The 56436-nt window shown below is 71.4% G+C and carries 51 protein-coding genes, 1 tRNA gene and 1 pseudogene (1 of these 53 only partly in view); 21 read left to right on the plus strand and 32 right to left on the minus strand.

Annotated elements, in window-relative coordinates:
- Window positions 1–137: 137 nt before the first annotated feature.
- Window positions 138–956 carry a carbon-nitrogen family hydrolase gene (locus AB0950_RS16385; RefSeq protein WP_360153054.1) on the minus strand — a complete coding sequence of 273 codons (819 nt, stop codon included), beginning with the start codon at window positions 954–956 and terminating at the stop codon, window positions 138–140.
- Between the two features lie 179 nt (window positions 957–1135).
- Here AB0950_RS16385 and AB0950_RS16390 point away from each other — a divergent pair, with 179 nt between their 5' ends.
- Window positions 1136–1960, plus strand: a complete 825-nt coding sequence (locus tag AB0950_RS16390) for a maleylpyruvate isomerase family mycothiol-dependent enzyme (RefSeq protein WP_360153057.1) — start codon at window positions 1136–1138, stop codon at window positions 1958–1960.
- Window positions 1961–2100: 140 nt separating this feature from the next.
- Here AB0950_RS16390 and AB0950_RS16395 read toward each other — a convergent pair whose 3' ends face one another.
- The gene (locus AB0950_RS16395) at window positions 2101–3411 is read right to left on the minus strand and encodes an MFS transporter (protein ID WP_366778760.1); all 1311 of its coding nucleotides are present in this window, start codon (window positions 3409–3411) and stop codon (window positions 2101–2103) included.
- Window positions 3408–4082: a GntR family transcriptional regulator gene (locus tag AB0950_RS16400; RefSeq protein WP_360153063.1), complete on the minus strand. Its 675-nt coding sequence runs from the start codon at window positions 4080–4082 to the stop codon at window positions 3408–3410. The genes AB0950_RS16395 and AB0950_RS16400 overlap by 4 nt, the downstream gene beginning before the upstream one ends.
- Window positions 4083–4295: 213 nt before the next feature.
- Between AB0950_RS16400 and AB0950_RS16405 the strand changes: the two genes are divergently transcribed.
- Complete coding sequence (locus AB0950_RS16405) at window positions 4296–5207, plus strand: D-alanyl-D-alanine carboxypeptidase (RefSeq protein ID WP_360571691.1); 912 nt, start codon at window positions 4296–4298, stop codon at window positions 5205–5207.
- Between the two features lie 94 nt (window positions 5208–5301).
- On the opposite strand, the gene AB0950_RS16410 is transcribed toward AB0950_RS16405, so the two are convergent.
- Window positions 5302–6117, minus strand: coding sequence for a hypothetical protein (locus AB0950_RS16410; RefSeq protein WP_360571689.1), 816 nt, complete (start codon window positions 6115–6117; stop codon window positions 5302–5304).
- A gap of 119 nt (window positions 6118–6236) precedes the next feature.
- Window positions 6237–7805 (minus strand): murein biosynthesis integral membrane protein MurJ, encoded by a 1569-nt coding sequence (gene murJ / locus AB0950_RS16415; RefSeq protein ID WP_366778874.1) that lies wholly within the window; start codon window positions 7803–7805, stop codon window positions 6237–6239.
- 216 nt (window positions 7806–8021) lie between these two features.
- Here murJ and AB0950_RS16420 point away from each other — a divergent pair, with 216 nt between their 5' ends.
- Entirely contained in the window at window positions 8022–9020 is a 999-nt protein-coding gene (locus AB0950_RS16420; protein WP_366778761.1) for a Bro-N domain-containing protein, read from the plus strand.
- Window positions 9021–9105: 85 nt separating this feature from the next.
- Here the strand turns inward: AB0950_RS16420 and AB0950_RS16425 are convergent, their stop codons facing one another.
- Genes AB0950_RS16425 through pdhA (AB0950_RS16435) form a run of 3 tightly spaced genes read right to left on the minus strand, consistent with a single transcriptional unit; the run spans window position 9106 to window position 12714 of the window.
- Complete coding sequence (locus AB0950_RS16425; RefSeq protein WP_360571685.1) at window positions 9106–10491, minus strand: dihydrolipoamide acetyltransferase family protein; 1386 nt, start codon at window positions 10489–10491, stop codon at window positions 9106–9108.
- 11 nt (window positions 10492–10502) lie between these two features.
- Entirely contained in the window at window positions 10503–11480 is a 978-nt protein-coding gene (locus AB0950_RS16430; protein WP_360571683.1) for an alpha-ketoacid dehydrogenase subunit beta, read from the minus strand.
- Between the two features lies 1 nt (window position 11481).
- Window positions 11482–12714: a pyruvate dehydrogenase (acetyl-transferring) E1 component subunit alpha gene (pdhA, locus tag AB0950_RS16435; RefSeq protein WP_360153081.1), complete on the minus strand. Its 1233-nt coding sequence runs from the start codon at window positions 12712–12714 to the stop codon at window positions 11482–11484.
- Window positions 12715–13384: 670 nt separating this feature from the next.
- Between pdhA (AB0950_RS16435) and AB0950_RS16440 the strand changes: the two genes are divergently transcribed.
- A complete protein-coding gene (locus AB0950_RS16440; RefSeq protein ID WP_360153084.1) occupies window positions 13385–14401 on the plus strand; it encodes a phosphotransferase in 1017 nt (338 codons plus the stop codon).
- A gap of 54 nt (window positions 14402–14455) precedes the next feature.
- On the opposite strand, the gene AB0950_RS16445 is transcribed toward AB0950_RS16440, so the two are convergent.
- Entirely contained in the window at window positions 14456–16111 is a 1656-nt protein-coding gene (locus AB0950_RS16445) for a protein kinase (protein WP_360153087.1), read from the minus strand.
- Between the two features lie 343 nt (window positions 16112–16454).
- On the opposite strand from AB0950_RS16445, the gene AB0950_RS16450 reads away from it, so the two are divergent.
- Complete coding sequence (locus AB0950_RS16450) at window positions 16455–18089, plus strand: protein kinase (protein ID WP_366778762.1); 1635 nt, start codon at window positions 16455–16457, stop codon at window positions 18087–18089.
- A gap of 140 nt (window positions 18090–18229) precedes the next feature.
- On the opposite strand, the gene AB0950_RS16455 is transcribed toward AB0950_RS16450, so the two are convergent.
- Window positions 18230–18775: a bacterial proteasome activator family protein gene (locus tag AB0950_RS16455; protein WP_360153093.1), complete on the minus strand. Its 546-nt coding sequence runs from the start codon at window positions 18773–18775 to the stop codon at window positions 18230–18232.
- A gap of 246 nt (window positions 18776–19021) precedes the next feature.
- Here AB0950_RS16455 and AB0950_RS16460 point away from each other — a divergent pair, with 246 nt between their 5' ends.
- Window positions 19022–19744, plus strand: a complete 723-nt coding sequence (locus AB0950_RS16460) for a hypothetical protein (RefSeq protein WP_360153096.1) — start codon at window positions 19022–19024, stop codon at window positions 19742–19744.
- 59 nt (window positions 19745–19803) lie between these two features.
- Here the strand turns inward: AB0950_RS16460 and AB0950_RS16465 are convergent, their stop codons facing one another.
- The 6 genes from AB0950_RS16465 to pdhA (AB0950_RS16490) form a co-directional block, all read right to left on the minus strand.
- The gene (locus AB0950_RS16465) at window positions 19804–20784 is read right to left on the minus strand and encodes an NAD(P)H-quinone oxidoreductase (protein ID WP_366778763.1); all 981 of its coding nucleotides are present in this window, start codon (window positions 20782–20784) and stop codon (window positions 19804–19806) included.
- Window positions 20785–20864: 80 nt separating this feature from the next.
- Window positions 20865–22217, minus strand: a complete 1353-nt coding sequence (locus AB0950_RS16470) for a molybdopterin molybdotransferase MoeA (protein WP_360153102.1) — start codon at window positions 22215–22217, stop codon at window positions 20865–20867.
- Window positions 22214–23125, minus strand: a complete 912-nt coding sequence (locus AB0950_RS16475; protein WP_366778764.1) for an NTP transferase domain-containing protein — start codon at window positions 23123–23125, stop codon at window positions 22214–22216. The genes AB0950_RS16470 and AB0950_RS16475 overlap by 4 nt, the downstream gene beginning before the upstream one ends.
- Before the next feature lie 70 nt (window positions 23126–23195).
- The gene (locus AB0950_RS16480) at window positions 23196–24641 is read right to left on the minus strand and encodes a dihydrolipoamide acetyltransferase family protein (protein ID WP_366778765.1); all 1446 of its coding nucleotides are present in this window, start codon (window positions 24639–24641) and stop codon (window positions 23196–23198) included.
- Window positions 24641–25645, minus strand: a complete 1005-nt coding sequence (locus AB0950_RS16485) for an alpha-ketoacid dehydrogenase subunit beta (RefSeq protein ID WP_360153111.1) — start codon at window positions 25643–25645, stop codon at window positions 24641–24643. Before AB0950_RS16485 ends, AB0950_RS16480 begins: the two co-directional genes overlap by 1 nt.
- Window positions 25642–26796 carry a pyruvate dehydrogenase (acetyl-transferring) E1 component subunit alpha gene (gene pdhA, locus AB0950_RS16490; protein WP_366778766.1) on the minus strand — a complete coding sequence of 385 codons (1155 nt, stop codon included), beginning with the start codon at window positions 26794–26796 and terminating at the stop codon, window positions 25642–25644. The genes AB0950_RS16485 and pdhA (AB0950_RS16490) overlap by 4 nt, the downstream gene beginning before the upstream one ends.
- Window positions 26797–26985: 189 nt before the next feature.
- Here pdhA (AB0950_RS16490) and AB0950_RS16495 point away from each other — a divergent pair, with 189 nt between their 5' ends.
- On the plus strand, window positions 26986–27471 hold the full coding sequence (locus tag AB0950_RS16495; RefSeq protein ID WP_360571829.1) for an Lrp/AsnC family transcriptional regulator: 486 nt from the start codon (window positions 26986–26988) through the stop codon (window positions 27469–27471).
- A 41-nt stretch (window positions 27472–27512) separates the two neighbouring features.
- Here the strand turns inward: AB0950_RS16495 and AB0950_RS16500 are convergent, their stop codons facing one another.
- Complete coding sequence (locus AB0950_RS16500) at window positions 27513–28100, minus strand: TetR/AcrR family transcriptional regulator (protein WP_360153117.1); 588 nt, start codon at window positions 28098–28100, stop codon at window positions 27513–27515.
- On the minus strand, window positions 28097–29614 hold the full coding sequence (locus AB0950_RS16505; protein ID WP_360571665.1) for a 3-hydroxyacyl-CoA dehydrogenase: 1518 nt from the start codon (window positions 29612–29614) through the stop codon (window positions 28097–28099). The genes AB0950_RS16500 and AB0950_RS16505 overlap by 4 nt, the downstream gene beginning before the upstream one ends.
- Window positions 29615–29825: 211 nt before the next feature.
- On the opposite strand from AB0950_RS16505, the gene paaN reads away from it, so the two are divergent.
- Complete coding sequence (paaN, locus tag AB0950_RS16510; RefSeq protein WP_366778768.1) at window positions 29826–31520, plus strand: phenylacetic acid degradation protein PaaN; 1695 nt, start codon at window positions 29826–29828, stop codon at window positions 31518–31520.
- Here the strand turns inward: paaN and AB0950_RS16515 are convergent.
- Genes AB0950_RS16515 through AB0950_RS16525 form a run of 3 tightly spaced genes read right to left on the minus strand, consistent with a single transcriptional unit; the run spans window position 31517 to window position 34487 of the window.
- A complete protein-coding gene (locus tag AB0950_RS16515) occupies window positions 31517–32269 on the minus strand; it encodes a TrmH family RNA methyltransferase (protein WP_366778769.1) in 753 nt (250 codons plus the stop codon). The two genes, paaN and AB0950_RS16515, sit on opposite strands and share 4 nt — an antisense overlap.
- Window positions 32266–33507: an HTTM domain-containing protein gene (locus tag AB0950_RS16520; protein WP_366778770.1), complete on the minus strand. Its 1242-nt coding sequence runs from the start codon at window positions 33505–33507 to the stop codon at window positions 32266–32268. Before AB0950_RS16520 ends, AB0950_RS16515 begins: the two co-directional genes overlap by 4 nt.
- Window positions 33504–34487, minus strand: coding sequence for a DUF5819 family protein (locus AB0950_RS16525; RefSeq protein WP_360571657.1), 984 nt, complete (start codon window positions 34485–34487; stop codon window positions 33504–33506). The genes AB0950_RS16520 and AB0950_RS16525 overlap by 4 nt, the downstream gene beginning before the upstream one ends.
- Before the next feature lie 365 nt (window positions 34488–34852).
- Here AB0950_RS16525 and paaA point away from each other — a divergent pair, with 365 nt between their 5' ends.
- The 5 genes from paaA to AB0950_RS16550 are packed head-to-tail and all read left to right on the plus strand — an operon-like array spanning window position 34853 to window position 38532.
- Entirely contained in the window at window positions 34853–35890 is a 1038-nt protein-coding gene (gene paaA / locus AB0950_RS16530; RefSeq protein ID WP_366778771.1) for a 1,2-phenylacetyl-CoA epoxidase subunit PaaA, read from the plus strand.
- The gene (paaB, locus tag AB0950_RS16535) at window positions 35887–36174 is read left to right on the plus strand and encodes a 1,2-phenylacetyl-CoA epoxidase subunit PaaB (protein WP_014673816.1); all 288 of its coding nucleotides are present in this window, start codon (window positions 35887–35889) and stop codon (window positions 36172–36174) included. The genes paaA and paaB overlap by 4 nt, the downstream gene beginning before the upstream one ends.
- A complete protein-coding gene (gene paaC / locus AB0950_RS16540) occupies window positions 36171–36902 on the plus strand; it encodes a 1,2-phenylacetyl-CoA epoxidase subunit PaaC (RefSeq protein WP_360571655.1) in 732 nt (243 codons plus the stop codon). The genes paaB and paaC overlap by 4 nt, the downstream gene beginning before the upstream one ends.
- Window positions 36896–37468 (plus strand): 1,2-phenylacetyl-CoA epoxidase subunit PaaD, encoded by a 573-nt coding sequence (paaD, locus tag AB0950_RS16545; RefSeq protein ID WP_360571653.1) that lies wholly within the window; start codon window positions 36896–36898, stop codon window positions 37466–37468. The genes paaC and paaD overlap by 7 nt, the downstream gene beginning before the upstream one ends.
- Window positions 37468–38532, plus strand: coding sequence for a 2Fe-2S iron-sulfur cluster-binding protein (locus AB0950_RS16550; RefSeq protein WP_366778772.1), 1065 nt, complete (start codon window positions 37468–37470; stop codon window positions 38530–38532). Before paaD ends, AB0950_RS16550 begins: the two co-directional genes overlap by 1 nt.
- A gap of 102 nt (window positions 38533–38634) precedes the next feature.
- Here AB0950_RS16550 and AB0950_RS16555 read toward each other — a convergent pair whose 3' ends face one another.
- The 3 genes from AB0950_RS16555 to AB0950_RS16565 all read right to left on the minus strand — a co-directional run bounded on the left by AB0950_RS16555 (window position 38635) and on the right by AB0950_RS16565 (window position 41535).
- The gene (locus tag AB0950_RS16555) at window positions 38635–38964 is read right to left on the minus strand and encodes a rhodanese-like domain-containing protein (RefSeq protein ID WP_366778875.1); all 330 of its coding nucleotides are present in this window, start codon (window positions 38962–38964) and stop codon (window positions 38635–38637) included.
- 69 nt (window positions 38965–39033) lie between these two features.
- Window positions 39034–39840 (minus strand): hypothetical protein, encoded by an 807-nt coding sequence (locus tag AB0950_RS16560; RefSeq protein ID WP_360153145.1) that lies wholly within the window; start codon window positions 39838–39840, stop codon window positions 39034–39036.
- Window positions 39841–40101: 261 nt separating this feature from the next.
- Entirely contained in the window at window positions 40102–41535 is a 1434-nt protein-coding gene (locus tag AB0950_RS16565; protein ID WP_366778773.1) for a DUF2252 domain-containing protein, read from the minus strand.
- A 261-nt stretch (window positions 41536–41796) separates the two neighbouring features.
- On the opposite strand from AB0950_RS16565, the gene AB0950_RS16570 reads away from it, so the two are divergent.
- On the plus strand, window positions 41797–42585 hold the full coding sequence (locus tag AB0950_RS16570; protein ID WP_366778774.1) for a DNA-formamidopyrimidine glycosylase family protein: 789 nt from the start codon (window positions 41797–41799) through the stop codon (window positions 42583–42585).
- A 187-nt stretch (window positions 42586–42772) separates the two neighbouring features.
- Here the strand turns inward: AB0950_RS16570 and AB0950_RS16575 are convergent.
- Window positions 42773–42856: transfer RNA gene (locus AB0950_RS16575), tRNA-Leu, on the minus strand.
- 482 nt (window positions 42857–43338) lie between these two features.
- Between AB0950_RS16575 and AB0950_RS16580 the strand changes: the two genes are divergently transcribed.
- The 6 genes from AB0950_RS16580 (at window position 43339) to pknB (ending at window position 51533) form a co-directional block, all read left to right on the plus strand.
- Window positions 43339–44199 carry a DUF3662 and FHA domain-containing protein gene (locus AB0950_RS16580; RefSeq protein WP_360153154.1) on the plus strand — a complete coding sequence of 287 codons (861 nt, stop codon included), beginning with the start codon at window positions 43339–43341 and terminating at the stop codon, window positions 44197–44199.
- 10 nt (window positions 44200–44209) lie between these two features.
- Window positions 44210–44728, plus strand: a complete 519-nt coding sequence (locus AB0950_RS16585) for an FHA domain-containing protein (RefSeq protein ID WP_360153157.1) — start codon at window positions 44210–44212, stop codon at window positions 44726–44728.
- A 117-nt stretch (window positions 44729–44845) separates the two neighbouring features.
- The gene (locus tag AB0950_RS16590) at window positions 44846–46402 is read left to right on the plus strand and encodes a Stp1/IreP family PP2C-type Ser/Thr phosphatase (protein WP_366778876.1); all 1557 of its coding nucleotides are present in this window, start codon (window positions 44846–44848) and stop codon (window positions 46400–46402) included.
- A 27-nt stretch (window positions 46403–46429) separates the two neighbouring features.
- Entirely contained in the window at window positions 46430–47881 is a 1452-nt protein-coding gene (locus AB0950_RS16595) for an FtsW/RodA/SpoVE family cell cycle protein (protein WP_330338877.1), read from the plus strand.
- Window positions 47878–49353, plus strand: coding sequence for a penicillin-binding protein 2 (locus AB0950_RS16600; protein ID WP_360153163.1), 1476 nt, complete (start codon window positions 47878–47880; stop codon window positions 49351–49353). The genes AB0950_RS16595 and AB0950_RS16600 overlap by 4 nt, the downstream gene beginning before the upstream one ends.
- A gap of 191 nt (window positions 49354–49544) precedes the next feature.
- Window positions 49545–51533 (plus strand): Stk1 family PASTA domain-containing Ser/Thr kinase, encoded by a 1989-nt coding sequence (gene pknB / locus AB0950_RS16605; protein WP_366778775.1) that lies wholly within the window; start codon window positions 49545–49547, stop codon window positions 51531–51533.
- Between the two features lie 92 nt (window positions 51534–51625).
- On the opposite strand, the gene AB0950_RS16610 is transcribed toward pknB, so the two are convergent.
- From AB0950_RS16610 to AB0950_RS16635, 6 genes and pseudogenes are all read right to left on the minus strand, one after another.
- The gene (locus AB0950_RS16610; RefSeq protein WP_360571647.1) at window positions 51626–52381 is read right to left on the minus strand and encodes a class E sortase; all 756 of its coding nucleotides are present in this window, start codon (window positions 52379–52381) and stop codon (window positions 51626–51628) included.
- A gap of 14 nt (window positions 52382–52395) precedes the next feature.
- Window positions 52396–53529, minus strand: a complete 1134-nt coding sequence (locus tag AB0950_RS16615; protein WP_366778776.1) for a class E sortase — start codon at window positions 53527–53529, stop codon at window positions 52396–52398.
- Entirely contained in the window at window positions 53526–54164 is a 639-nt protein-coding gene (locus AB0950_RS16620; protein WP_330338882.1) for an aminodeoxychorismate/anthranilate synthase component II, read from the minus strand. The genes AB0950_RS16615 and AB0950_RS16620 overlap by 4 nt, the downstream gene beginning before the upstream one ends.
- Complete coding sequence (locus AB0950_RS16625; protein ID WP_190203072.1) at window positions 54161–54322, minus strand: hypothetical protein; 162 nt, start codon at window positions 54320–54322, stop codon at window positions 54161–54163. The genes AB0950_RS16620 and AB0950_RS16625 overlap by 4 nt, the downstream gene beginning before the upstream one ends.
- Before the next feature lie 107 nt (window positions 54323–54429).
- Window positions 54430–54540 (minus strand): annotated as a pseudogene (locus AB0950_RS16630) (class E sortase); the annotation flags it as partial.
- A 47-nt stretch (window positions 54541–54587) separates the two neighbouring features.
- Window positions 54588–55376, minus strand: a complete 789-nt coding sequence (locus tag AB0950_RS16635; protein WP_360153177.1) for a DUF881 domain-containing protein — start codon at window positions 55374–55376, stop codon at window positions 54588–54590.
- Window positions 55377–55529: 153 nt separating this feature from the next.
- On the opposite strand from AB0950_RS16635, the gene crgA reads away from it, so the two are divergent.
- Complete coding sequence (gene crgA / locus AB0950_RS16640; protein ID WP_360153180.1) at window positions 55530–55784, plus strand: cell division protein CrgA; 255 nt, start codon at window positions 55530–55532, stop codon at window positions 55782–55784.
- A 234-nt stretch (window positions 55785–56018) separates the two neighbouring features.
- Here crgA and AB0950_RS16645 read toward each other — a convergent pair whose 3' ends face one another.
- A protein-coding gene (locus AB0950_RS16645) for a rhomboid family intramembrane serine protease (RefSeq protein ID WP_360153183.1) crosses the window boundary here: on the minus strand, window positions 56019–56436 show its end. It continues 479 nt past the right edge of the window; only the last 418 of its 897 coding nucleotides appear in the window; the start codon falls outside the window, past its right edge — the gene reads right to left on this strand; its stop codon occupies window positions 56019–56021.

Genomic DNA, 56436 nt, shown 5'->3' on the forward strand with positions numbered 1-56436 from the left:
AGGCTCCAGGCCAAGCGGTCACCCGCTAGCGACGCAGGGGCTCCAGGCCCAGCACAGGATTCAGGGCCGCCCGTCGCCCGCTAGCGCCGCGGCAGCTCCAAGCCCAGCGCAGGGACTCTAGGCCCACCCGTCGCCCGCTAGCGCCGCGGCAGCTCCAAGCCCAGCACGCGGTCCTTCAGTGCCGGGAACTGCTCGCGGGTGGCCGCCACCTTCGCGGGGTCGAAGTCGACGGTGAGGACCTCCTCGTCCGACCCCGCCTCGGCCAGCACCTCGCCCCACGGATCCACCACGATCGAGTGACCCGCCTGGGGAACTCCCGCGTGGGTCCCGGCCGTTCCACACGCGAGCACGAACGCCTGGTTCTCCACCGCCCGCGCCTGAGCCAGCAGCGTCCAGTGCGTCCGCCGTCGCTCGGGCCAGCCCGCCGGGATCACCAGGGTCTCGGCGCCGGCGTCGACCAGGGCACGGAAGAGTTCGGGGAAACGGAGGTCGTAGCAGGTGGCCACGCCGAGCGTGGTCCCGGGCAGCCGGACCGTGACCAGGTCCCGCCCGGCGCCCATCAGGACGGCCTCGCCCTTGTCGAAACCGAAGCGATGGATCTTGCGGTAGGCGGCCGCCAGTTCACCGGAGGGGGAGAAGACGAGAGAGGTGTTGTAGAGCGCCCCTTCGCCCGCGGCGGAGCCGCTGTCGGACGCAGCCCGCTCCGGAATCGACCCCGCGTGCAGCCACACGCCCGCATCGCTCGCGGCCTTGGCCATCGCCTCGTACGTCGGCCCCTCCAGCGGCTCGGCCCCGCGGCCGAAATCCTCGTAGGCGAAGGCGCCGGTGGTCCACAGCTCGGGCAGGACGACGAGGTCGGCACCCGCCTGTTCCCGAACCAGTGCGGCCACCCGCTCCCGCCGGGAGTCGACCGATTCGTCCTCGTTCACAGCGATCTGGATCAGCGAGGCGCGCACACTACCACCGTCCTGGCATTCGAGTCGTCCACACGGGCCTACGATCGTCACACGAAAGCACTGCCGGGGTGCCTGCGGGCAGCGTAACTTAGCCTCCTAGACGCCCGCCGGAGTGCCGCCGACTGCTGCTCATGCCGCCACAACCTGCCCGTGTACCGACCGCCGAGGGGTCCCGTTCCGTGAGTCTGCATCCCACCCTCCAGCCCTACGCCGACGCCTGGACGCACTCCATCGAAGCGATATCCGAGATGGTGCAGCCGCTCGTCGAGGGCGAGTGGAACCGGCGGACCCCCTGCCCGGGCTGGTCGGTCCGGGACATCGTGTCGCACGTCATCGGCATGGACTGCGAGATGCTCGGCGACCCGCGCCCGATCCACTCCCTGCCCCGCGACCTCTTCCACGTCACCACCGAGCACCAGCGGTACATGGAGATGCAGGTCGACGTCCGCCGCCACCACACGGCGCCGGAGATGACGGCCGAGCTGGAGTACACGGTCATCCGCCGCAACCGCCAGCTGCGCAACGAGTCCCGTGACCCCGGCACCATGGTGCGCGGCCCGCTGAGCAAGGAGATCACGCTGGAACAGGCCTACCGTGCCCGCGCCTTCGACGTGTGGGTGCACGAGCAGGACCTGCGCACGGCCCTCGGCCGCCCCGGCAACCTGGACTCCCCGGGTGCGTACGTGACCCGCGACGTCCTCCTGGACGCGCTCCCCAAGGTCGTCGCGAAGGACGCGGACGCGCCGCGCAGCTCGGCCATCGTCTTCGACGTGCACGGCCCGGTGGAGTTCCTGCGCACCGTCCGCGTCGACATCCAGGGCCGGGGCACCCTGGAAACCACCCCGGCCCTCGGCCCCGCCGCCACCCTCACCCTCGACTGGGAGACCTACGTCCGCCTCGCCTGCGGCCGCGTCACCCCCGAGGCGGTCGCCGACCGGGTCAAGACGGAGGGCGACCCGGCCCTGACGGCAGCGATCCTGGCGAACTTCACGGTGACGCCGTAGGGGGAGCCCCGCAGGGGCGAGCGGCGGGTTGTGACGGATAGCCGCCGACGGTGGGGGGCCGGGAAGGTTGGACGGCTGCTCCAGCGACTGGAAACGGGTGGTGCGCGGACGGGAGACCCTGGCCAAGCGAAAGCGCCTCGCTAAGCCGCAGGGACGTGCACCGTCTCCACCCGGCTCGCCACCAGCCGCTCGCGCTCACGCCGAGCCGCCCGCCCCCGCAGCCGCAGGATCTGCGACACCCCGAGCGCCTGCAGCACGAACACCGCCGAGAACGCGATGCCGTAGTCGTCCCCCGTGGCGTCCAGCAACACCCCGATCGCGAACAGCGTCGTCATCGAGGCGACGAAACCACCCATGTTGGTGATCCCCGACGCCGTCCCCTGCCGCTCCGGCGGATTCGCCGGCCGGGCGAAGTCGAACCCGATCATCGACGCCGGCCCGCACGCACCCAGCACCGTGCACAGCACGACCAGCAGCCACATCGGCGCGTGCGCCCCGGGATACGCCAGCGTCGCAGCCCACAGCGTCGCCGTCGCCCCCACCGTGCCCAGCGCAAGCGGCAGCCGCGCCGCATGGTGCCGGGCGATGATCTGGCCGTAGACCAGACCGATCACCATGTTGGACAGCACGACCAAGGTGAGCAGCTCCCCGGCCGTGGCCCGGCTGAGCCCCTGCGCCTGCACCAGGAACGGCATACCCCACAGCAGCAGGAACACCATCGCCGGGAACTGCGTGGTGAAGTGCACCCACAACCCGAGCCGCGTCCCCGGCTCCCGCCAGGCCGCCGCGATCTGCCGGCGGACGTACGCCGCGCCCTGGTGCCCGGCGGGCTCGGGCTCGTACCCCTCGGGGTGGTCCTTGAGGAACAGCAGCGTCAGCACGAGGACGACAACCCCGGCGAGCGCGCTGCCGGCGAACGCCGCGGTCCAGCCGATGCCGTGCAGCAGCCGGGCGATGACCAGCGTGGAGACCAGATTGCCCGCCATGCCGACGAGCCCCGCGAGCTGCGCGACCAGCGGACCGCGCCGGGCCGGGAACCAGCGGGTGCCGAGCCGCAGCACGCTGATGAAGGTCATCGCGTCACCGCAGCCCAGCAGCGCACGCGAGGCGAGCGCGGCGCCGTAGGACGGGGAGAAGGCGAAGCCCAGCTGCCCGGCCGTGAACAGCACCGCCCCGATGCTCAGCACCCTCTTGGTGCCGAGCCGGTCGACGAGCAGGCCGACAGGTATCTGCATGCCGGCGTAGACCAGCAGCTGGAGGATGGAGAACGTCGACAGGGCGGAGGCGTTCACATGGAAGCGGTCCGCCGCGTCCAGTCCCGCGACCCCCAGTGACGTACGGAAGATGACGGCGACGAAGTAGACGGCGACGCCCGTGCACCACACGGTGACGGCGCGCCGGCCGCCCGGCGGATCACCCGGAAGGGTGAGGTTCCGTGCCGGAGCGCTCATCGGACCTCACCCCGCGCGAGGTGCTCGAACCAGGTCACATGCCGGTGCACGACCTCGACGGCCGCCTCCGCGTCCCCGGCGCGCAGCGCCCGGAGGATCTCCTCGTGCTCGGCGAGCGTCTTGGCGATCCGGTCGGGGTGGGAGTGCATGACGGCGACCCCCATCCGCAGCTGCCGGTCGCGCAGCTGGTCGTAGAGGCGGGACAGGATCTCGTTGCCGCCGCTGCGCACGATCTCGGCGTGGAAGCAGCGGTCGGTCACCGCGGCCCCCGCCAGGTCACCGGCGGCGGCCTGCGCCTTCTGCTGCTCCAGCAGCTCGGCCAGCCGCTCGAGCAGCGCGGGCGGAGCGGGCACGGCCTTGCGCGCGGCATGCTCCTCCACCAGCTGACGGGTCTCCACCACGTCCGCGATCTCCTGCGCGGAGACCGGCAGGACCAGGGCGCCCTTCTTCGGATACAGCCGGATCAGGCCCTCGACCTCCAGCCGCAGCAGCGCCTCCCGCACGGGCGTGCGGGAGACCCCGACGGCCTCGGCCAGCTCCCCCTCGGTGAGGAGGGTGCCGCCCTCGTAGCGACGGTCGAGCACACCCTGCTTGACATGGGTGTACACGCGGTCGGCGGCGGGCGGGGGCTTGTCGTGCCGGCGGGCCGGCTGCTGTACGGCCGTCTTCATGGCCACAGGATAGATACAACACGTACGCATGGAGCAGCGACGTCCACCATCCGGACGAGACGCCGAGGGCGACGCCCAGTGCGACGAAGATCTCCTGCAGCATCCGCACAACCTTCTGTGCTACTTACGTGTCTCACACATGCGGCCTCTTGCTCTCGCCACCTCAACTCGGCCGCACTCCAGGGGCATTCACGACTATCGGGGTACATCACTTTGATTACCGGCATTAAGGGCACCCGCAGCACCAGCATCCGCAGAGCCGCCGCCGTCGCCGTCACCTCCGGCGCGCTGCTCGCGACCGGCGCCCTCACCGCAGCTCCCGCTCAGGCCGTCACGACGCCCTCGATCATCGCCAAGGGCGGCTTCGCGATGAACAACGCGAGCGGTACGACGCTGTTCACCAAGGCGGCGGACACCCGCCGCTCCACCGGGTCCACCACCAAGATCATGACCGCCAAGGTCGTGCTCGCGCAGTCGAACCTCAACCTCGACAAGAAGGTGACGATCCAGAAGGCGTACAGCGACTACGTCGTCAAGAACAACGCCTCCCAGGCCCACCTGATCGTCGGCGACAAGGTCACCGTCCGCCAGCTGCTGTACGGCCTGATGCTCCCGTCCGGCTGCGACGCCGCTTACGCGCTCGCCGACACCTACGGCTCCGGCTCCACCCGCGCCGCGCGCGTGAGCAACTTCATCGGCAAGATGAACGCCGCCGCCAAGAGCCTCAAGCTCACGAACACCCACTTCGACTCCTTCGACGGCATCGGCAACGGCAGCAACTACTCGACCCCGCGCGACCTGACGAAGATCGCCAGCAGTGCGATGAATAACTCCACGTTCCGCGCGATCGTCAAGACGAAGTCGTACACCGCGAAGACGATCACCAAGACCGGCAGCACCCGCACGATGGCCGCGTGGACCAACACCAACGGGCTGCTCAGCAGCTACAGCGGCACCATCGGCGTGAAGACGGGCTCCGGCCCGGAGGCCGGCTACTGCCTGGTCTTCGCCGCAACCCGCAACGGCAAGACCGTCATCGGCACCGTCCTCGCCTCCACCTCCATCCCGAACCGGGAGTCGGACGCGAAGAAGATCATGAACTACGGCTTCGCCAAGCTCGGCTGACACACCCGAGGCACTGACGGGCTCGCCGCACAAGCGGCGGGCCCGTTTGCATGCGCGGGCTCGTCCGCCGCCTGTCCGGTGATCTCAGTCGGCGTCAGTACGCAAGGTTCCCTCCCTTCTGTGTCTGGTCGTCGCCCCGCGGGGGCAGCTGGTCGTAGGTCTTGAACGTGTACGAGGCGTCGTAGGACAGCAGGTTGCCTTCGGTCGCCGGCAGGCCGAGGCGTCGGTTCAGGGGCCCGGTGAGCGGCCCGCAATGTTCGGCGGCCGGGACGGTGAACCTGTCGTCGTAGGCCGAGAACTCGATCACCGGAGGGTCCTGGGAGACCCACCTGGAGGGACCGGAGCGCTTCAGCTGGAAGTCGACCGGTGCGTCCGCGCCGATGGTGCAACTGTGCGGCACCAGCGGGCCCGTGAGCCGGAAGCGGAGGCTGAGCTGCCCCGTGTAGAAGTCGGACCGGCCGCCGTACTCCGGCTGTATCGCCAGCCCCAGCACGGCCGCGCGGTCCCCCGCCGGGGCGCCGGGCAGGCCCCCCGGTATGGCGGTGGGGGAGCTGTGCATCGCGCCCCACACCTGGCCCTTGCTGCCGTCCGGCATCGGGCCCTCGGCGTGCGTCATGGTGATCGGGGCGAGGCTCACCGCGACCTTGCCGAGGGTCAATCGCGGGGCGGCCGTGTGCACTTCGCATCTCCATCGCGTCGGGTCGACGGCGTCGGGCAGGGACGGACAGTCACCGAAATCGGCCGCGGCCGCAGTCGGGAGGCGCGGCGCGGCATAGGCGGCGCCCGACGCCCACACCGCCGCCGTACCGGCGAGGACGACGGCGCCCGCGACGGCGGCGACGCGGCGGACGGAGGAGGAACTCGGACGTACCCAAGGGGAACCGGGGCGGCCGGCAACGGATTTCGTCATGGCACCAGCGTGCCGCCGTAGCCACTCCATCACCATCCGTGACGCCCCTGACGCCACCCCGACCAGCCCCTGATACGACGTCAGGGTCCGTCAGTACCCGGGATGCGGGATAGCCCAGGTCAGCGCAACCCCGGAATCCGTCGAAGCTCCCCGATCCCCAACGCTCTGCCGACCACCACATAGACGAGCCCGAGTGCGAGCGAGCCGGCGACGGTCGTCAGCACCGCCCCCACCGTGCCGTGCCCCACCACCCCGGCACACGCCCGCGCCACGGCCCAGCCCGCCACCGCCGCGACGCCTCCGGCCCCCAGCAGCCTGGGGTAAGTGCCGCGCAGGGTGCCGTCGTCGAGCCGGCCGCCGGTGCGGCGGGCCAGCAGGCGGGCGGTGAGGAGGAGCCCGGCGACGTAGGAGACTGTGTAGGCGCCGGCCATACCGGTGACCGCCCAGCGCGCGGGCAGCAGCAGATGGCAGGCGGTGGCGAGCGCGACGTTGACGACCCCGATCCACACGGCCATGAAGAACGGCGTACGGGTGTCCTCGAAGGCGTAGAAGCCACGCAGCAGCAGGTACTGCGCGGAGAAGGGGATCAGCCCGAGCCCGAAGGCCTGGAGCATGTAACCCAGGGGCTGGGCCGTGGCGGGGTCGGCGGCGCCGTGTGCGAAGAGGAGGACGGCGATGTCCGGTCCGAGCACGGTGAAGAGGAAGGCGGCGGGCACGATCACGACCCCGCTGACCCGCAGCGCCCGGGACAGGTCGGCGCGCAGATCGGCGATCCGCCCCTCCGCGGCAGCCTTGCTCATACGCGGCAGCAGGGCGGTGACGAGCGAGACGGTGACGATGGACTGCGGCAGCATCCAGATGGTCTGCGCGTAGCTGTACGCCGTGTAGCCGACGCCCGCCTTCGGCAGGTGCTGGTCGGCGGCGTTGGCGTAGTTGGTGACGACGGTGAGGGCGACCAGGTTGGTCAGCACGAACAGCAGCGTCCACTTGGCCGCGTGGATCCCGGAGCCGAGTCCGGCGCCGCGCCAGTCGAACCGGGGCCGGAACCGGAAGCCGGCGGCGCGCGCGAAGGGGATGAGCGCGAGGGCCTGTACGGCGATGCCGAGGGTCGTCCCGGCACCGAGCCAGCGCACCTGGGCGTCGGTGACGTCGGCGACGGAGCGGGGCACGGTCATCATCCCGAGATACACGCCGAACATCGCCACGAGCACGACGTTGTTGAGCACCGGCGTCCACATCATGGCGCCGAACCTCTCGCGGGCGTTGAGCACTTGGCCGTAGATGGCGAAGAGCCCGTAGAAGAAGATCTGCGGAAGCAGGAACCGCGCGAAGACGACCGTCAGCCGGTACGCCGCGTGCTCCTTGGGCGTGTCCCGTATGTACAGGCTCACGATCTCCGGCGCCGCCCACACGGCGAGCGCGGTCCCGACGGCCAGCACACTGACGACGAGGGTGACGAGCCGCTGCTCGTACGCCCGGCCGCCATCGGCGTGCGAGGCACGCGCGCGTACCAGCTGCGGAACCAGTACGGCGTTCAGCGCGCCGCCGATCAGCAGGGTGTACAGGCTGGTCGGCACGGTGTTGGCCGTGTTGTACGTGGTCGCGAGCAGCCCCGTCCCGAGCGCGGCCCCTTGCAGCACCTGCCGGACCAGCCCACTGGCCCGCGACACCACGGTCCCACCCGCCATCAGCACCGAGGCCCGCCCGACACCATCCACCACCTGCGGCTTCGCGTGCCGCCCGGCGGCCCTCTCCCCCGTCACCATGCCGTCACATTACGGCAGTTGTGATCACCCCCGGCCACCATGCCTGGCCGCAATTTTCACTCTCATTCGTGAATATCACGGTTGCAGCTGGCATATTCGATTTCCTCCGCTCTACGTTCCGCAGCGGAGGTGGTTCACATGAGCGAACCCAGCAAGCGACCCGACTCGTCCGAACGGCACGAGGCGATCGACATCAGTGACTTCGTGTACGCGGCGACGGGGGCCCGGGTGCGGAGGCTGACCATGCCGGACGGGAGTCACTGGTTTCCGGCGGTGGATGTGTGCAAGGAGCTTGGGCACACCAACCCCCAAAAGGCGCTCGCCGACCATGTGCCGGCCGACCACCGAGAGAGTCTCGAGACCCTAACTGGAGGTTATGGTCTCAGCATTCCCGCAGGTAGGTCATGGCGTCGAGACCTGAACATCATCTCTCTGCAGGGTCTCATCCTCCTCGTCAACGCCTGCACCAAGCCCGCCTGCGCTCCCTTCAAGCAGTGGGTCGCCGAAGTGATCGAGACCGTGCAGCGGGAGGGTTCCTACACCCTGGAGGAGGCCGAGGTGCAACCCCTCGAGCCGGGCGCGCCGATCGCCTACGCCATGCCGGAGCAGGTCGCCGAGGCCATCGTCCGGCTGGAGGCGCACAACCTTCAGCTGGACGAGGAGTTGGCGAACGGGCAGCGCAAATCGGTCGAGCTGCAGGAGGAAACGCTGGTTCTGCAGCGGGAATCCCTGACTCTGCAGCGGGAGATGCTGGCCCTGCAGAAGGCCACCCTGGCCGTGCAACAGGCCATGGTACGGGCGATGGAGCGGATCGCGGACCGGCTCGACACGCTGGTGCCGGCCCCTCGGATGACTGCTGGGCAGGTCGGCGTGGCGCCCACCACGGAATCCGTTCTGGCCGACTGGCGGCAGCGCCTCTCCGTCACGGCCGACGTATGGGCCGTGGCCGTGGTCGTCGCTCCCATCCTGGTGGAGAAGGGTGAACTACGCGAGCCGCTCGAATCACTCGCGGCTCGTACGGGCCTGTCGGTGCACCGCGTCAACGAATGTCTGCGGCTGCTGCGCAAACACGCCTGCATCCGCTCCCGCGGCGGAGCCGAGGACGGGGCGCCGGTGTACGTGTTGAACGAGTCCTGAGCAACCCGGAGAGCAGAAGGGGGCGGCCGCAAGACTAAGTTGCGGCCGTCCCCTTCATGTCTCTAACGCCGTCGGCCCGGGGCCGTCACGCCCAGGTGATCAGTCTCTTCGGCTGTTCCAGGATCGCGGCCACGTCCGCCAGCACCTTCGAGCCCAGTTCGCCGTCCACCAGGCGGTGGTCGAAGCTCAGCGCCAGCGTGGTGACCTGGCGCGGCTTGACCTTGCCCTTGTGGACCCACGGCTGGAGCTTGATCGCGCCGACCGCGAGGATCGCCGACTCACCGGGGTTGAGGATCGGCGTGCCGGTGTCGACACCGAAGACCCCGACGTTGGTGATGGTCACCGTGCCGCCCTGCATGGCGGTGGGGGACGTCTTGCCCTCGCGGGCCGTCGTGACCAGGTCGCCGAGCGCGGCGGCCAGCTGGGGGAGCGTCTTGTCGTGCGCGTCCTTGATGTTCGGCACGATCAGACCGCGCGGAGTGGCCGCCGCGATGCCCAGGTTGACGTAGTGCTTCTGGACGATCTCCTGGTTGGCCTCGTCCCAGGACGCGTTGATCTCCGGGTTGCGCTTGATCGCGACCAGCAGGGCCTTGGCGATCAGCAGCAGCGGGTTGACCCGCAGGCCCTGCATCTCCTTGTCCTGCTTCAGCTCCTCGACCAGCTTCATCGTGCGGGTCACGTCGACCGTCACGAACTCCGTGACGTGCGGCGCCGTGAACGCCGAGCCGACCATCGCCGCCGCCGTCGCCTTGCGGACGCCCTTGACCGGGATGCGGGTCTCGCGCGCGCCGTCGTACGACGCCGCCGGCGCCGCAGTCACCGGTGCGGCCGGGGCCGCTGCGGCGGGGGCCGTCTGCTCGGCGGGCCGCGGTGCCGCCGCCGCGTGGACGTCCTCGCGCGTGATGATGCCGTCCGGGCCGGACGGGGTGACCGTCGCCAGGTCGACGCCGAGGTCCTTGGCCAGCTTGCGCACCGGCGGCTTGGCCAGCGGGCGGGGCTTCTCGGCGACCGGCGGGTGGCCGTTCAGCTCGGCCTGGATCGCCTGGGCCGGCACCGGGACGCTCACCTCGGGGCCCTTGCGGGGGCGGCGCTTGGTGGCGGAGGTCGACACGCCGTAGCCGACGAGCACCGGCTGGCGGCCCTCCGGCTTGGCCTCGGGCTCCTCGGCGGCGGGCTGCGGCTGCTGCGCCGGCGCCTCGGCCGCCGTACCGCCCGCCACGTCCACCGCGATGATGGGCGTGCCCACGTCGACCGTGGTGCCCTCGGGGAAGTGGAGGGCGCGGACCACGCCGTCGTAGGGGATGGGGAGTTCCACCGCCGCCTTGGCGGTCTCCACCTCGCACACCACCTGGCCGTCGGTGACGGTGTCACCCGGCTGGACGTACCACTTGAGGATCTCGGCCTCGGTGAGTCCCTCGCCGACGTCCGGCATCTTGAACTCGCGTACGGACGCTTCCGTCATCGTCGTCACGACCTTCTCCCTCAGTACGCCAGCGAGCGGTCGACGGCGTCGAGCACGCGGTCCAGGTCCGGCAGGTACTCCTCCTCCAGGCGGGCCGGCGGATAGGGGGCGTGGTAACCGCCCACCCGCAGGACCGGCGCCTCCAGGTGGTAGAAGCAGCGCTCGGTGATCCGGGCGGCGATCTCCCCGCCGGAGCCGAAGAACACCGGGGCCTCGTGGACCACGACCAGGCGGCGGGTCTTCTCGACGGAGGCCTGCACGGTGTCGAAGTCCAGCGGGGACACCGAGCGCAGGTCCAGGACCTCCAGGGACCTGCCCTCCTCGGCGGCCGCGTCGGCCACCTCCTGGCACAGCTTCACCATCGGGCCGTACGCCGCCAGGGTGAGGTCGGTGCCCTCGCGGACGACCTGCGCCTTGTGCAGCGGGGCGGGGATCGCCTCGGCGTCCACCTCGGACTTGTCCCAGTACCGCCGCTTCGGCTCGAAGTAGATCACCGGGTCGTCGCTCTGGATGGCCTGCTGCATCATCCAGTACGCGTCCGACGCGTTCGACGGCGAGACGATCTTCAGGCCCGCCACGTGGGCGAACAGGGCCTCGGGGGACTCCGAGTGGTGCTCGACCGCGCCGATGCCGCCGCCGTAGGGGATGCGGACGACGACCGGCAGCTTCACCTTGCCCAGCGAGCGCGCGTGCATCTTCGCGAGCTGGGTGACGATCTGGTCGTAGGCCGGGAAGACGAAGCCGTCGAACTGGATCTCCACCACCGGGCGGTAGCCGCGCAGGGCCAGGCCGATCGCGGTGCCCACGATGCCCGACTCCGCCAGCGGGGTGTCGATGACGCGGCTGTCGCCGAAGTCCTTCTGCAGGCCGTCCGTCACGCGGAACACGCCGCCGAGCTTGCCGACGTCCTCGCCCATGATCAGAACCTTGGGGTCGGTCTCCAGGGCGCGGCGCAGCGACTCGTTGATGGCCTTGGCCATCGCCATCTTCTCGGCCATCTCAGTGACCCCCTTCTGCGTCCGCGAACGACGCCTGGTAGGCGGCGAACTGCGCTCGCTCCTCGTCGACGAGCGCGTGCCCGTCCGCGTACACGTTCTCGAAGATGGCGAAGTGGTCCGGGTCGGGCATGGCGCGGACCGCTTCGCGCACTCGTTTGCCCAACGCCTCGGACTCGGTCTCGAGTTCCGCGAAGAATCCCTCGTCCGCGTGGTTTGAGGCCTCCAGGTACCGGCGAAGGCGCAGGAGCGGGTCCTTCGCCTCCCAGGCGAGGCGCTCGTCGTCGCCGCGGTAGCGGGTGGGGTCGTCGGAGGTGGTGTGGGCGCCCATGCGGTAGGTGTACGCCTCGATGAGGGTGGGGCCCTCGCCGCTGCGGGCGCGCTCCAGCGCCCACTTGGTGACCGCGAGGCAGGCCAGCACGTCGTTGCCGTCCACGCGCACGCCGGGGAAGCCGAAGCCCTGGGCGCGCTGGTAGAGCGGCACCCGGCTCTGCTTCTCGGTCGGCTCGGAGATCGCCCACTGGTTGTTCTGGCAGAAGAACACCACGGGGGCGTTGTAGACCGCGGAGAAGGTGAACGATTCGGCCACGTCGCCCTGGCTGCTCGCGCCGTCGCCGAAGTAGGCGATCACCGCGCTGTCCGCGCCGTCCTTGGCGACGCCCATCGCGTAGCCGGTGGCGTGCAGCGTCTGGGAGCCGATGACGATCGTGTACAGGTGGAAGTTGTTGCTGTTCGGGTCCCATCCGCCGTTGTTCACGCCGCGGAACATGCCGAGCAGGTTGGTCGGGTCGACCCCGCGGCACCAGGCGACGCCGTGCTCCCGGTAGGTCGGGAAGACGTAGTCGTCGTCGCGCAGCGCCCGCCCGGAGCCGATCTGGGCGGCCTCCTGGCCCAGCAGGGAGGCCCACAGGCCCAGCTCGCCCTGGCGCTGCAGGGCGGTGGCCTCGGCGTCGAAGCGGCGGGTGAGCACCATGTCGCGGTACAGGCCGCGCAGGTCTTCGGGGGTGATGCCGGCGACGTAGGCGTCGTACTCGGCGTTCTCGACCCGCTCGCCCTCGGGCGTCAGCAGCTGTACGAGCTCGGGCTCGGTGCTCTTCGCGGCGGTGGCGCGGGGGGTGCGCTTGGTGCCGGTGGCTCCGGACTTGGTACCGGTCGTGCCGGTCTTGCTGCCGGTGGTGCCGGCTTTGCCTGCGGCGCTGCGTCGCGGCTTGCGCGCGGCACTGCTGTCCACGGTCACGTGTGCTCCTCCGTCGTTCCGGCCCCCGGGGTTGCCGGTAGGCCAGTGCGGCTCACCTGTTTCGACCACCGGGCACGGGGTGGGTGCCACTCGGCCGGGAACAGGCGTGACAGGTGCCCCGGCGAGCGCCCTGCAACCATCACGTTACCCACAGCTCCACATTTCTGTGAAACCCCACCTGACCTGCGATTTTGCTTGGATTTCCAAGTAAATCGAGGAGGGGTGGAAGCGCGCTGGTCACAGCCTTGCGAAAGGCCGGAGCAAAGCGCACGTTATATCGCTGACCCAGGTCACGGGAAGAGCCGTGTGTGAGACCCATCGCGCACACAAGGCGGGACATGTCAGGGCATTACCCCGCGACGGCCATGAGGGTGACCGCTGCGACGCACGGTACGGACCCGGCGCCGCTCGCCGGCAGCGGCTTGTCACGCCCTCCTATGGACGGAAAACCACAGAGCCCTTTGCAGCCGCAGAAAATCGTCAGCGACTTCTCGAACAACGCACCGCCTCCGGAGAGGGAATCATGATCAGAATGCGCGAGGAACGTGCGCCCCGGACCATGGCGTGACCGAATGCGATCGGCGACGACTGCCTGTGACAACGCCCAGCTCACAGCCGCTTTTCGTGCCCTACGATCTGCGGCGTGCCGCGCTCATGTGTACCACCCCTCGTGCCCCACGCGCCCCCTCTGGGCACCTTGCTGCGCCTCTACGCCGCCGGTACGGCCCTCGCCTGTGAACCGGTCGACCAAGGGCTGCTGAACCGGGGCTACCGGCTGTGCACCACCCGCGGTCGCTACTTCCTCAAGCACCACTTCGATCCCGACACCGCCGACCCGGCGGCCATCGAGCGCCGGCACCGCGCCACCCAGCGCCTGGCCGCCCTCGGCGTCCCGGTCGCCGTACCGCTCGCGCACCGCGAGGGCCGCACGGTCGCCGTCGTCGGCGGCCACGCCTACGCGCTGCACCCCTGGATCGACGGCAGGCATCGCCACGGCGGGCAGCTCACGCGCGGGGAGAGCGCGCGCCTCGGCGCGGTCCTGGGCGCCGTGCACGCCTGTCTGGAGCGCGTGATGCCGCCCAAGGGGCGCACGCGGCCGGCCACCAGCCCTCACCCCGTCGAGAGCGCCGACCCCGCCGACACCTACGCGCTCATCGACGACCTGCTCGCCCATGTGCGCCGGCACCGCCCCGCGGACGCCTTCGACGAGCTGGCCCGGCACCGGCTGCTGGAACGCCGCGCGCTCCTGGAGCAGCACGCGGACCGGCGCCCGCCGCCCGGCGGCTCGGTGGGCTGGGTGCACGGCGACTTCCATCCGTTCAACGTGCTCTACAAGGACGGCACCCCGGCGGCCATCGTCGACTGGGACCGGCTCGGTGTGCAGCCCCGCGCCGAGGAGGCCGTACGCGCCGCCGCGATCTTCTTCGTACGGCCCGCCGGCACCCTCGATCTGCCGAAGGTACGCGCCTACGCGCGCGCGTACCGGCGTGCGGCCGATGCCACGCCCTCGGAGCTGGCGGCGGCCGTGCACCGGGTGTGGTGGGAGCGGCTGAACGACTTCTGGATGCTGCGCTGGCACTACGAAAAGGGCGACACGCGCGCGGACTGCCAGTTCCCGGCCGCGTCGGCGCTCGCCGTGTGGTGGACGCGCGAGTACGACGCGGTGTGCCAGGCGTTCACCGGCTGACCCGGGCCCGCTGCTGCGGGACCGCGCCCCGGTGGCCGCCCCGGCGGGCGTTCCTCAGCCGGTCGTGCCGGTGTCCGCGCCGCCGTCCGCCGTGGTTCCACCGTCGGTGGCGCCGTTGGTCGTCCCGCTGTCCGTGCCGCCGTTCGTCGTGCCGGTGTCCGTGCCGCCGTTGGTGGTGCCGGTGTCCGTGCCGCCGTTGGTCGTCCCGGTGTCCGTGCCGCCGTTCGTGGTGCTGCCCGTGGACTGCGACGGGGAGGTCTGCGGGTCCGTGGGCTCGTCGGTCGGGCCCGTGGACTGCGACTGCGACGTCTGCGGATCCGACGGCGTGTAGTCGGACCCGCCCGAGGTCGAGCCCGAGCCGTCGTCGGTGGTGGTGCCCGTGGGCTGGTCGGTGGTGTCGTCCGTCGGGGACGGCGTGTCCGAGTGGTCCTTCGGGGCCTGCGAGTGCGTCGCGGGCGGCTTGGTGTCGGTGCCGGTGCCCTGGCCGCCGGTGTTGTGGTTCAGCGCCAGCGCGACGCCCGCCGCGATCGCGACGACCGCGAGGACGGCCAGGAGCCACAGCTTGCCGCGGCCGCCGCCCCTGTTGCCGTGGCCCTCGAAGCCGCCGTCGTCGCCGCTTCCGTAGCCCTGCGGCAGGATCGGCTGCGGGATCTGCGCGGTGCCGGAGCCGAAGTCGCCCGGGTGCTGCATCGCCGTCGTCCGCGCGAAGCCGCCCGCCGGGGTGTGCCGGCCGTCGTGCGCCTCCACCGGGCCGGTGTTCCAGGTGCCGGTGTGCCCGCCCTGCTCGTACAGCATCTGCAGGCCGTACTGGACCAGGCCGCGCATCTCCTCGGCCGTCTGGAACCGGTCGTCCGGCTCCTTGGCGAGCGAGCGCATCACCAGGCCGTCCAGCTCCGGCGGGCAGCTCTCGGAGGCCTCCGAGGGCGGGGTCGGGATGTCCTGGACGTGCTGGTAGACCACCGACAGCGGGGTCTCGCCGGTGAACGGGGGCCGCAGCGCCAGCAGTTCGTACAGCAGGCAGCCGGTCGCGTACAGGTCCGAGCGGTGGTCCACGGCCTTGCCGAGCGCCTGCTCCGGGGAGAGGTACTGCGGCGTGCCCATGACCATGCCGGTCTGCGTCATCGTCGTCGACGCGCCATGCAGGGCGCGCGCGATGCCGAAGTCCATCACCTTGACGGCGCCGGTGTTCGTGATGATCACGTTGGCGGGCTTGATGTCGCGGTGCACGATGCCGTGCTGGTGCGAGTAGGCGAGCGCCTCCAGCACCCCGGAGACGATGATCAGCGCCTGCTCGGGGCCGGGCGCCTCCGCGTTCATCAGCAGGTCGCGGATCGTACGGCCCTCGACCAGCTCCATCACGATGTACGGCACGGACTGGCCGCCGATGAAGTCCTCGCCGGAGTCGTACACGGCGACGATCGCGTGGTGGTTGAGACCGGCCACGGACTGCGCCTCGCGCGTGAAGCGAGCCTTGGAGACCGGATCCTCGGCGAGGTCCGCACGGAGCAGCTTCACCGCGACGGTACGGCCGAGACGGACGTCCTCGGCCGCGAACACCTCGGCCATGCCGCCCCGGCCCAGCCGGTGGGTCAGCCGGTACCGGCCGTCGCCGACGAGCCCTCCGTTGCCCCATGTCTCCGGCGCGTCCGACATGCCGCCGCCACTCGCCTCGGGGTCGGACGGGCCCTGGGCGCGCTGCGTCTGTGCCATCAGTCCTCGCCGTCGTTTCTGCCCGCGGTGCGCGCGGTGTTGTCACGGTCTCCGTCCGCCACGCTACAGCCTCCGCGCGAACCACCGGTCCGGAACCGGAACCGGGACCGGCCGAAGCCGGACCGGCCATCAAACCTTTAGCACGCGCTGTCGTGCAAATTCTGTGTGCCGGCCGTACGCCCCCTGTAACGCTTGCGCGACGCTTCTTGCGCGTACGGTCACGGAACGGGCACCGCGCTTGACGTGCCGGGACCCTCGGGCAGACTTGGCCGGGAATGACACATTCGATCAAGGCCCGTGCGAAGAGCGAAGGCGCCGGACGGCCGATGGGGGACGCGGAGAGATGAGCCAGGACGGCGCACACGGCCGGTACGCGGGACAGGCCCTGGCCGGCGGCCGCTACCAGCTGCGGGACCTGCTCGGCGAGGGCGGCATGGCCTCGGTGCACCTGGCCTACGACGCCGTGCTCGACCGCCAGGTGGCGATCAAGACGCTGCACACGGAACTCGGCCGGGAACAGGCGTTCCGCGAGCGCTTCCGCCGCGAGGCCCAGGCCGTGGCCAAGCTCACGCACACCAACATCGTCTCCGTCTTCGACACCGGCGAGGACGATCTGGGCGGCATGACGACGCCGTACATCGTCATGGAGTACGTCGAGGGCCGCCCGCTGGGCTCGGTCCTCGCGGAGGACATCCGGCAGTACGGCGCGATGCCCGCCGACAAGGCGCTGAAGGTCACCGCGGACGTGCTGGCCGCGCTGGAGATCAGCCACGAGATGGGGCTGGTCCACCGCGACATCAAGCCGGGCAACGTGATGGTGACCAAGCGCGGCGTGGTCAAGGTCATGGACTTCGGCATCGCCCGCGCCATGCAGTCCGGTGTGACGTCGATGACGCAGACCGGCATGGTCGTCGGCACCCCGCAGTACCTCTCGCCTGAGCAGGCCCTCGGCCGCGCCGTGGACGCCCGTTCCGATCTGTACTCGGTCGGCATCATGCTGTTCCAGCTGGTCACCGGGCGGCTGCCGTTCGACGCGGACTCGCCGCTGGCGATCGCGTACGCGCATGTGCAGGAGGAGCCGGTCGCGCCCTCCTCGATCAACCGCGCGCTGCCGCCCGCGGTGGACGCGCTGGTCGCCCGCGCGCTGAAGAAGAACCCGAACGAGCGGTTCCCGAGCGCGGAGGCCATGCGCGACGAGTGCCTGCGCATCGCCGCCTCCCTCCAGGCGGCCGCGCCGAGCATCGTGCCGGGCGCCGGGCCGACGCAGAGCGGCGCGGGCGTCGGCTCCGCGGTGTTCCCGCCGGTCGACCGGAGCGCCCAGGCGGCCCCCGGCCCGGTGCAGACGCCGTACCAGCCGGGCCCGTACGGCGCGCCGCAGACGCCCGCGCCGGGCTACGGCTACCCGCAGCAGGGCCAGCAGGGCGGCTACCAGACGCCGCCCGTGGGCTACGGCCCGCAGGCTCCGCAGGCCGCGTCGACCCCGCCGCCGTACGTGATCTCGGCGCAGCCGTCCGCTTCGGGCCCCGGCGGGGGCAAGAGCAACAAGCCGGTGATCATCGGCTCGGTCGCGGTGTCGCTCGTCGCGGTCGTCGCCCTGATCGTGGCGCTCACGCTGAACACCAACGGCAGTGACGACAAGGGCGGCAGCCGCGGCGCGAGCGCCTCGGCGTCCTCCCACCCGTCGGGCTACCGCGGGCCGGACAAGACCCGGGTGATCGACGCGGCCAAGTGCACGGATCCGGCGGAGTCCTACAACGACGAGAAGAAGGTCCTGCTGCCCGACTTCCGGTACAAGGACATCGACTCCGTGAAGAAGTGCCTCCAGGGCGCGCACTGGAAGTACAAGACCACCCGGCAGGACGACAACACATGGGGAGACGGCACCGTCCTGGACCAGTTCCCCTCCGCCGACACGGAGATCGACCCGAAGAACCCGGGCACCATCGAACTGACCGTCTCGACGGGCAATCCGGCGTAAAGACACGGCTCCGCAGGCTCCGCGGAGACGGGGCCCCAAGGACGACCAAGGGCCCGGCGCATCAGCGCCGGGCCCTTGCCGTGTACGGCCCTGCGGGTACGTCCCGCTTACAGGTACGGCCGCTCAGGGGCACGTTCCGCTTACAGGTACGGACCGCCCGAGCGGCCCGCGGTGCGGTGGTCGTCGCCGCCCTCATGACCGGTCACGCCCGGCGGCAGCGCGCGGCGCATCTGCTCCAGCTGGGCCCGCGCGGCCATCTGCTGGGCGAACAGCGTGGTCTGGATCCCGTGGAAGAGGCCCTCCAGCCAGCCCACCAACTGCGCCTGCGCAATCCGCAGTTCCGCGTCACTCGGGGTGGCGTCGTCGGTGAACGGCAGCGAGAGCCGCTCCAGTTCCTCCACCAGCTCCGGGGCCAGGCCGTCCTCCAGCTCCTTCACCGAGCTGGCGTGGATCTCCTTCAGCCGCACCCGGCTCGCCTCGTCCAGGGGAGCGGCGCGCACCTCCTCAAGGAGCTGCTTGATCATGCTGCCGATCCGCATGACCTTGGCCGGCTGTTCCACCTGCTCCGTGACCGGGGTCTCACGGGACTCGTCGTCCCCGTTGCCGCCGCCGAGCGCCATCCCGTCCTGGCCCACGACGAGGATCTGGGGATTCTCCGGCGACCGTTCGTTCCTCGGCATCTCCATGCCGCCATTCTCTCGCACCCGTACACCTCATCACCGTCGTGCCCCCTCGTGGGGGTGATCCACCGTTTAGACCCGACGGCCCATCCTGAAATGCCCGGTTCGCCATTGAATGTGAGGCTGGATCCGTCGGTCATCCAGCCGTCCGCCCCTCCACCTGCCCCATCGACCCGGCCCCCATTCCCCAGCCTCCGTCCACTTGTCCATCCGCCCATCGCTCACGCCATCGGGCTCCGGGAGGTCACCGACGTGACTCCATGGCTGCGCACATCACTCCGCTGCGTACGGCTGCTGCCGCTCGTCCTCGCCGTGTCCCCGCCGACGTACGGCACCGTCACCGCCCACACCATGCCCGCGTACGCCGCCCACCCCGGCCCGAGGACGTCCCCCGACCCCCCGCACCGGCCCGCCCCGCACGACGCGGCCCAGGCCCGTCCGGCCCACCCGGAGCGGACAGCGCACGGGAAGCACGCGGGGCGAGGGGACCGCGGCGACCCCGAGCCGTCGGACGGCGGCGCCGGCTCGGCGAGCCCGGGTCCCGATCACTTCGGCTTCCCCGTGCCCGGTCGCCCGCCGATCCCTCCCATGCCCTCGGACTCCGCCTCCGCCTCGTACCGTCCGACCGCCGTCGAGCCGACCCGCGCGGGCAGCCGGCCCGGGGAAGGGCGGATGCGGCCCGGCCGGCCGGACGGTCCCGCGTCCGAGGTCGAGGGCGACGACCCCATACCCACCGCCGCTCTCAGCAGCGGCCAGGCGGAGGAACCGGAGACGGCGGACCTTCCGACCGCCACCCCGACCCCCTCGAACACCCCCGACGCGGCCGGCCTCGACCGGCCGCCGCCGCAGAACGCCGCGCCCCAGGGCGAGACCGACCAGCCGGTCCTGCAGATACTCCCGCTGGGCAGCGGCCTGGTCCTCATAGGCCTGGGGCTGGCCCTGGCCCTCCTGGGCCTCAGACTCCGCAGAGACTGACCACCAGCCCCGGAAAACACCCCTCACGGGATCACCGCCCCGTCAGCCGTCTCCCGGCGTTACGACGTCACCAGCAGCACCTTCCCCACGTGCCCGCTCTCCTCCACCACCCGGTGCCCCTCGGCCGCCTCCGCCATCGGCAGCTCACGGTCCACGACCGGACGGACATGCCCGCCGGCCACCAGCGGCCACACATGCTCCCGCACCGCTGCCACGATCGCCGCCTTCTCGCTCAGCGGCCGGGCCCGCAGCGAGGTCGCGCTGACCGCGGCCCGCTTGTTCAGCAGCGCGCCGATGTTCAGCTCACCCTTGGCTCCGCCCTGCAGACCGATGATCGCGAGCCGCCCGTTGACGGCCAGCGCCCGCACATTGCGGTCCAGGTACTTGGCCCCCATGTTGTCGAGGATCACGTCGGCCCCCGCGCCCTCGGTGGCCTGCTCGATCTCGGCGACGAAGTCCTGCTCGCGGTAGTTGATCAGGATGTCCGCGCCGAGTTCGGCACACCGCTCCAGCTTCTCCTTGGTGCCGGCGGTCACCGCGACCTTCGCCCCGACGGCCTTGGCGAGTTGGATCGCCATGGTGCCGATGCCGCTGGACCCACCGTGCACCAGCAGCGTCTCGCCGGGCCGCAGATGGGCGATCATGAACACGTTGGACCAGACGGTGCAGACCACCTCGGGCAGCGCCGCGGCCTGGCTGAGGCCGACACCCTCGGGCACGGGCAGCAGCTGCCCGGCCGGTACGACGACCTTCTCGGCGTAACCGCCGCCCGCGAGCAGCGCGCACACCTCGTCGCCGACGGCCCAGCCGGACACGCCGGGACCGAGCCCGGCAATCCTGCCGGAGCACTCCAGGCCGGGGTACGGGGAGGCGCCGGGCGGCGGATTGTAGAAGCCCTGCCGCTGCAGGATGTCCGCACGGTTGACGGCGCTGGCCACCACCTCGACCAGCACCTCGCCCTCGCCGGGCACCGGATCGGGGACCTCGGCCCACACCAGCGCCTCGGGACCACCAGGTTCGGGAATCGTGATCGCATGCATGCCCGTGACGCTACTCCCCGAGACCGCGCGCCCCGAGGCAGACCCGCTCGCTAGGTGCTAGGGCGTCAGGCCCGGACGTTTCACGTGAAACACACCTCGATTCCCGCGGTCGCCCACGGCAGTTCGAGCAGTTCGGTCTCCTCACCCTGCCGGGCGCCACCGGGCGGTACGACGGCCAGCGCGTCGGCGGCGGCGATACCGCGGAGCATGGCCGGGCCGTTGTAGTGCAGCGGTACGGCATGGTCGCCGCGCAGCACCACGGGGATCAGCCGGGTGTCGTACGGATGCCCCTGGACGGCGTCGCTGAGCGGCAGCGTGTACGGCTCGGGGGCCGGGTGTGCGGCCAGGGTGCGCACCAGCGGCTCGGCGAGCGTCAGCAGGCCGGAGACGGCCGCGAGCGGGTTGCCGGGCAGACCGACGAGATACTGGGCGTCCTTGGTGCGGGCCAGCAGCATGGGGTGGCCGGGGCGCACCTTCACGCCGTCGACGAGGAGTTCGGCGCCGAGGCGCTCCAGGATGGGGTGGACATGGTCGACGGGACCGCCTGCCGTACCGCCCGTGGTGACGATCAGATCGGCCGTGGAGCCGCTGACGGCCTTGCGCAGGGCCTTGGCGTCGTCACCGATCCGGCGTACGGAGGTCACCTCGGCGCCCAGGGCCCGCAGCCACGGCGGCAGCATCGGGCCGAGCGCGTCCCGGATCAGCCCGTCGTGGGGCAGCCCCTCGATCAGCAGTTCGTCGCCGAGCACGAGGACTTCGGCACGCGGCCGCGGTACGGCGGTGACCGTGTCGTATCCGGCCGCAGCGGCCAGGCCCAGGACGGCGGGGGTGACCCGGGTACCGACGGGCAGCAACTGGTCGCCACTGCGGCACTCCTGGCCGCGCGGGCGGATGTCCTGGCCGTGCTCGATCTCCCGCGTGGCGTGCAGCCGCCCCTGCGCGTCGGTCCGTCCGTGCTCGCTGCGCAGGACGGCGGTGGTGTCGGCGGGGATGCGGGCGCCGGTGGCGATGCGGACCGCCTCGCCGTCGGTCAGCGGTCCGGGCTGGGCGTGCCCGGCGAGCACGCCCTCGTCGCGCACCTCCCAGGGGCCGGGTCCGGCGACGGCCCAGCCGTCCATCGCGGAGGTGTCGAAGGAGGGCAGATCGGTGAGCGCGTCGAGCGGGGCGGCCAGCACCAGGCCGAGGGCGTCACCGAGCGGCACGGAGACGGGGGCGCTGCGGGTCCGGGCGCGTGCGGCGCGGGCGGCGGTCTCGCGGGCCTGGCGCCAGGGGGTGGCCCGGTGCCGGTGGTCGCCGTGCGCCTCGGGCGCCGGGCCGGGGAGCCGGCCCGTGTGGCCGTCGTTGGCTTCCCTCACGAGGGCCAGGGCCTCCTCGACGTCGAGGTCGTCGCCGTCCTCGGCGGGCGCCGCGGCGCGCGGTCCGGGGGCGGTCATCCGGCGTCCGGGGCGCTCGGGCCCCCGCTGCTCGCTTCCTTGCCCCCGGTGTTCTCTTCCTCCCAGCGCAGCGCGAGCGCGGCGGCCTTGCGGGCGGCTTCGGCGACGGCCTCGGGGCCGCCCTTGCCCTGCGCGGCGGCGTAGCCGACGAGGAAGGTGGTCAGCGGGGCTGCGGGCCGGGCCACGCCGTGCGCGGCGTCACGGGCCAGGTCGAGCAGGACGCCGGTGTCGACGTCGAGGTCGATGCCCAGCTCGTCCTTGACTGCGGAAATCCATTCATCCAACACGTGCCCATGCTCCCTGATGCGTGCCCTGGCGTTGACGAGGTCGTCCCAGGTGTCGCAGTCGAAGGACGCGAGCGGATCCGGGACACGGGTGAGCTTGAGGGCGCCGGTCAGCCGGCGCAGGGGCAGTCCGCTCAGGCCGTCGGGCCCACCCGCGAGGGCGGCCAGCTCGCGGCGGAGCGCGGCGGTGCGGTAGGCGGCCACGAGCGGCTGGTCGCGGCCGTCGGCGTCGGTGAGCAGCGCGCCGTCGGCCCCGGTGTCGCCGAGAGCGGCCAACAGGCGCCGCAGCGTGGCCGACAGGAGGAAGGGCAGGTCGGCGGAGAGGACGACGGCGTGCTCGGCGTCGGTGAGCCGCAGTCCGGCCTCCAGCGCGGCGACCGGTCCGGCCCCGGGCGGCTCCTCGCGTGCCCACAGCACCGGCCGCGCGGTGGGCCGCCGGTCGGCCACCACCACGGTCGTCCCGGCGTCGGCGCAGGCGGCCAGGACCCGGTCGAGCAGTGACCGGCCCCCGACCCGCAGACCGGGTTTGTCGGCCCCGCCGAGCCGCCGGGCGGCACCTCCGGCCAGCACGACGGCGTCGTACGGCACGGGCGTCGCGGGTGCGGCGGGGGCGATGTCGGTCACCCCCCGAGTATGTCCGAGGGGCGCCGCTTTGTATCTTCCGCGGGGGCCTTGCCTGCCGGCCCCGCGGGCGTCACAGCGTGCGCAGGAGCACCGCCGGCTGCTCCACGCAGTCCGCCACATACCGCAGGAAGCCGCCGGCCGTGCCGCCGTCGCACACCCGGTGGTCGAAGGTGAGCGAGAGCTGGACGACCTGACGCACGGCGAGCTCGCCCTCGTGCACCCAGGGCTTCGGGACGATCCGGCCGACGCCGAGCATGGCGGCCTCGGGGTGGTTGATGATCGGGGTGGAGCCGTCGACTCCGAAGACCCCGTAGTTGTTCAACGTCAAGGTCCCGCCGGTGAGTTCGCCGGGTGTCAGCGTCCCGGCGCGGGCGGCCTCCGTGAGCCGGGCGAACTCGGCGGTCAGCGCCTCGGCGTCACGCGTGTGGGCGTCCCGGACCACCGGCACGACGAGTCCGCGGTCGGTCTGCGCGGCGAACCCGAGGTGCACGTGGTCGAGCTGGACGACCTCGCGGGCCTCGGTGTCGACGAAGGAGTTCAGCTCGGGGAACCGGGCGAGGGCGGCCGTGCAGATGCGGGCGAGCAGCGCGAGGAGGGAGATCTTCGGTCCTCCTGCCGCGTTCATGGCGGCACGTGCGCGCATGAGCTCGGTCGCGTCGGCGTCGACCCAGCAGGTGGCGTCCGGGATCTCCCGGCGGCTGCGGGAGAGCTTGTCGGCGACGGCGCCGCGGACGCCCTTGAGCGGGACACGGGTGCCTGCTGCGCGCGCACCGGTCACCGCGGGCGCCTGCGGGGCGGTGGCCGTGCGGACGTCCTGTGCCGCGGGTGCCGCGGTGGCCTTGGCCCGCAGGGCGTCCTCGACGTCGGCGCGCAGGATCAGCCCGTCGGGGCCCGAGCCGGCCAGCTGCCGCAGGTCCACACCGCCCTCACGGGCGAGCCGGCGGACCAGGGGGGAGATCACGGGCACCGGGCCCTCGGCGTGGGGTGCGCCCACGCGCGCGTGCGCGGTCCCGGCGGCTGCCGTACCCGTCGCCGCGGCAGCCGCCGGGGCGTCCGCCCGGGGTGCCCCGGAGACCGCGTCCGGGCTGTGCCGTCCGTCCGGGCGGCTCCCGTGGGGCGCGCTTCCGGTACGGCCCGTACCGGTGCTGCCGTTCGCGGCGGCCGGACCCGTCGGCGCCGGCCGCACCCTGCGGCGCCGGGCCGGGGCCTCTGAAGTGCCGTACCCGACCAGGACGTTGCCCGACCCTTCGCCGTCCCCCGACGGGGCCTGCGGGCCCACGGCCACCGTCAGCAGCGGTGCGCCGACCGGCAGTTCCTTGCCCTCCTCGCCGAGGAGGGCGGTGACCACGCCGCCGTACGGGCAGGGCACCTCGACCATCGCCTTGGCCGTCTCGACCTCGACGACCGGCTGGTCGACGGCGACGACGTCACCGACCCGGACCAGCCAGCGGACGATCTCCGCCTCGGTGAGCCCCTCGCCGAGGTCGGGGAGCTTGAACTCCAGCACCTGTGCCATCAGCCCTCGGCCTCCCACTGCAGCCGGGCCACGGCGTCCAGGATGCGGTCGACGCCGGGCAGATGGTGCCGCTCCAGCATGGGCGGCGGGTAGGGGATGTCGAAGCCGGCCACGCGCAGCACGGGCGCCTCCAGGTGGTGGAAGCAGCGCTCGGTGATCCGGGCCGCGATCTCGCCGCCCGGCCCGCCGAACCCGGTGGCCTCATGGACGACGACCGCGCGTCCGGTGCGCCGTACGGCCGCGCAGACCGTCTCGTCGTCGAACGGCACCAGCGAGCGCAGGTCGATCACTTCCAGGTCCCAGCCCTCGGCCTGCGCGGCCTCGGCGGCCTCCAGGCAGACCGGCAGGGAAGGCCCGTAGGTGATCAGCGTGGCGCTGCGGCCCGGGCGGCGGACGACCGCCCGTCCGATGGGTTCCACGTCCGTGGGGTGCTCGGGGTTCCAGGAGTCCTTCGACCAGTACAGGCGCTTGGGCTCCAGGAAGACGACCGGGTCGTCGGAGGCGATGGCCTGGCGCAGCAGTCCGTAGGCGTCGGCGACCGTCGCGGGCGTGACGACGTGCAGGCCCGGAGTGGCCATGTAGTAGGCCTCGGAGGAGTCGCTGTGGTGCTCGACGCCGCCGATGCCGCCGCCGTAGGGGACGCGCACGGTGATCGGCAGGGGCATCCTGCCGCGCGTGCGGTTGCGCATCCGGGAGACATGGCTGACGAGCTGCTCGAACGCCGGGTAGGCGAACGCGTCGAACTGCATCTCCACCACCGGCCTGAGGCCGTACATGGCCATGCCTACGGCGGCGCCGAGGATGCCGGCCTCGGCGAGCGGGGTGTCGGTGCAGCGGTCCTCGCCGAACTCCTTGGCGAGGCCGTCAGTGATCCGGAAGACACCGCCGAGGGTGCCGACGTCCTCGCCCATGACGTGCACGGCGGGGTCGGCGGCCATCGCGTCGCGCAGCGCGCGCGTGAGGGCCTGCGCCATGGTGGCGGGCTTGACGGCGACGGTGGTCATCGGGCGCCGCCTTCCTGCGCGCCGTGCTGCTCCTGCTCGGCCTCCAGCTCGGCCCTGAGCAGGGCGCGCTGTTCGCGCAGCTGAGCGGTGGTCTCGGCGTAGACGTGGTCGAAGAGGGCCATCGGGTCCAGCTCCGGATCGCGGTTCATGCGCTCACGCAGGGAGGCGGCCATCGCCTCGGCGTCCTGGCGGGCGGCCTGGATGCCGGCCTCGTCCAGCAGTCCGCGCTCGGTCAGCTCCGCCTCCAGCAGCTCGATCGGGTCGTGGGCGCGCCAGGCCTCGACCTCGGCGTCGCCGCGGTAGCGGGTGGCGTCGTCGGCGTTGGTGTGGGCGTCGATCCGGTAGGTCACCGCCTCCACCAGGGTCGGTCCGCCGCCCGCCCGCGCGTGCCGTACGGCCTCGCTGAGGACTGCGTGCACGGCCGCGGCGTCGTTTCCGTCGACCAGCCGGCCCGGCATGCCGTACCCGACGGCCTTGTGGGCCAGGGAGGGGGCGGCGGTCTGCTTGGCGAGCGGGACGGAGATCGCGAAGCCGTTGTTCTGCACCAGGAAGACGACCGGGGCCTGCCAGACGGCGGCGAAGTTCAGCGCCTCGTGGAAGTCGCCCTCGCTGGTGCCGCCGTCGCCGACCATGGCGAGCGCGACGACGTCGTCGCCCTTGAGGCGGGCGGCGTGCGCGAGACCGACGGCGTGCGGCAGCTGGGTGGCCAGCGGGGTGGACAGGGGGGCGACGCGGTGCTCGTAGGGGTCGTAGCCGCTGTGCCAGTCGCCGCGCAGCAGGGTGAGGGCCTCGACGGGGTCCACGCCGCGGGCGACGACGGCGAGGGTGTCGCGGTAGCTGGGGAAGAGCCAGTCGCGCTCTTCGAGAGCCAGGGCGGCGGCGACCTCGCAGGCCTCCTGGCCGGTGCTGGAGGGGTAGACGGCGAGGCGGCCCTGCTTGGTGAGCGCGGTGGCCTGCTTGTTGTAGCGGCGGCCGCGCACCAGCTGGGCGTGGAGCCGGCGCAGCAGGTCGGGGTCGGCCTTGGCGACCGCCTCGGTGCCGAGGACGCGGTAGGGCTCGGCGTCGGGCAGCAGCGGCGCTGGGTCCATACGGGGCTGCCAGGCGGGCGGCGGCGATGGCCGGTACGCGCCCCGCTGCTCCAGAACCGTCATGACGGCACCTCCTCGTGGGAGCGGCTACGAAGGCGCCTCGGCTGTGAGGCGCCCCACCAACCGATTGTTCGGTCGCCGGCACATTTTGGCTACAGGCGGCTCCAGGCTGTGGACAAACGGTTCTCCACAGCCTGCAATGAACGCAGGACGTCCACGGCGAGGGAGCGGGGGGCAATGGCAGCTGAACAAATGGCCGACGGACCGCAGGACGGCGCCGCGCTGCCGCCGCCGCGCCCGCTGGACGCGATCGACCAGGACATCCTGAAGATGCTGCAGGCGGACGGCCGCGCCTCGATACGGTCGGTCGCCGAACGGGTCCACGTCTCGCGCGCCAACGCCTACGCGCGCATCAACCGGCTCGTCGAGGACGGCGTCATCCGCGGGTTCAGCGCGCGGGTGGACCACGAGCGGGCGGGGCACGGCACCTCGGCGTACATCACGCTGAAGATCGTCCAGAACACCTGGCGCACGGTCCGCGAGCAGCTCAGACAGCTGCCCGGCGCCGCCCACATCGCGCTCGTGGGCGGCGACTTCGACGTGCTGCTGCTGGTGCACACGCCCGACAACAGGGCCCTGCGCGAGCTGGTGCTGACCCGGCTCCAGGCCATTCCCGAGGTGCTCAGCACGCGCACGCTGCTGGTGTTCGAGGAGGAGGACGTGGAGCCGGAGGCGTGAGTCCGGGGCGGCCCGGTGTCAGCACTGCTTCCGGCCCGGTGTCAGCTCTGCTTCAGGCCCGCGAAGACCAGCCGTACGACCGCGTCGGCGACCTCGCGTTCGCCGGCGCCCCGCGGGTCCGGCCGGTACCACTCCACGATCGAGTTGATCATCCCGAAGACCAGCCGGGTGGCCAGCCGGAACTCCACGTCGCCGCGCACGTCCCCGTCGGCCGCCGCCGCCTTCAGCAGCTGTGCGACCCGGTGGTCGAAGTCGCGCCGCCGCTCCAGCGCCCACCGCTCGGTCGCGGTGTTGCCGCGCACCCGCAGCAGCAGCGTCACGTACGGCAGCTCGCGTATGAGCACCTCGACCATGCGCCGTACCACGTGCTCGAGGCGGTCGACGGACCGCCCCACGCGCGCGTGCTCCTCGTCCAGGATCGCGAACAGGCCGTCCAGGGCCCGGCTGACGGCCCGGCGCAGCAGCTCCTCCTTGCCGCTGACGTGGTGGTAGATCGACGACTTGGAGATGCCGGCCGCCTTCGACAGGTGCTCCATGGAGGTGCCGTCGTAACCGCGCTCGATGAAGACCTGGACGGCCACGGAGAGCAGCGTCTCGGGCGTGTACGTGTCGCGCCTGGCCGTGGTCATGACGTGCCCTCCCGCTTGTCGTCGATGGCGTACGCGTGGCGGTACAGCGCGAGGGAGGGCGCGTAGCGTCCGGAGGGGTCGCGCTCGTGCATCTCGTCCAGGACGTCGAAGGCGAACGCGCGGCCGAGCCTGCGGTCCCACTCGAACGGGCCGAGCGGGTAGTTCACCCCGAGGCGCATGGCCGTGTCGATGTCCTCCTCGGTGGCGACGCCCTTGGCGACGGCGTCGTGGGCGAGGTCGATGATCCGGGCGACCGTGCGCGCGACGATCATGCCGGGGACGTCGCCGATGACGCTGACGTCCTTGCCGAGGGCCTGGAAGAGGCCGGTGGCCTCGGCGAGGGTCTGCGGCGAGGTGTCCTGGGAGGCGGACAGGGCGATGCGGGTGGCGGTGCGGTAGTCCAGGGCGAGGTCGAAGTAGACGACGTCGCGGAACTCCACGGAGGTCTGGCCGTCGGCGAGGACCAGCTGGCCGCCGCTGGGCAGCACCAGCCGGGTGCCGTTGTCCTCGTCCTCCTCGCGGACCTGGACGCCCGCCTCGCGGATCAGCGTGAGCAGCTCGGCCGCCGGGCCGAGGCCGCCCTCGGCGACGACGTACGCGGGCGGCTGCTCCTTGTCGGCGGTGTGCGGCTCGGGCCGCTCGGCGCCTTCGGCGTGGTCGTACCAGCCGCGCCCGGTCTTGCGGCCGAGGCGGCCGGACTCCACCAGCCGGCGCTGGGCCAGGGAGGGGGTGAAGCGCACGTCCTGGAAGAAGGACTGCCACACGGAGTGGGTCACGGACTCGTTGACGTCCTGGCCGATCAGGTCGGTCAGCTCGAAGGCGCCCATCTTGAACCCGCCCGACTCGCGCAGGACGGCGTCGATGGTGGCCGGGTCGGCGGCCTGCGCCTCGTAGACCGCGAAGGCCTCGGCGTAGAACGGCCGGGCGATCCGGTTGACGATGAAACCCGGGGTGTCGGCGCAGGCCACAGGGGTCTTGCCCCAGGCCCGGGCCGTCTCGTACGCGCGCGTGGCCGACGTGACGTCGGTGGCGAACCCGGAGACGACCTCGACCAGCGGCAGGAGCGGGGCCGGGTTGAAGAAGTGCAGGCCCACGAAGCGGCCGGGATGGCGCAGAGCGCCCCCGATGGCCGTCACCGACAGCGAGGAGGTGTTGGTGGCGAGCAGGCAGTCCTCGGCGACGATCTTCTCCAGCTCGCCGAAGAGCTCCTGCTTGACGTCCAGCCGCTCCAGGACGGCCTCGACGACCAGAGCGCAGTCCGCCAGCTCCGCGAGGCTCTCCACGGGGGTGAGGCGGGCGCGGGCCGCGTCCCGGTCGGCGGCGGCGAGCCTGCCCTTTTCCACGAGCCGGTCCAGACGGGCGCCGATCGCCGCGACCGCGTCCCGGGCACGCCCGGCGACGGCGTCGTACAGCCGCACGGGGTGGCCGGCGACCAGCGCGACCTGGGCGATGCCCTGGCCCATGGTGCCGGTGCCGACGACGGCGACGGGGCTGCTGAGGTCGAGTGCTGTCATGTGCGCGATCCTCCCGCACGACGTTTTCCACAGATGCGGCAGGCCCCCTTGTCCCGACCGATCGTTCGGTTACTCTAGCCCTGACCGTCCCGCCCGTCACCCGCCACCAACAAGAACGAGGCGCATAGCGCCGCACCTGCCGATTCCTGCCAGGTTTCCGCCAAGGTCATGGACTCGAAGACGAGTTCTCCAGACGAGGAGTTGGTCCCGTATGGCCGCCGAACCGACCGCCCACGAGCTGATCGCCAAGCACCGGCCCACGCTCGACCAGGCGCTGGAAGCGATCCGCACGCGCGCGTACTGGTCCCCGCACCCCGAGCACCCCAAGGCCTACGGCGAGAACGGCAGCCTGGACGCCGCGGCGGGCAAGGCCGCCTTCGACCCCCTGCTGGGCAACCGCCTCGACCTCACCGACCAGCCCGGCACCGACGACTGGGTGGGCGGCGAAGTGTCCCCGTACGGCATCGAGCTGGGCGTGACCTACCCGCACCCCGACATCGACGTCCTGCTGCCCGCGATGAAGGCCGGGCAGCGCGCCTGGCGGGAGGCGGGCCCGGAGATCCGGGCCATGGTCTGCCTGGAGATCCTCAGGCGCATCAGCGACCGCACGCACCAGTTCGCGCACGCGGTCATGCACACCTCCGGCCAGGCCTTCATGATGGCGTTCCAGGCGGGCGGCCCGCACGCCCAGGACCGCGGCCTGGAGGCGGTGGCGTACGCGTACGCGGAGCAGATCCGCACGCCCGAGACGGCCGAGTGGACCAAGCCCCAGGGCAAGCGAGACCCCCTGGCCCTCACCAAGCAGTTCACGCCGGTCCCGCGCGGCCTCGCCCTGCTCATCGGCTGCAACACCTTCCCGACCTGGAACGGCTACCCGGGCCTGTTCGCCTCCCTCGCCACCGGCAACGCGGTCCTGGTCAAGCCCCACCCGCGCGCGGTGCTGCCGCTCGCGCTCACCGTGCAGACCGCGCGTCAGGTGCTCACCGAGACGGGCTTCGACCCGAACCTGGTGGCGCTGGCCGCCGAGCGCCCCGGCGAGGGCATCGCCAAGACCCTCGCCACCCGCCCCGAGATCAAGATCATCGACTACACCGGGTCCACGTCCTTCGGCGACTGGCTGGAGGCCAACGCCCGCCAGGCGCAGGTCTACACCGAGAAGGCCGGCGTCAACACGGTGATCGTGCACTCCACCGACGACTACAAGGGGATGCTGTCCAACCTGGCGTTCTCGCTGTCGCTGTACAGCGGCCAGATGTGCACCACCCCGCAGAACCTGCTGATCCCCCGGGACGGCATCCGCACCGACGAGGGCCCCAAGACCTTCGACGAGGTCACCGCCGACCTCGCCCGCGCGGTCGACGGCCTCCTCGGCGACGACGCCCGGGCGAACGCCCTGCTGGGCGCGATCGTCAATCCGGACGTCAAGGCCCGTCTGGAGGCCGCCGCCGGACTCGGCGAAGTGGCCCTCGCCTCGCGGGAGATCACCAACCCGGACTTCCCCGGCGCGGTGGTCCGCACGCCCGTCATCGTCAAGCTGGACGGCGCCAAGCCGGACGCCGAGGCCGCCTACATGAGCGAGTGCTTCGGCCCGGTGTCCTTCGCCGTGGCCGTCGACTCCGCGCACGACGCGGTGGAGCTGCTGCGCCGCACGGTCCGCGAGAAGGGCGCGATGACGGTCGGCGCCTACACGACCGACAGCGAGATGGAGCGGGCCGTCGAGGAGGTGTGCCTGGAGGAGGCGGCCCAGTTGTCGCTCAACCTGACCGGCGGGGTGTACGTGAACCAGACCGCCGCCTTCTCCGACTTCCACGGCTCGGGCGGCAACCCGGCGGCCAACGCCGCGCTGTGCGACGGAGCGTTCGTGGCCAACCGTTTCCGGGTCGTCGAAGTCCGCCGCCAGGCCTAGGAAGGCATGAGCGCGCCCCCGGCGCTCCAGTGGTACAGCGTCATCGCCACACTCGTGGCCAGGTTGTAGCTGGAGACCTGGGGGCGCATCGGCAGGGACAGCAAATGCCCGGCACGCGCGCGCAGTTCCGCCGACAGCCCGCTGCGCTCGGAGCCGAAGGCGAGGACGGCGTCGTCCGGGAGCCGCACGCCCCGGATGTCGTCGCCCTCGGGGTCCAGCGCGTACACCGGCCCCGGGGGCAGCTCGCCGACGTCGAGCCGCTCGACGGCGGTCGCGAAGTGCAGGCCGGCGCCGCCGCGCACCACCGTGGGATGCCAGGGGTCGAGCGTGCCCGTGGTGACCACGCCGGTCGCCCCGAAACCGGCGGCCAGCCGGATCACGGCACCGGCGTTGCCCAGGTTGCGCGGGTTGTCCAGGACCACGACGGGCGCGGTGCGGGGCCTGTGGGCGAGCCTGCGCAGATTGGCCTCGCGCGACGGCCGTACGGCGAGCGCGGCCACCCCGGTGGGGTGCGGCCGCGGAACGAGCGAGGCGTACGCCTCGGCGGGCACCTCGGTGAGCAGCGCGTCGAGCGCGTCCCGTACGTCCCCGGCCAGGTCCTCTGCGAGGGCGAGCGCGGCCCGCCGGTCCGTGGCGACCGCCACCGGGATCTCCGCGCCGAAACGCAGCGCGTGCTTGAGGGCGTGGAAGCCGTCGAGCAGCACGGCGTCACCGGCACGCTCACGCCAGCGGGTCAGCGGGTCGGTCATGCCGTGAACCCTACGCGGCCCTCGGCGCTGTCCTCGGAGGCGACGTCAGGGCCGTCACCGGAAGAGCGCGGCACGGGCACCCCATGGCCGTCACGCTCGTGCCGGACGAGCCGTCCACGCGCGCGTGCGGCCAGCGCGCCCAGCCGGCGCAGGAACGACGTCGGCAGGAAGACCGCGTCCGCGGCGATCATCGCCAGCGAGAAGAACGGCAGGCCGAGCACGACCGCGATCACCGCGTGCTCGGTCATCATCAGCACCAGCAGGACGTTCTTGGCCCGCCGGTTGAACAGGGTGAACGGGAAGGCGACCTGGACCGCGACCGTGCCGTAGGCGACGGCCAGCATGATCGTGCCACTGGAGGACATCAGGTCGGCGAGTCCCGGCCACGGCGAGAAGTAGTCCAGGTGAAGCGGGTAGTAGACGGCGGTGCCGTCCTGCCAGCGCGAGCCCTGGATCTTGTACCAGCCGGCCGTCGCGTAGATCAGGCACGCCTCCGCCATGATCACGAGCAGGCCGCCGTTGTGCAGGACGTTGGCGACGACGTCCAGCAGGATGCGCGGCTGCTGTGATGTCGCCCGGCGGCCGACGGCCCACCACAGGCCCTGCGCCGCCCACGCCGTCCACAGCAGCGCGGGGATCAGCCAGCCGCTGTCGAACCGGCCGGTGAACGTCGCGACGAGGAGCGTCAGGCCGAACACCGACCACAGAGCGGGGCCGACCCGGTCGGCGGGCACCCGCTCCCCACGCGCGCGTGCCGCCTCGGCGCGCGCCGCCCGCCGCGCGTCCAGGGACCACACCTGCCCACAGCGCGTGAACACGAGGTAGAAGGACATCAGGTGCAGGACGTTGTCGCCGCCGTCGCCCATGAAGACGCTGCGGTTCTGCAGCGACAGCACGCCCACCATGAACAGCACCGACGCCGTCCGGGTGCGCCAGCCGATCAGCAGCGCCGCGCTGGCCGCGATCGCCAGCGCGTAACAGCACTCGAACCACAGCTGTCCGTGCGACCACAACAGGGCCGTGAAGGCGTGGTTGTCGTCGGTCAGCTCCTTGGCCAGGTTCCAGCCCCAGGGCCCGGCCGGGCCGTACAGCTCCTCGCGGTGGGGGAACTCGCGCAGCAGGAACAGCAGCCAGGTACCGGCGAAGCCGATGCGTATCACGGCGCTCTGGTACGGCCCGAGAGCCGACCCGGTGACGTTGGCGATGCCGCGCGAGAGGGTCAGGGAGAGCCGGTTCACCGCACACCTCCCGCTGCCTCGTCGGCCGTCACGGTCCACCAGGGCAGCACACGGTAGACGGGCTTGTCGGACACGCGCTCACCGCTCCACGCCGGCGGTTGCACATTGGTGGTGCTCGAACGGATCTGCACGCGCTGGATGATCCCGTCGAGGTCGGCCGGATACGTCCGGTACAGGCGCATCACCACGATCCGGCGCAGGTACTGCTCGGACAGGGAGCCGCGCATGCCCACGGGGCGGTTGTCGGCGCTGTGCGTGGCGGTGAAGAAGTCCCAGGATCGGCGCAGCTCGTTCTGCTGGGTGTGGCTCGGCACCGGGTTGCCGTCGATCGCGGCGCCGTCCTGGGCGGAGAGGTCCGTCCAGCCGGTGGTGCGCAGCCCGCCGTCCTTCGTGCGTACGACGGCGCGCACCTGGACGGCGATGTTCTGCTGCAGCGGATTCGGCGCGAACAGCTTCCAGTTCTGCTCGAACTCCGGGAACACCCACTCCTCGACCGCCTTGCCGTGCTGCTTGGTCACCGTGTTGGCGGGAGCGAGGCTGAGGAACACCATCAGCAGATGCACACAGGCGCCGACCGCGACCACCGCGAGCGCCAGCGCCGCGACGACCTGGTAGCGGGGGGAGAGGGCGGCGACACCGGTACGGGGGGCGGGGGGCGGCGTGGAAGCGCCGGACCCGGCCACCGCGCCGGTCATACCGCCGGCGCCAGTCCTGGCCACCGCGCCGGTCACACCACCGCCCACGCCATCGGCGTCCTCGCCGCCCGTGCCCGCCGCAGCGCCCTGACCGCCCGTGGAACCCGGCACCGCCGGGGAATCCGTGCCGGCCACGGGATCCACGTCCGCCTGGGAGCCCTTGCCGGCCGAGGAGTCCTCGCCGGTCGAGGCACCCACACCGTCCGGGGGACTTTCCGGGAGACGCGCCCCGGCCGGCCCGCCGGGGTCCTGCCGGGCCCCCGGGTCCTCGTCGTACGCGTCCATTCCGCCCCGTCCCCCGTTTCGGCTCGTCGTTCGGCTCGGTGGTCCGCTCAGTGATCCGGCGCCCACCACGAGCGCCCCACCTTTCACCTACGCCACTCGGCGTCAGCACGGAACGGTACTCAGCCCGGGCCACCCCGCGCAGCCCCGGGTACGGGCCACGGCCGTGGTCCTCGCCACGTGGTACGGCGCCGCACCCGGCCCCACCTGGTCTCACCTGGCCTCGCGCAGGTTGTCCACAAGCCCGGCGGCGGAGTTTTCCACAGCGGTTGACACCCCACCGCGGCCCGGCACACCATTGATGGCGCACGGACCGAACGATCGGTCGGGACAGATGTCACCGCATAGCCCGAGGTCAGGGGGACCGCATGGCCACAGCAGCCGCGCAGCGCACGGCCCGTACAGCGGCGGGCGGCGCACCGGACACCGCCGACACGGCGACCTTCCAGCACGCCTTCGACGCGGCCGTGGCCGCCGACGAACGCATCGAACCGCGCGACTGGATGCCGGACGCCTATCGCGCCACCCTGGTCCGGCAGATCGCCCAGCACGCGCACTCCGAGATCATCGGCATGCAGCCGGAGGCCAACTGGATCACCCGCGCGCCCTCCCTGCGCCGCAAGGCGATCCTGATGGCCAAGGTGCAGGACGAGGCCGGCCACGGCCTGTATCTGTACAGCGCGGCCGAGACCCTCGGCACCGGCCGCGACGAGCTGCTCGACAAACTGCACAGCGGCCGCCAGAAGTACTCCTCGATCTTCAACTACCCGACGCTGACCTGGGCCGACGTCGGCGCGATCGGCTGGCTGGTGGACGGCGCCGCGATCACCAACCAGGTGCCGCTGTGCCGCTGCTCCTACGGACCGTACGCGCGGGCGATGGTGCGGATCTGCAAGGAGGAGTCCTTCCACCAGCGCCAGGGCTACGAACTGCTGCTGGCCCTGAGCAAGGGCACACCCGAGCAGCACGCGATGGCCCAGGACGCGGTGAACCGCTGGTGGTGGCCGTCGCTGATGATGTTCGGCCCGCCCGACGACGAGTCCCAGCACTCCGCCCAGTCGATGGCGTGGAAGATCAAGCGCCACTCCAACGACGAGCTGCGCCAGCGCTTCGTCGACATCTGCGTCCCTCAGGCCGAGTCCCTGGGCCTCACCCTCCCTGACCCGGACATCGAGTGGAACGAGGAGCGCGGGCACTACGACTTCGGCCCGATCGACTGGACGGAGTTCTGGGAGGTCCTCAAGCGCAACGGCCCGTGCAACGAACAGCGGATCACCCAGCGCAGGCGCGCCCACGACGAGGGAGCGTGGGTACGGGAAGCGGCCGCCGCCTACGCGGCCAAGCACACCGGCGGCACCGGCCGCACCGGTGAGGCAGGACACGAGACAGGAGCGGAGCGAGCATGAGCACCACCGACTGGCCCCTGTGGGAGGTCTTCGTGCGCTCCCGGCGCGGCCTCTCCCACACCCACGCCGGCAGCCTGCACGCCCCGGACGCCGAGCTGGCCCTGCGCAACGCCCGCGATCTGTACACCCGCCGCGGCGAGGGCGTGTCGATCTGGGTGGTCCCGGCCGCCGCGATCACCGCGTCCTCGCCGGACGAGAAGGACCCGTTCTTCGAGCCGGCCGCCGACAAGCCCTACCGGCACCCGACCTTCTACGAGATCCCGGAAGGGGTGAAGCACCTGTGACCGCCACCGGCCCCGCCACCGTCCCGGTGACCGCCGCGCTCGCCCTCGGCGACGACGCCCTGGTGCTCTCCCACCGGCTGGGGGAGTGGGCCGGGCACGCCCCCGTCCTGGAGGAGGAGGTCGCCCTCGCCAACATCGCCCTCGACCTGCTCGGCCAGGCCCGGGTGCTGCTGTCCATGGCCGGCGACGAGGATGAACTGGCCTATCTGCGCGAGGAACGGTCCTTCACCAATCTCCAGTTGGTCGAGCAGCCGAACGGCGACTTCGCCCACACCATTGCCCGCCAGCTGTACTTCTCCACCTACCAGCATCTGCTCTACGCCGAACTGGCCGCCGGTGACGGCCCGTTCGCGTCCCTCGCCGCGAAGGCGGTCAAGGAGGTCGCCTACCACCGCGACCACGCCGAGCAGTGGACGCTCCGCCTCGGCGACGGCACCGAGACCAGCCACGAGCGGATGCGCCGTGCCTGCGCGGCGCTGTGGAGGTTCACCGGGGAGATGTTCCAGCCGGTGGAGGGCCTCGACGCCGACTGGGCGGGCCTGGACGCACGCTGGCAGGAGTCCGTCCAGGACGTCCTCGGCCGTGCCACGCTCCCGCTCCCCGAGGGACCGCGCACCGGCGCCTGGTCGGCCGGCGCCGGCCGGCAGGGCGTGCACACCGAGCCGTTCGGAAGGATGCTCGCCGAGATGCAGCATCTGCACCGCAGCCACCCGGGAGCGACATGGTGACCACGACCTCCCTGGAGGCGGAGCTGCTGGAGCTGGCCGGCTCGGTGCCCGACCCCGAACTGCCGGTGCTCACGCTCCAGGAGCTCGGCGTGGTGCGCGCCGTGCACCTCAACGGCCCCGACACGGTCGAGGTCGACCTGACCCCGACGTACACCGGCTGCCCCGCCATCGAGGCGATGAGCGTGGACATCGAGCGGGTGCTGCGCGCCCACGGAATGCGCGAGGTCACGGTCCGCAGGGTGCTCAGCCCCGCCTGGACGACCGACGACATCAGCCCCGAAGGACGGCGCAAACTCCGGGAGTTCGGCATAGCTCCCCCGCGGGTGCGCACCGCCTCGGGACCGGTGCCGCTGGCTCTCGGCCCGACCCGCACCGAGGAAGCGTCCACCGGGAACGCGGCCGCCGGGCCCACGGTCACCGGCGCCACGCTCGCCGAGCCCGTCCGCTGCCCGCACTGCGGCTCCGCCGACACCGAGCTGCTGAGCAGGTTCTCCTCCACCGCGTGCAAGGCCCTGCGCCGCTGCCTCGCCTGCCGTGAACCGTTCGACCACTTCAAGGAGTTGTGATGGCGCGCTTCCACCCGCTCCCGGTGGCCGACGTCGACCGGATCACCGACGACTCCGTCGCCCTCACCCTCACCGTCCCGCCCGAGCTGCGCGAGGAGTACCGGCACGCGCCCGGCCAGCATCTGGCGCTGCGCCGCCGGGTCGACGGCACCGAGATACGGCGCACCTACTCGATCTGCTCCCCCGCCCCCGACCCGTCCGGCGCGGGCCCCGGCACCCTGCGGGTGGGCGTACGGCTGGTGGAGGGCGGCGCCTTCTCCGCCTACGCGCTGAAGGAGATCAACGTCGGCGACGTGCTGGAGGTGATGACTCCGGCCGGCCGGTTCACGCTGGACCCGGCGCCGGGGCTGTACGCGGCGGTGGTCGGCGGCAGCGGCATCACCCCGGTGCTGTCCATCGTCTCCACGCTGCTGGCACGCGAGCCGGCGGCCCGGTTCTGTCTGATACGCAGCGACCGTACGGCCGCCTCGACGATGTTCCTCGAGGAGGTCGCCGACCTGAAGGACCGCTACCCGGAGCGGCTCCAGCTGGTGACGGTGCTCTCCCGCGAGGAGCAGCAGGCGGGCCTGCCGTCCGGACGGCTGGACCGCGAGCGGCTCACCGGGCTGCTGCCCGCGCTGCTGCCGGTCGGCGAGGTCGCGGGCTGGTTCCTGTGCGGGCCGTACGGGCTGGTGCAGGGCGCCGAGCAGGCGCTGCGCGAGCTCGGCGTGGACCGGTCCCGCATCCACCAGGAGATCTTCCATGTGGACGCGGGCTCACCCCCGGCCCCCGGCGCCCAGGCCCCCGCGCACAGCACGGTCACCGCCTGCCTCGACGGACGCGGCGGCACCTGGCCGGTGCGCGACGGCGAGACCCTGCTGGAGACGGTCCTGCGCAACCGCCCCGACGCGCCCTACGCCTGCAAGGGCGGCGTCTGCGGGACATGCCGCGCCTTCCTGGTCTCCGGCGAGGTCCGCATGGACCGCAACTTCGCCCTGGAGACGGAGGAGACGGAAGCCGGATACGTCCTGGCCTGCCAGTCGCATCCGCTGACGGAACAGGTGGAGCTGGACTTCGACCGCTGAGGGCGGCGTGTGCCGACCTTCGCGGGAACCGGCTGTGCGGCTCTGCGGGACCGGGCGAGCGGGTGCTCCGGATGACCGCGCTGCCCGGACGGCAGGGGGGAGCTACAGGACGAAGCCCGGCCGGCCGTCGTCCGTGATCACCGGGCGGCCCTTGGCCTCCCAGACCTGCATGCCGCCGTCGACGTTCACCGCGTCGATGCCCTGCTGGACCAGGTACGTGGTGACCTGCGCCGAGCGGCCGCCGGAGCGGCAGATGACGTGCACACGGGCATCCTGCGGGGCGGCCTCGGTCAGCTCGCCGTAGCGGGCCACGAACTCGCTGAGGGGGATGTGCAGCGCTCCCTCGGCGTGGCCCGCCTGCCACTCGTCGTCCTCGCGGACGTCCAGCAGGAAGTCGTCGTCCTTGAGGTCCGTGACCTCGACCGTGGGCACACCAGCTCCGAAGTTCATGCCTCCGACGCTACCCGAAGGTCCCCGGGTCCGGCCCAACCGAGCCGCGGCTCAGGCCTGCCCCAGCAGGGCCGCCAGCTCCGCCTCCCGCTGGGCGATGTCCGAGCGCAGCTTGCCGGCGATCTCCTCGAGCAGCCCGTCGGGGTCGTCCGGGGCGAGCCGGAGCATGCCGGCGATCGCGCCCTCCTCCAGTTCACGGGCGACGAGGGTGAGCAGTTCCTTGCGCTGGGCGAGCCATTCGAGACGGGCGTACAGCTCCTCGGCGGGGCTCGGACTCCGCTCGGGCGGCACCGGGCCGGCCGCCCACTCCTCCGCCAGCTCCTTCAGCAGGGTCTCGTCGCCACGGGCGTAGGCGGCGTTGACGCGGGTGAGGAACTCCTCACGCCGCTGCCGCTCCCCTTCCTCCTGTACGAGGTCGGGGTGGGCCTTGCGGGCCAGCTCGCGGTAGAGCTTGCGGGCCTCCTCGCTGGGCCGCACCCGCTCCGGGGGCCGTACGGCCTGGTCGGTCAGCATGGCGGCGGCCTCCGGGAACAGGCCGTCACCGTCCATCCAGCCGTGCAGCAGCTCCTCCACACCGGGGATCGGCAGGACCCGGGCGCGGGCCTCCTCGGCGCGCCGGAGGTCCTCCGGGTCACCGGTGCGGGCGGCCTTCGCCTCGGCGATCTCGGCGTCCAGCACCTCGATCCGGGCGTAGAGGGGGCCGAGCCGCTGTTCGTGCAGCCGGGAGAAGTTCTCGACCTCGACGCGGAACGTCTCCACGGCGATCTCGTACTCGATCAACGCCTGCTCGGCGGCCCGCACGGCCCGCTCGAGCCGCTCCTCGGGGCGCGGGGACTGTTCGGCATCCGGGGTCGTCACGCGAACAGGGTAGGCGGTCCGGGCGGAGCCGGACGCCGTAGGGCCGCCGGTGGCCTCGTCTGCCGGGTGCCGGTCCGTGTTGTCGCGGGTGCCCAGGCGGCGGAACCGCAGGTGGGCGGCGGAGCCGTATGCCGGTGGCGGAGCCGGGTGCCGGCGGCGGAGCCGGGTGCCGGTGGCGGAGCCGGGTGCCGGTGGCGGAGCCGGGCCCCTGGCGGGCACCGCCGTTCCACGCTGTGCTGTGCCTCGGAAGGGCCGCCCCGCTCACACCCCCAGTTCGGCCGCGATCCGGCCTGTCCTGATGCCGGCCACCAGTTCGGCGTGGTCGGCCTCCGTGCGGTCGGCGTAGGTGACGGCGAAGGCGGCTATCGCCTCATCCAGTTCCTCGTTCTTGCCGCAGTAGCCGGCGATCAGGCGAGGGTCGGCGCTGTGGGAGTGCGCACGGGCGAGCAGGGCGCCGGTCATGCGGGCGTAGTCGTCGATCTGGTCGGCCGGGAGGGCGGCGGGGTCGACGCTGCCCTTGCGGTTGCGGAACTGCCGCACCTGGAAGGGACGCTCCTCGACGGTCGTCCAGCCGAGCAGGATGTCGCTGACCACCTGCATCCGCTTCTGGCCGAGGACGACCCGGCGGCCCTCGTGCTGCACCGGCGGCGCCTCGAAGCCGGCGGTGGCCAGGTGCGGCAGGAGCGCGGAGGGGCGGGCCTCCTTGACCTGGAGGACCAGCGGCTGCTCGCGGTGGTCCAGGAGGAGTACGACGTAGGAGCGGGTGCCGACGCTGCCGGTGCCGACCACCCGGAAGGCCACGTCGTGCACCGCGTGCCGGGCGAGCAGCGGGTGCCGGTCCTCCGGCAGGGTCGTCAGATACTCCTCCAGGGACGCCGCGACCGCCGCGGCCCCGGCGTCCGGGATCCGGCGCAGCACCGGCGCCGCGTCGATGAAGCGCCGTCCGCCGTCCTCGTGCGGCTCCGTGGACTTCGCCGCGAACCGGCCGCTGGTGTTGGCGCGGGCCTTCTCCGAGACCCGCTGCAGGGTGCCGAGCAGGTCGTGGGCGTCGGTGTGGGAGACCAGTTCCTCGTCCGCGATGGCGTTCCACGCGTCCAGCACCGGCAGCTTGGCCAGCAGACGCATGGTGCGGCGATAGGCGCCGACGGCGTCCTGCGCGGCGGCGCGGCACGTGTCCTCGTCCGCGCCGGCCTCCCGCCCCGCGAGCACCAGCGAGGCGGCGAGCCGCTTCAGATCCCACTCCCAGGGGCCGTGCACGGTCTCGTCGAAGTCGTTCAGGTCGATGACGAGGTCACCGCGGGCGTCGCCGTACAGGCCGAAGTTGGCCGCGTGCGCGTCTCCGCATATCTGGGTGCCGATCCTGGTCATCGGGGTGCGGGCCAGGTCGTACGCCATGAGTCCGGCCGCGCCGCGCAGGAAGGCGAACGGGGTCGCCGCCATCCGTCCGACGCGGATGGGGGTCAGTTCCTCGATACGGCCGGCGTTGGACTCGGCGACCGCGGTCACCGCGTCGGGGCGGGCGGTGTCGAGGTCGAGCGTGCGGTGCGCGCTGCGCGGGACGCTCGACCGCAGCGCCTTGCCCTCCTCCTTGGGCGAGCCCTGCCGCGGCCACTGGGCGAACCCGGGCACCCACGGCAGCCGGCGCGTCTCCCGGTCCACCGCGTCCGCCAGCGCTTCCCCACCGGTTCCGGTCACCGCGACCGCCTCCCCCGCACACCCGTCGGCTGAGAACCGACACGAACATCAACTCGTGCAGACCGTACAGCGGGTGACGGAAACACGTCAGGCCCGCGGCGCTCTCTCCGTAGGCCGTCCGGCTCAGGTACGAGGAGGGGGTGGGCGAATGTGGGGAAGCCTGTCGGCAGGAGGCACCCTCGCCGCCGCCACCGTCGCCAGCTGGCCACCTCGGCCACCCCGACCACCAGCGCCACTCACCCCCCGGTACGGACCCGCACCATGCCTGAGCTTCCCGATGTCGAAGGTTTCCGCAGGGTGCTCGTGTCCTGTGCGCAGGGCAGGGTGATCCGCCGGGTGGACGTGCGCGACGCGGGCGTCCTGCAAGGGGTGAGCGCGCGGCGGCTGGGCGAGGCGCTGGAGGGGCGGCGGTTCACCGAGCCGGAACGGCACGGCAAGTGGCTGCTCGCCCGCACCGGCGGCCCCACCCTCCTGCTGCACTTCGGCATGACCGGCCGGCTGCTCTGCGCCCGTCCCGAGGACCCCGTGGAGCCGCACGACCGCGTCCTGTTCGACCTGAGCGGCGGACACCGGCTCCACTACCGCGACCAGCGCAAGCTCCAGGGGCTCTGGCTGGCCGAGGACGACTCCGGTGTGGCACGGATGCTGGAGCGCCAGGGGCCCGACGCGCTCGCGGTGGACCGCGCCGGTTTCGAGGACGTGCTCTGCGCACGCCGCGGGCACATCAAGACCACGCTGACCGACCAGTCCCTGCTGGCCGGTCTCGGCAATCTCCTCGCCGACGAGGTCCTGTGGCGCGCCGGGCTGCACCCCGGCAGACGGGCGGGCGATCTCACGGAGGCCGAGCGCCGGCGCCTGTACACGCACATGCGCCGCACGCTGCGTTCCGCGGTCCACGCGGGCTGTGTCCCGCAGCGCGACGCGTGGCTCACCGGCCACCGTGACGACCCCGATCCGGTCTGTCCCCGCTGCGGCGCCCATCTACGCCGTACACGCATGGCGGGCCGCGGCACGGTGTGGTGCCCACGCTGCCAGCCGGACGCGACCTGAGGGTCCCGCGGCCACCCTCTTCCGTGAGATAGCTCACCGGCGGAGCCGGCCCCCGGGAACCGGCCGCCGACCGCCGACCCGCCCCTCCGCTCTCCCTGGGATGTGCGATCCCTCACAACGACGACCGCAACGCAAAACGGGCCCCTGCCGTGACTTCCGTCACCGGCAGAGACCCGTCTCGTCTCTGTGCGCGAGGGGGGAGTTGAACCCCCACGCCCTTGCGGGCACTGGAACCTGAATCCAGCGCGTCTGCCTATTCCGCCACCCGCGCATTGGGTGTGTCTTCCGGTCCCGGCCCTTTCGGGCTGGCCCCTTCCGACACCCAGAACATTAGCACGCCGTACGGGGTGGATTCACATCCCTTCCCACCGCCCAGGGACCCGCCCCCACCGGCCCGATCGGTACCCGCACCGCACCCGCCGCCGTCCGGACCTGGCCCGAGCCGGCACCCGCTCCCGACCCGACCCACCCCCGAACCAACCTCTCCTACCCACCCCACCCGCCCCCCACGTTTCAACGAGACCCGGTTCACGTATCAACCTCGTACCGGTACCCGCCGTCTGGCCAGGAGGCGGTCCGGGTGCACAGCCGGGTGCGGGACACTGGTCTGCGCCCGCCTCTACGATCCATGGCAGGAACCGGCTGATCGCCGGGCGCGTGGATACGATCAGTGAGCAGAGCGCGGTAGCACGCAGCAGCAGTACGCAGTACAGAGCACGGCAAGGCAGACGGCAGGGACGGAGGAGGTGCCCCATGGGAGTCCTGAAGAAGTTCGAGCAGCGTCTCGAAGGTCTGGTGAACGGCACCTTCGCCAAGGTCTTCAAGTCCGAGGTCCAGCCCGTGGAGATCGCCGGCGCGCTCCAGCGTGAGTGCGACAACAACGCCACGATCTGGAACCGCGACCGGACCGTCGTACCCAACGACTTCATCGTGGAGCTGAGCGCGCCGGACTACGAGCGGCTCAGCCCCTACTCCGGGCAGCTCGGCGACGAGCTGGCCGGCATGGTGCGCGACTACGCCAAGCAGCAGCGCTACACCTTCATGGGCCCGATCAAGGTCAACCTGGAGAAGGCCGAGGACCTGGACACGGGGCTGTACCGGGTGCGCAGCCGCACCCTCGCCTCCTCCAGCAACCAGCAGGGCGCGGCCCCCGCGGCCCCGGCCCCCGGCCGTCCCGCGCCGGGCGCCCCGGGCGGCTACGGCTACCCGCCCGCCGCGCCCGCCGGCGTGCCCCCGATGCCGTCCGCGCCGCCGCCCGGCGCCCGGCCCGGCGGCTACGGCTACCCCCAGCCCGCCACGCAGCGGCCCGCGGCCGCCCCGGTGAGCGGCGGGCGCACCCGCTACTGGATCGAGATCAACGGCACCCGCCACCAGATCTCCCGCCCGACGCTCGTGCTGGGCCGCAGCACCGACGCCGACGTGCGGATCGACGACCCCGGCGTGTCCCGCCGGCACTGCGAGATCCGGACCGGAACGCCCTCGACGATCCAGGATCTCGGATCCACCAACGGCATCGTGGTGGACGGGCAGCACACCACCCGCGCTACGCTCCGCGACGGCTCGCGGATCGTCGTGGGCAGCACCACCGTTATCTATAGGCAAGCCGAAGGGTGAAGCGGGGGCAATGTCAGAGCTGACCCTCACGGTCATGCGGCTGGGTTTCCTGGCCGTACTGTGGCTGTTCGTGATCGTGGCCGTGCAGGTCATCCGGAGCGACCTGTTCGGTACGCGCGTCACCCAGCGCGGATCGCGTAGGGACGCAGGGCGCCAGCAGCAGGCGCCCCGGCAGCAGGCCGCCGCGCCCCCGCCGCAGCGCGGCCAGCAGGGCGGCGGCCGGCGCGGCCGCAACGCCCCCACCAAGCTGGTCGTCACGGAGGGCACGCTGACCGGCACCACGGTCGCGCTCCAGGGCCAGACGATCACGCTGGGCCGGGCGCACGACTCCACGATCGTGCTGGACGACGACTACGCCTCCAGCCGCCATGCCAGGATCTACCCGGACCGCGACGGTCAGTGGATCGTCGAGGACCTCGGTTCCACCAACGGCACCTACCTGGACCGGTCCCGGCTGACGACCGCCACGCCGATCCCGCTGGGCGCGCCGATCCGCATCGGCAAGACCGTCATCGAGCTGCGGAAGTAGTACGACAATGAGCGAGCGGAGCGAGCACGCAGCGGCAGGCCGCCACCCGGTCTCCGGCGCGCTCCCGACCGGAGGGTGGGCAGTGTGGCTCGACACGACCGGCTGTACCCGGAGCCGATGGGCGAGGTGGGCATGAGTCTGTCACTGCGCTTTGCCGCCGGATCGCACAAGGGCATGATCCGCGAGGGCAACGAGGACTCCGGTTACGCCGGTCCCCGGCTGCTCGCCATCGCCGACGGCATGGGCGGCCAGGCGGCCGGCGAGGTCGCCTCGTCCGAAGTGATCTCCACCCTGGTCACGCTCGACGACGACGTACCCGGCTCCGACATCCTCACCTCCCTCGGCACGGCCGTGCAGCGCGCCAACGACCAGCTGCGCGCCATGGTCGAGGAGGACCCCCAGCTCGAGGGCATGGGCACCACGCTGACCGCGCTGCTGTGGACCGGGCAGCGGCTCGGCCTCGTGCACGTCGGCGACTCGCGCGCGTACCTGCTGCGCGACGGCGTCCTCACCCAGATCACCCAGGACCACACCTGGGTGCAGCGGCTCGTCGACGAGGGCCGGATCACCGAGGAAGAGGCCACCACGCATCCGCAGCGCTCCCTGCTGATGCGCGCCCTCGGCAGCGGCGACCACGTCGAGCCCGACCTGTCCATCCGCGAGGTCCGGGCCGGCGACCGCTATCTGATCTGCTCCGACGGCCTGTCCGGCGTCGTCTCCCACCAGACGCTGGAGGAGACCCTCGCCAGCTACCAGGGTCCGCAGGAGACCGTGCAGGAGCTGATCCAGCTCGCGCTGCGCGGCGGCGGCCCCGACAACATCACCGTCATCGTCGCCGACGTCCTCGACCTGGACACCGGCGACACCCTCGCCGGTCAGCTGTCCGACCAGCCGGTCGTGGTCGGCGCCGTCGCCGAGAACCAGCACCACCTGCACGACAACGGCATCATGCAGACCCCGGCCGGCCGCGCCTCCCACCTGGGCCGCCGGCAGTCCGGCCACGGCGGCGGCGAGTTCGGCCCGCCCGGCTCGGGCGACACCGGCTACATCCCGGCGGGCAGCTTCGGCGACTACGCCGACGGCGACTTCACCAAGCCGCGCGGGCAGCGACGGTGGCTGAAGAGATCCTTCTACGGCGTGCTGGCCCTCGCCGTCGTCGGCGGCGGCCTCTACGGCGGCTACCGGTGGACGCAGACGCAGTACTACGTCGGCGCCAAGGGCGAGCACGTGGCGCTGTACCGCGGCATCAGCCAGGACCTGGCCTGGGTGTCGCTGTCGAAGGTGGAGAAGGACCACCCCGAGATCGAACTCAAGTACCTGCCGCCCTACCAGCAGAAGCAGGTCAAGAACACGATCACGGCGGGCGGTCTGCAGCAGGCGCAGGCGAAGATCGAGGCCCTGTCGGTCCAGGCCTCCGCGTGCCGGAAGCAGGCGGAGCGCCAGACGGCCGAGTCGCAGCAGAACGCGAAACCGGGCCAGGGCCAGGCCGGAGGCACCACGGGAACCACCCGTAGCGCCCTCACGTCCAAGGCGTCCCCGACTCCGCACCCATCCACGACGGCGCCCGCTACGAAGAACCCTTCGAAGTCCCCGTCCGCGACCGCCACTGCGAACCCCGGCCCGAGCCTCTCCGAGGATGAGCAGAAGGTCGTCGATCAGTGCGGCAAGCAGTAGCCGAGCCGCGAGAGGCCCTGTCACACGATGAGCAGTACGACTAATCCGCCGACGCACCACACGTCCACGATCGGCGCCATCGGCGCGCCGAGCCGCCGCAACACCGAGCTGGCCCTGCTGGTCTTCGCCGTGGCCGTCCCGGTGTTCGCCTACGCCAACGTGGGCCTGGCCATCAGCAACCACGTCCCCGCCGGGCTGCTGGAGTACGGCCTCGGCCTCGGGCTGCTGGCCGGCGTCGCCCATCTCGCCGTACGGAAGTTCGCGCCGTACGCGGACCCGCTGCTGCTGCCGCTGGCCACGCTGCTCAACGGGCTCGGGCTCGTGGTGATCTGGCGGCTGGACCAGTCGAAACTGCTGCAGTCGCTCAGAGGCTTCTCCCCCGCCGCGCCCCGTCAGCTGCTGTACAGCGCGATGGGCATCGCCCTGTTCGCCGCGGTGCTGATCTTCCTGAAGGACCACCGGGTCCTGCAGCGCTACACCTACATCTCGATGTTCTGCGCCCTGGTGCTGCTCATCCTGCCGCTGGTGCCGGGCCTCGGGGCCAACATCTACGGCGCGAAGATCTGGATCCGGATCCCGGGCCTCGGCTCCCTGCAGCCCGGTGAGTTCGCGAAGATCGTGCTCGCGGTGTTCTTCGCCGGTTACCTGATGGTCAAGCGGGACGCGCTGGCCCTCGCCAGCCGCCGCTTCATGGGCCTGTACCTGCCGCGCGGCCGCGACCTCGGTCCGATCCTGGTCGTCTGGGCGATCTCGATCCTGATCCTGGTCTTCGAGACCGACCTCGGCACCTCGCTGCTGTTCTTCGGCATGTTCGTGATCATGCTGTACGTCGCCACCGAGCGGACCAGCTGGATCGTGTTCGGTCTGCTGATGTCCGCGGCCGGCGCGGTCGGCGTCGCGAGCTTCGAGCCGCACATCCAGACCCGTGTGCAGGCCTGGCTCAACCCGATGCGCGAGTACCAGCTCAGCCGCCAGATCACCCACGACGGCATCCTCCACTCCGACCAGCTGCAGCAGTCGCTGTGGGCGTTCGGCTCCGGAGGCACCCTCGGCACCGGCTGGGGCCAGGGCCACTCGGACCTGATCAAGTTCGCCGCCAACTCCGACTTCGTCCTCGCCACCTTCGGCGAAGAGCTCGGCCTCGCGGGCATCATGGCGATCCTGCTGATCTACGGCCTGATCGCGGAGCGCGGCCTGCGCACCGCCCTCGCCGCCCGGGACCCGTTCGGCAAGCTGCTCGCCGTCGGCCTGTCCGGCGCCTTCGCCCTGCAGGTCTTCGTGGTGGCCGGCGGTGTCATGGGCCTCATCCCGCTCACCGGTATGACCATGCCGTTCCTGGCCTCCGGCGGTTCCTCGGTGCTGGCCAACTGGGCGCTGATCGCCATCCTCATCCGCATCAGCGACACCGCCCGCCGCCCGGCGCCCACCCCCGCCACGAACCCCGACGCCGAGATGACCCAGGTGGTCCGCCCGTCATGAACAAGCCCCTGCGCCGGATCGCGATCTTCTGCGGCCTGCTCGTGCTGGCCCTCCTGATCCGCGACAACTACCTCCAGTACGCCAAGGCCGACCAGCTGGCGAGCGACAAGGACAACCGCCGGGTCGCCATCGAGCGCTACGCGCACCCGCGCGGCGACATCATCGTCGACGGCAACCCGATAACCGGTTCCGTCGTGTCCAAGAGCGGCGACTTCAAGTACAAGCGCACCTACAAGAACGGGCCCATGTGGGCCCCGGTGACCGGCTACTCCTCGCAGGCCTTCGACGGCAGCCAGCTGGAGAAGATCGACGACGGCATCCTGACCGGCAACGACGACCGGCTCTTCTTCCGCAACACCCTCGACATGATCACGGGCAAGCCGAAGCAGGGCGGCAACGTCGTCACCACGCTGAACGCGGCCGCGCAGAAGGCGGCGTTCAACGGGCTGAAGGCCCAGGGCGGCAAGGGCGCGGTCGTCGCCCTGGAGCCGTCCACCGGCAAGATCCTGGCGCTGGCCTCCTACCCGTCGTACGACCCCTCGTCCTTCGCCGGTTACTCCGACAGCGACGCCAAGGCCTGGAACAAACTCCAGAAGGCGCACAACCCGGCCGACCCGATGCTGAACCGCGCGCTGCGCGAGACCTACCCGCCGGGCTCCACCTTCAAGGTGGTCACCGCCGCGGCCGCGCTGGAGAACGGGCTGTACAAGTCGGCCGACGACGCGACGGACTCTCCGCTGCCCTGGACGATGCCGGGCACGACGACCCAGCTGAAGAACGAGGGCAACATCCCCTGCAAGAACGCCACCCTGCGCGTCGCCCTCCAGTTCTCCTGCAACTCGGTCTTCGGCAAGATCGGCTCCGACCTCGGCAACGACAAGATGCTCGCCGAGGCGAAGAAGTTCGGCTTCGACTCCGAGCAGTTCACCCCGGTCCGCTCCAACGCGTCGGTGTTCTCCGACAACATGAACCAGTCGCAGACCGCGCTGTCCTCCATCGGCCAGTACAACACCGCCGCCACCCCGCTGCAGATGGCCATGGTCGCCTCGGCGGTCGCCAACGACGGCAAGCTGATGAAGCCGTACATGGTCGACGAGTTGCAGTCCTCCAACCTGGACCCGGTCGAGAAGACCCAGCCGGAGGAGCTGAGCCGGCCGCTGTCGCCGGCGAACGCGCAGATCCTGCAGTCGATGATGCAGACGGTGGTCGAGAAGGGCACCGGTACCAACGCGAAGATCAGCGGCGTCACCGTGGGCGGCAAGACCGGTACCGCGCAGCACGGTGTGGCGAACAGCGCCAACCCGTACGCGTGGTTCATCTCCTTCGCCAAGATGCCCGACGGCAGCTCGCCGGTGGCCGTCGCCGTGGTCATCGAGGACGAGAGCGCCAACCGCGACGACATCTCCGGCGGCGGCCTGGCCGCGCCGATCGCGAAGAACGTCATGGAGGCGGTCATCAACTCGAAGAAGTGACCTTGCCCCCAGGAAGTGACGCCGCTCACGTCTCCTCCACATCGCCGCACGTTGCGATACCGGTCCTGTATCGGGTTCCGGGCTTGGCCAGGTCATACAAAGCGAGCCGGGTACGGTAGGCCCGGACGGCAGCCTCCGGCCGTGCACGAGTGTGTGCGGCCGAGACCGACGGAGAGGGCTGGTAGGTAGCTATGGAAGAGCCGCGTCGCCTCGGCGGCCGGTACGAGCTGGGCCAGGTGCTCGGCCGTGGTGGCATGGCCGAGGTCTACCTCGCGCATGACACCCGACTCGGCCGCACCGTGGCAGTGAAGACCCTGCGCGCCGACCTGGCACGCGACCCTTCCTTCCAGGCCCGGTTCCGCCGGGAGGCCCAGTCGGCCGCCTCGCTCAACCACCCCGCGATCGTCGCGGTCTACGACACGGGCGAGGACTACATCGACGGCGTCTCCATCCCGTACATCGTGATGGAGTACGTCGACGGCTCCACCCTGCGTGAGCTTCTGCACTCCGGCCGCAAGCTGCTGCCGGAACGCGCGATGGAGATGACCATCGGCATCCTGCAGGGCCTGGAGTACGCCCACCGCAACGGCATCGTCCACCGCGACATCAAGCCGGCCAACGTCATGCTGACCCGCAACGGCCAGGTCAAGGTGATGGACTTCGGCATCGCCCGCGCCATGGGCGACGCCGGCATGACCATGACCCAGACGGCTGCGGTCATCGGTACGGCCCAGTACCTCTCCCCGGAGCAGGCCAAGGGCGAGCAGGTCGACGCCCGCTCGGACCTGTACTCGACGGGCTGTCTCCTCTACGAGCTGCTGACGGTACGGCCGCCCTTCGTCGGCGACTCCCCGGTCGCCGTGGCCTACCAGCACGTCCGCGAGGAACCGCAGCCCCCGTCGGTCTTCGACCCCGAGATCACCCCCGAGATGGACGCAATCGTCCTGAAGGCGCTGGTCAAGGACCCGAACTACCGGTACCAGTCGGCCGACGAGATGCGCGCCGACATCGAGGCCTGCCTGGACGGCCAGCCGGTCGCGGCGACGGCCGCGGTGGGCGCGGTGGGCTACGGCGGCTACCCCGACGACCAGCCGACGACGGCCCTGCGCCCGGACTCCGGCGCGGCAGCGACCTCCATGCTCCCGCCGATGAACCCCGACGACGGCGGCTACGGCTACGACGACCGCCCCGACCGGCGCAGCCGCCAGAAGAAGAACAACACCTCCACGATCCTCCTCGTCGTCGCGGGCATCCTGGTCCTGATCGGCGCGATCCTGATCGGCAAGTGGGTGGCGAGCGGAGGCAACAACGGCGGCGGCAAGGTGTCGGTGCCGAACTTCATCGGCCAGACCCAGTCCTCGGCCAAGAAGATGGCCGACAACGTCGATCTGAAGGTCACCACCTCCGGCAAGCCCTGCGACGACCAGCCCAAGGGCAGCGTCTGCGATCAGAAGCCCCATCAGGGCACCAAGGTCGACAAGGGCAGCACCGTCAGCCTGGTGATCTCCACGGGGGCGCCGAAGGTCCAGGTGCCGGACGTCCGCGGCATCCAATTCGACCAGGCCGAGTCCCAGCTGACGGAGAAGGGCTTCAAGGTCGAGAAGAAGACCCAGGTGTCCTCCCAGACGCCGAACGTGGTCATCGACCAGGACCCGAAGGGCGGCACGAGCCGGCAGAAGGGCAGCACGATCACCCTCACGGTCGCCAAGGCCGAGGAGAAGGTCACGATCCCCAACGACGTCATCGGCAAGTCCTGCGACGAGGCGAAGGCGGAGCTGACCCAGCTGGGCCTGGCGCCGACCTGCACCAACCAGCCCACCACGAACCCGGACGACAACGGCAAGGTCACCCAGACCAACCCGCAGCCGGGCCAGCAGGTCAAGAAGAACACGCCCATCAGCCTCACGGTCAGCGTGTTCCAGCAGAACCAGCAGACACAGGTGCCGAACGTCACCCTGCAGACCCTGAAGGACGCCCTGCAGGCCCTGAAGCAGCAGGGCTTCAACAACATCACCGTCAACGGACCCCAGGACGACAAGGCCCGGGTCGTCCAGCAGACCCCGCCGCAGGGCACCCAGGCCGACCCGAACAACACCCAGATCGTCCTGAACACCGCGGACGTCGGCGGCGGCAACAACGGCGGCAACAACGGCGGCATCTTCGGCGGTATCAACGGCTGACCCACCGGCCCGAGAGCACAGCGGGGCGGTCCCCACGAAGGGGGCCGCCCCGCTGTGCGTGCTGGAGGGCAGAGGTTCTCGACGGACCTCGGTCAGCCGCGCAGTTCCCTCGGCGGCGTCCGGTCGCTGTTCACCTTCTCCACCCGGACCAGTTCTCCCCACACCACGTACCGGTACTCCGAGGTGTACACGGGCGTGCAGGTCGTCAGGGTGATGTAGTGGCCCGGCTTCTTCGTGCCGGACTCCTTCGGGACCCGGTCGATGACCTTGACGTTGTACTTCGAGGTCTCGGGCAGGATCGAGTAGACCTTGTAGACGTACCAGTCGTCCCGCGTCTCGAAGACGATCGGGTCGCCCTTCTTCAGCTTGTCGATGTTGTGGAACTTCGCGCCGTGCCCGTCCCGGTGGGCCGCGAGGGTGAAGTTGCCGGTCTTGCCGGACATCGGCAGCGTGGCCTTGACCGGATCCGTGTAGTAGCCGGCCACACCGTCGTTGAGGACGTTCGTGCCCGTGCCCTTCTCGACCAGGACCACACCGTTCTTCATCGCCGGCACGTGCAGGAAGCCGATGCCGTCCTTGGTGTTCAGCGCACCGGGCCCGGAGTCCGTGGCCTGCGCCCAGTGCCGGCGGACCTTCTCGGCCTGCTTGTCCGCCTTGCGGTCCGCTATCACGTTCGTCCACCACAGCGAGTAGACGACGAAGAGCGCCAGCAACAGGCCTGCGGTGATGAGGAGTTCGCCGAAGACGCTGACCGCCGTCGCGATACGGCCGGGTCGCCGGCCGCGCGGGGCGGAACTCGGATCGGACGCGTCCGTGTGTTCTTCGGTGCCGTCGGCGGTCGCTGCCACAGTTCCCTCTGCCCCTACTCGATGAGCGCGTCCGGTTTGCCCTTGCTGCGCGGGCGTTCCTCGACCATCTTGCCCCAGACGATCAGCCGGTACTTGCTCGTGAACTCCGGCGTGCAGGTGGTGAGGGTGATGTAGCGGCCGGGCTTGGTGAAGCCCGAGCCCTTCGGAACGGGGTCCAGCACGCTCGTGTTGGACGGCGAGGTCACCGGCAGCATCGAGGTCACCTTGTACACGAAGTACATGTCCTGCGTCTCGACCACGACCGCGTCGCCGGCCTTGAGCTTGTTGATGTACCGGAACGGCTCACCATGGGTGTTGCGGTGCGCGGCGAGCCCGAAGTTGCCCGTCTTGGCGTCGGGCATCGCCGTCTTCAGCGGAGGCTCGCCGTAGTGCCCGACCATGCCCTTGTCGAGCACCTTCGCGTTGCTGACGCCCTCCGCGATCGGCGCGACCACGTCCAGCTTGGGGATGTGCAGGATGGCGAAGCCCTGCCCCGGCTCGAAGACACCCGGGTTCCGCTTGCCGCTGGCCCAGTCGTTCTGCAGCTGGTGCGTCTCGCTGCCCGCCTGGGCATGGGCCCGGACGTTGGTCCACCACAGCTGGTAGGTGACGAACAGCAGCATCAGCACGCCGGTGGTGATGAACACCTCGCCGATCACCCGGCTCGCGACGACCGCCGGGCTCGGCTTGCGCAACCGCGCCTGCCGCCGCGCCTCCACCCGGGACAGCGGCCGGCCGGACTCCGTCCCGGACGGTGCCGTTGCGGCGGACGCGGTCTCCCGGCCACCGCCGTGCCGGCCGCCACGCCGCTTGGCGGCCTTTCTGCGCGCCGCACGGCCTCCCCGCGCCGCTCCGGTGGCAGAGGAGCCTGAAGAGGCCGCAGAGGCCGTTGTGGCGCCGTTCTCAGCGCCCCCGGCCGGACCGGGGACCCGCAGCGCCATCGTCTCGTCGTCGAGAGGACCCCGGTACGGCTCCTCGTACCCGCGCTCGTCGTATCCGGGCTCGGCGTGCCCCAGCTCCGTGTACCCCGGCTCCCCGTAGGGGCCCGGCGCCCCTTCCGTGTGCCACTCCCCAAGCGCACCGGAAGCCCCGTACGACTGATCCCCGTACGAGGCATCGGTCTCGCGCTCCGGGCGCAGCGCGGTCACGCCGTGGCCCTGCCCACCACCGGGGCCAGCCCCGTCGACCTCGCCACGGCACCCTCGTCACCGCACTCCACCAGCCAGTTGGCCAGCATCCGGTGCCCGTGCTCGGTCAGCACCGACTCGGGATGGAACTGCACGCCCTCCACTCGCAGTTCACGGTGGCGCAGGCCCATGATGATGCCGTCGTGCGTGCGGGCGGTCACCTCCAGCTCGGCCGGGACCGTCGCCGGCTCCGCTGCCAGCGAGTGGTAGCGGGTCGCCGTGAACGGAGAGGGCAGACCCGTGAAGACGCCCTTGCCCTCGTGCTCCACCAGCGAGGTCTTGCCGTGCAGCAGCTCCGGTGCCCGGTCCACCACACCGCCGTACGCCACCTGCATCGACTGCATGCCGAGGCACACCCCGAACACCGGCACCCCCGTCGAGGCGCAGTGCCGGACCATGTCCACGCACACCCCCGCCTCCTCCGGCGTCCCCGGCCCGGGCGAGAGCAGCACACCGTCGAAGCCGTCCTGGGCGTGCGCCGTCGACACCTCGTCGTTGCGCACCACCTCGCACTCCGCACCCAGCTGGTACAGGTACTGCACGAGGTTGAAGACGAAGCTGTCGTAGTTGTCGACGACGAGAATCCGCGCACTCACTGGTTGTCCACCGTCACATCGTTGAAGGGCAGCAGCGGCTCGGCCCAGGGGAAGACGTACTGGAACAGGACATAGACCACGGCCAGCGCCAGAACGAGCGAGATCAGCGCCTTCACCCAAGCGTTTCCCGGCAGATGCCGCCAGATCCAGCCGTACATGCCGTCCCTTGCCGTCCCTTCCGTATCCCTACGGCATCAGACCCACGCCGTACGTCACCAGACTAACGGCGCGGCGCCTCCGGTTCGCCTGCCTCCACAGACTGTGCGGGGCGTGTATACCCGGACTTACGTGGCACAGGGTCGATGACCTCAACGTCCGCCGGCACGGTTTTGCAGGACCCTTTGTCGATCCGAAACCAGCTTGTTCCACGTGAAACCGAGCCGCGGGACGCAGATGATCACTCATGCCACGACGGGCGGACGCCTACTGCACGGGCTTCGCGTAGTGCAGATCCACCGTGCCGGAGTAGCCGGGCAGCGTCACCGTCCCGTCGTCGGTGACCTTCCAGCCGAGGCCGTAGACGTTCACGTACACCATGTAGGTCTGGATCGCCTTGCTCGCCGCCAGCGCCTGCTGCAGCTTCTCCGGATCCCCGACCGCCGTGATCTTGTACGGCGGCGAGTAGACCCGGCCCTGGAGGATCAGCGTGTTGCCCACACAGCGCACGGCGCTGGTGGAGATCAGCCGCTGGTCCATGACCTTGATGCCCTTGGCGCCGCCCTGCCACAGGGCGTTCACCACCGCCTGCAGATCCTGCTGGTGGATCACCAGGTAGTCGGGCTGCGGTTCCGGATAGCCGGGGAGCTTGGCCGTGGCGTTCGGCGGAGCGTCGTTGAGCGTGACGGTGATGGCGTGACCGGTGAGCTTCTGCGTGCCGGCGCTCTTCTCCAGCCCGCTCAGCTGGCGGTCCTGCGCCTTGCTGCTGCCGTCGTCGCTCTCCGCGAAGGACTCCACCCGCCCGCGCAGCGCCGCGTCGGACTCGTCCAGCTCCTTGTTCTTGCGGCTGCGCTGCTGGATCAGGTCGGACAGCTTCAGCAGGGAGCCGTCCTGCCGGATGTCGGTGCCCTTGGCCGTGTCGAAGCTGGTGAAGAAGATCAGTCCCGCGAGCGCGAAGACGGCCGCCGTGAGGATCCGCACGGGGCGGATGCGCAGACGGCGGCCAGGGCCGGAGCCCGTTGAATGCGTCCCGGGGGAGTCGGCAGAATTGCTCAACGTACCCTTATCTCCTTAGGCGCCACGGAAGCACTACGCTAACGGACGCCCGGGGGAGCACACAGAGTCGTCATGTGGACCCCTTGTACGCTGCCCCGAGCCCCGTCCCGGTTACCTGCGCGGCCACGCAGCGCATCGACAGGAGAGACCCTCGTGCCGAAGTCACGTATCCGCAAGAAGGCCGACTACACGCCGCCGCCCGCGAAGCAGGCTCAGGCGATCAAGCTGGACAGTCGCGCCTGGGTCGCACCTGTCATGCTGGCCATGTTCGTCATCGGTCTGGCGTGGATCGTCGTCTTCTATGTGACCGACGGTTCGCTGCCCATCGACGCGCTCGACAACTGGAACATCGTGGTCGGCTTCGGCTTCATCGCCGCCGGCTTCGGTGTCTCCACGCAGTGGAAATAGCTCTCCCCAGGGCTGTCCACCGAGTTATCCACAGCCGTTGTCCACATGGGGAAAAGAAAGACGATCTGTGGATAACTCATCGGGTGTTGACGCCGGTGTGACTGCCCGCCCCACACCCACACACCTGTTCGCCCCCTGTCTGACCTGCGGAAACACATCCGAGCGACAGGGGGCACAGCTGTGCCCGCACACGGTGCACAAGATCCGCCACAGCCTGTGGACAACGGTTCGCTCTCAGGTGAGCTGAGCGGTCCTGACCAGCGTGAGTACCACCACGACGGCGAGTACGACCGCACAGGCGCCGTACTGGATCACCGTCCGCCTCTCCCGCGGGGCGTGGACCATCGCATAGCCGACGGCGACACCGGCGACGAGCCCGCCGATGTGGGCTTCCCAGGAGATGTTGAAGCCTGGCGTGAACGTGATGATCAGGTTGATCACGAGCAGGGCGACGAGTGGACGCAGGTCGTAGTTGAGCCGGCGCATCAGCACGCCGGTCGCGCCGAAGAGGCCGAAGATCGCGCCGGAGGCGCCCAGGGAGGGCAGGCGCGGGTCGGCGATCATGTAGGTGAGGGCGCTGCCGGCCAGGCCGGAGACGAAGTACAGGGCGAGGTAGCGGGCGCGGCCGAGGGCTGCTTCGAGGGGGCCGCCG

Origin of the sequence: Streptomyces sp. NPDC007189 (assembly GCF_040703635.1) — a bacterium.
Taxonomy (GTDB): domain Bacteria; phylum Actinomycetota; class Actinomycetes; order Streptomycetales; family Streptomycetaceae; genus Streptomyces.

Coding starts and splice junctions, on each gene's coding strand:
- AB0950_RS16395 (WP_366778760.1), bottom strand. CDS start 3,411: ATGAGCGCTCCGGCACGGAACCTCACCCTTCCGGGTGATCCGCCGGGC.
- AB0950_RS16400 (WP_360153063.1), bottom strand. CDS start 4,082: ATGAAGACGGCCGTACAGCAGCCGGCCCGCCGGCACGACAAGCCCCCG.
- AB0950_RS16410 (WP_360571689.1), bottom strand. CDS start 6,117: ATGACGAAATCCGTTGCCGGCCGCCCCGGTTCCCCTTGGGTACGTCCG.
- murJ (WP_366778874.1), bottom strand. CDS start 7,805: ATGGCGGGTGGGACCGTGGTGTCGCGGGCCAGTGGGCTGGTCCGGCAG.
- AB0950_RS16420 (WP_366778761.1), top strand. CDS start 8,022: ATGAGCGAACCCAGCAAGCGACCCGACTCGTCCGAACGGCACGAGGCG.
- AB0950_RS16430 (WP_360571683.1), bottom strand. CDS start 11,480: ATGGCCGAGAAGATGGCGATGGCCAAGGCCATCAACGAGTCGCTGCGC.
- AB0950_RS16445 (WP_360153087.1), bottom strand. CDS start 16,111: ATGGCACAGACGCAGCGCGCCCAGGGCCCGTCCGACCCCGAGGCGAGT.
- AB0950_RS16450 (WP_366778762.1), top strand. CDS start 16,455: ATGAGCCAGGACGGCGCACACGGCCGGTACGCGGGACAGGCCCTGGCC.
- AB0950_RS16455 (WP_360153093.1), bottom strand. CDS start 18,775: ATGGAGATGCCGAGGAACGAACGGTCGCCGGAGAATCCCCAGATCCTC.
- AB0950_RS16465 (WP_366778763.1), bottom strand. CDS start 20,784: ATGCATGCGATCACGATTCCCGAACCTGGTGGTCCCGAGGCGCTGGTG.
- AB0950_RS16470 (WP_360153102.1), bottom strand. CDS start 22,217: ATGACCGCCCCCGGACCGCGCGCCGCGGCGCCCGCCGAGGACGGCGAC.
- AB0950_RS16480 (WP_366778765.1), bottom strand. CDS start 24,641: ATGGCACAGGTGCTGGAGTTCAAGCTCCCCGACCTCGGCGAGGGGCTC.
- AB0950_RS16485 (WP_360153111.1), bottom strand. CDS start 25,645: ATGACCACCGTCGCCGTCAAGCCCGCCACCATGGCGCAGGCCCTCACG.
- pdhA (WP_366778766.1), bottom strand. CDS start 26,796: ATGACGGTTCTGGAGCAGCGGGGCGCGTACCGGCCATCGCCGCCGCCC.
- AB0950_RS16495 (WP_360571829.1), top strand. CDS start 26,986: ATGGCCGACGGACCGCAGGACGGCGCCGCGCTGCCGCCGCCGCGCCCG.
- AB0950_RS16500 (WP_360153117.1), bottom strand. CDS start 28,100: ATGACCACGGCCAGGCGCGACACGTACACGCCCGAGACGCTGCTCTCC.
- AB0950_RS16505 (WP_360571665.1), bottom strand. CDS start 29,614: ATGACAGCACTCGACCTCAGCAGCCCCGTCGCCGTCGTCGGCACCGGC.
- paaN (WP_366778768.1), top strand. CDS start 29,826: ATGGCCGCCGAACCGACCGCCCACGAGCTGATCGCCAAGCACCGGCCC.
- AB0950_RS16515 (WP_366778769.1), bottom strand. CDS start 32,269: ATGACCGACCCGCTGACCCGCTGGCGTGAGCGTGCCGGTGACGCCGTG.
- AB0950_RS16525 (WP_360571657.1), bottom strand. CDS start 34,487: ATGGACGCGTACGACGAGGACCCGGGGGCCCGGCAGGACCCCGGCGGG.
- paaA (WP_366778771.1), top strand. CDS start 34,853: ATGGCCACAGCAGCCGCGCAGCGCACGGCCCGTACAGCGGCGGGCGGC.
- paaB (WP_014673816.1), top strand. CDS start 35,887: ATGAGCACCACCGACTGGCCCCTGTGGGAGGTCTTCGTGCGCTCCCGG.
- paaD (WP_360571653.1), top strand. CDS start 36,896: ATGGTGACCACGACCTCCCTGGAGGCGGAGCTGCTGGAGCTGGCCGGC.
- AB0950_RS16550 (WP_366778772.1), top strand. CDS start 37,468: ATGGCGCGCTTCCACCCGCTCCCGGTGGCCGACGTCGACCGGATCACC.
- AB0950_RS16570 (WP_366778774.1), top strand. CDS start 41,797: ATGCCTGAGCTTCCCGATGTCGAAGGTTTCCGCAGGGTGCTCGTGTCC.
- AB0950_RS16580 (WP_360153154.1), top strand. CDS start 43,339: ATGGGAGTCCTGAAGAAGTTCGAGCAGCGTCTCGAAGGTCTGGTGAAC.
- AB0950_RS16585 (WP_360153157.1), top strand. CDS start 44,210: ATGTCAGAGCTGACCCTCACGGTCATGCGGCTGGGTTTCCTGGCCGTA.
- AB0950_RS16590 (WP_366778876.1), top strand. CDS start 44,846: ATGGGCGAGGTGGGCATGAGTCTGTCACTGCGCTTTGCCGCCGGATCG.
- AB0950_RS16595 (WP_330338877.1), top strand. CDS start 46,430: ATGAGCAGTACGACTAATCCGCCGACGCACCACACGTCCACGATCGGC.
- AB0950_RS16600 (WP_360153163.1), top strand. CDS start 47,878: ATGAACAAGCCCCTGCGCCGGATCGCGATCTTCTGCGGCCTGCTCGTG.
- pknB (WP_366778775.1), top strand. CDS start 49,545: ATGGAAGAGCCGCGTCGCCTCGGCGGCCGGTACGAGCTGGGCCAGGTG.
- AB0950_RS16625 (WP_190203072.1), bottom strand. CDS start 54,322: ATGTACGGCTGGATCTGGCGGCATCTGCCGGGAAACGCTTGGGTGAAG.